The sequence below is a fragment of the Aquimarina sp. MAR_2010_214 genome (assembly GCF_002846555.1).
Lineage (GTDB): Bacteria > Bacteroidota > Bacteroidia > Flavobacteriales > Flavobacteriaceae > Aquimarina.
Genome location: NZ_PJMS01000001.1, coordinates 2,768,230 through 2,825,900 on the forward strand (window position 1 = coordinate 2,768,230; position 57,671 = coordinate 2,825,900).

A 57,671-nucleotide genomic window follows, 5' to 3' on the forward strand; every position below is an offset into this window, starting at 1 on the left:
TTGTGCTCAGCTACTGCTAAAACATATTTTAGTTGTGTTATGGTCATGGTTTGTATTTTGGGAACAAAAATATAAAAGCTATTGATATTATTTATTAAATAATTATTAAAAATTTATTTTGTCTATTGCTTTTAAGATGAAAAAAGGAATTGCATAGATGAAATGCAATTCCTTTTTTGGTTTACCTGTTAATCAGGTTTTAATAGATTGATGAATATAGATTTATAATTAGATTCTAATTTCTAGTTCTAGATTTTCTGAACTTACCTCAAATTTAGCTTCGTTCCATAGGGGAGGACCATAACTCATATTATTATTAGATACTCCATAATCTTCTTTTGGCATTCCGTTAGGTTCAAAATCCATTCGATTATTTCCATTTGTATCATGAAAACAACTAATAGCAAATACTCCTTTAGGAACATTAGAAAAAGTAATTTTTGCTACACCATCTACAATTGTGCTTTTTTTGCCTTTGATTGGAGCGGATTTCATAAAAGTATGTTCATCATAAAGCCCAAAAAGAACTTCTCCTTCAGAACTTGTTATATTAGGAACAGTTACCGTGATAGTTACTCCTTCTGTATTATCTTGAGCTTGAAGAAGAAAGTTAGACACCAAAAGTGCGGCTAATAATGCTAGAGTTTTCATAAGATAAAGTTTTATAGTTATTTGTTTTTTGATGAATCAAAAGTCTATAAATCTTTATTTGAGAACAATAAGAAACTCCCCAGTTGTCATTTTTGTAGGTTGAAATGTATTCTTGAAATGTATTCTTGAAGTGTTTATTGAATAGGAAGTCAGAAATTTGAAGTTTTTGTATAAGTTCTCTATCTCCTAAATAGTTTGTATTGTCCTTTTAGTCTTATTGTTATAGTGACATCTTCTTTATTGTTATTTCTGAAATACCAACCATGCTTACCTTCAAAAGGAGCCGTAAGTGTTCCTGCCATATTGTTAGAATATGCCAATGTATAACTTTCGTAAAACACATTTTCTGGAGGGTTCTCTTGTAGTACTTCTCCATGAAAATCAATATAAACAATAGCATCACTAGCAGTACTCCACTCATACTTTATACTTCCATATTTTAATGCTTTGAACTTGTATTCTATGCCTTTTCCTGCGGGTACAGTCACATTAATTGTATCATTCTGTTCTGCGAATTGCTCTAATGGGGGTGGATTGTTTGCTTCTATGGGTTTAGGTACGCTGGCCGGAGAACCTAATTTTTCTAATTTCAGTTTCTTGAAATTTAATTGAGAAACTGGCTGCGTATCGATAGGTTTTGTTTTTTCGGTATCATTTACATATAATCTGCTAAAACCAAAAAGCTTTCCTGTACCTAGTGGATCTATATTGTATTCTGCAGGTAAAACTGCAGTTATAAGTACAACAAGGCCAATAAACAGTGCTATAAAAATTGATTTTATAAGTTGTTTTTTATTCATTACCTGTGTATTACTTGTTGTCATAATTTAGTGTGATGTCATAAAATATCCTGTCATTTGAAATCCAAACAACAAAAAGCCTGCAGCCATAAGAATTATATTGGTAAGGTTAGAGAATTTAACGTAACTGTTATACCTTCTCCAAACCCCTAAAAGTATAAGAACTAACCCTAAAGCTAAAAACTGTCCTATTTCTACACCTACATTAAAACCGATTAGATTTACAAAAAGCCCTTCTTTATCAAAATTAAATTCTTGTAATTTGGTCGCTAATCCAAAACCATGAAACAATCCAAAAATTAATACGGCTATTTTGGTATTGGGTTGTTTTATAAAAAAATGTTTAAACCCTCCTAGGTTGTCAAATCCCTTATATACAATTGATAACGCGATAATGGCGTCTATTAAAAAAGCGTTTACATTAATATCTGCCATTACACCAAGTAATAAGGTAAAACTATGACCGATTGTAAAAAAACTTATATATAATAATATCTCTTTTGTTCGATATAAAAAGAAAATGACTCCTACCAGAAAAAGTAGGTGGTCATATCCTGTTATCATATGTTTTGCACCGATGTATAGAAACGGACCAAAAGCAATCCCTTTATTTCCTAATAAAAAAGACTGTGTCTCATCATCAACTCCGTGCGCGTTTGCTGTTATTGAAATCAACACGAGAGTTAGAAATATAGAGAATGTTTTAGTGTTTTTAAACATTTTTGCAATATAGATTAATGTGCGTGTCCATGTTCTTTTACTTGTTGGATGCTGTCTAATCTTGCTTTTTCAGCTTCATCAACCTCTTCGGTTTTTTTAACTTCTGGTGTTGATTCTTGAGTAGCTTCTACTTTAGCAGGATCTGTGTTTTCTTCTTTTTTTTCTTTTTTCTCTGTACAAGCTCCCAAAACCCCTAAAGCTAAAACAGCTATAATTATTGATTTTTTAATTGTCATGTTTGTGTTTTTTAGTAAGTTTAATGCTAATGAATTGTTTAATGCATAGCGGGTAAATATAGTTTTTTTTTCAAGATAACAACAAAGAATGTATAGCGCTTAGTAGTACGAATATGTTTAAAAAATAGAAAATAGTAATTTTAGAGAAGCAGTAGTTGTAAACAAGCTTTACTTATAATAACCCTCGGGCTTTAATCTCCAAATATTTATTAATCGTATTAACAGTAAGATTTTCTGGAGTAGTTAGTACAGTTTGTATTCCATGTTTTTGTAGCTCTTTTACCATTACTTTTTTATCATATGCAAATTGCTGTGCAATAGTTTGATCATAAATGGTTTGTAGGTCTTCTGCATGTTGTTGGATAAGATGATCAAGCTCTGTATTCTGAAAAAAGATGACTACCAGCAAATGTTTTTTTGCTAATGCCTGTAAATATGGAAGTTGTCTTTTTAAAGATGATATGTGTTCAAAATTAGTATATAACAAGAGTAAACTTCTATGATTTATTTGTCGTTTAACATGAGTATATAACAACCCATAATCAGAATCAAGAAACTGGGTTTTGACATTATAAAGTGTTTCAGAAATAGTATTAATATATGTTTTCTTTCCGCTAGACGGCAAAAAATCATTTACTGTATTAGAAAAAGATAACATCCCTACTTTATCATGTTTTTTTAAGGCAATATTAGAAAAAGCGAGTGTACTGTTAACAGCATAATCCAGAAGACTCAATCCTTTAAAAGGCATTTTCATAACACGACTCGCATCGATTATAGAATATATAGGTTGAGATTTTTCATCCTGAAATTGATTGATCATCAAATTGCCATGTTTTGCAGAAGCTTTCCAGTTAATGGTACGAACATCATCACCGGTTACATATTCTTTGATTTGCTCAAACTCCATAGTATGCCCAATACGTCGTATTTTTTTAAGTCCTATTTGGGTTAACTTATTATCAATAGCTAAAAAATCATATTTTTTCATTTGGATAAAAGAAGGGTATACTTTTACCATGGCAGCTTTATCAAAACTATAACGACGTTTCGCAAAACCAATTCTGGTCATGGCATATACATACAAATTTCCGAAAACATATTCTCCTCGTTTTACAGGACGTAATGAGTATTCAAAATCTAAAATAGATTTAGGAGAAATAGTTCCTTTTTTGAGAAAATCACGTTTTTGAAACTGCACAGGAATCTCATCGATAATCTCTACATGAGTAGTGAATTTATAATTACTTTTTATTCTTACGGGAACAGCATTAAAATCACTATTTGAAAATTTATCGGGTAAAATTCTATTGGCTTGAACTCCATTTCGGGCATTATATAAAGCTACAACATCAAACAGAAAAACAATAATTAATCCCCATACCAATAACCATACTATAGGATATATTGGAGTAAACCAGTATGAAAATAAAAACAATACTGATATTAGAGTGAGTATATAAAACACTCTGGAACTTAGATATAGTGATTTTAAAAATTGGATCAAAACTAGCGTGGTATTTCTACAGATTGCAGGATCATTTCTATAACATTTTCTGTTGTCATTCCTTCCATTTCACGTTCTGGTGATAATATTAAACGGTGACGTAGCACAGGGAAAAGTGACTTTTTTATATCCTCTGGGGTTACAAAATCTCTCCCGTTAATTGCAGCAAAAGCTTTTGAGGCATTCATAACAGCAATTGATGCACGTGGAGAACCTCCTAAATACAAATGAGGATGCGTTCTGGTTTTGGTTACAATCTCGGCAATATACCCCAGAATTTTCTCTTCAATGATTACATTTTGTGTTTTTGCTTTAAATTCTAGTAATTGTTTTGGAGTAATTACAGGATCAACCATTTCTAAAGGCTTTGCCGTTTTTCTCTCATGATGAGTTTTTAGAATATTTACCTCGTCTTCAAAAGTAGGGTAATCTACCTTGATTTTGAATAAAAACCGATCCAGTTGCGCTTCTGGTAAAGCATAAGTCCCTTCTTGCTCTACAGGGTTTTGAGTTGCCAATACCATAAAAGGTGGATCCATAGGATATCGAATACCATCTATAGTTACTTGCCTTTCTTCCATCACCTCGAACAAGGCTGCTTGAGTTTTGGCAGGAGCACGGTTAATCTCATCGATAAGCACCATATTAGAAAAAATAGGGCCTTTTTTAAATTCAAAATCACTGGTTTTCATATTAAGCACAGAAGTTCCTAATACATCACTTGGCATAAGATCAGGGGTAAATTGAATTCGATTAAAATCAGTCTTTAGTGTTTTTGCAAATAATTTGGCAGTCACCGTTTTTGCGACTCCTGGTACTCCTTCGATTAAAACATGACCATTAGATAACAGTGAAACAATTAATAGCTCTATAAAATCCTGTTGCCCCACGATTACTTTTGCCAATTCTGACTTTAGTTTTTCTACAGATTGTTGTAATTCACTAAGATCTATCCTGTTCTGAAAACTTAAATTTTGCTCTTGAGGCTCTGTCTCAGGGATTTGCTCTGGATTTGTGTTATTTTTAATTTCGTCGTTTTCCATTTATAATTCGTTTAAATGATATATCGTTTTAAGATTGGCTTTTGAATACATTTATGAGTTCATAAAGTTGTATCAATTCTTCTTTTTCGATTTTTACTTTTTTATTGAGTTCTTCAAAATATTTAAATAGTATTTTGGTATCCTCTATACTATTATTGCTTCTGGCTGCAATATCGATTATTGTTTTTTCATTTAGTTCATTTGTTGGGATTCTAAGCACGTTACGCACATAATCCAAAAACAACAGGTTTTGCTTAGTTGCAATTTCTTTATGTTTTCCTTTTTCAAAATACATTCCGCTAATGGTCTTTGTAAAAGATAAAGTCTGATTTTTTAAAGGCTCTATAATCGGAATACTACGTTGTTTTCGTTTTCCTTCAAAAATTACAAAAAGTACTACTCCAATAAGTACAAAGTAGTACGCCCATTTGAGATAGCGATTATTTAAAAGTAAGAAAAGGGGAGAGGTATAAAATGTCTTTCCCGATTTATAATAATTATCCCATAGTATTTTTTGATTGGGGTTTATATATGCCAAAAGGTTTTGAGTATATTGATAATTCTTGTCTTTTAGCATAAAATAATTCCCAAAAGCTTCAGGAAAGGTATGTAATAGGATTTTTCCTTTACCAAATGATTGTTGTATATAGTTTACTTTTGGGTCTTTGATCTTTAATGTATCATTATATAACTGTGAAATCCCTAGAATAGTAGTATTTACAGTATCTAATTCATTAAAATGGGGATTGTATATATCTCGATCATATAAAAAGGGAGATTTTGCTTTGAGTTCTGTATTAACCAATTCAACAAGTGGTTTAGTAGATATTTCATTAATAGATATAAGATTACCTGTTTCAATATTAAGAGTATCTAATAACCGATTTTCTATAGTTTTTGCTGAAACAAATAAGGTATTCCCGTTTTCGACCCATTTTAAAATTGTATTTAGCTCATTTTTATCAAAGTTTATCGATCCGTTAATAAAAAAGTATGTTCCCAATACACTGTCATTATCTTTAAGAAATTCGTAAGGTGGTTGGTTTATATCTTGTACCTGTTTAGTGCCAAAAGATTCTTTTATCAAATTGTAGGATACAAAAGAACCCAGAGGGATTTTATCTGTCTTGGCGTAGCTGGGATACCAGTTTACAGGTTCAGGTTCACTTGCTTCTAAATAGGTAAGCAAACCAATAGCTGCTATAATGATGATGATTGCTATTTTAGAACTTTTAGTCATCATATTAACGTTGGATAAGATGGGTTATAGCAGTAAATTCTTTTTCAGCCTTTTGGTATAGTTTTTCATTAACTTCAAAGCTTCCGTACCAGATGAAATCGTATAATTTGGTAATGGATTTAAATTGATGTTGTACTGAATCGTTTGCTAACTCTTTGATATAATCTGTATTTGTTTTTTGAGCTTCCCATTGAATTAATTCTACATCAGATAATTTTTTTAATACAAACAGGTAATAATACCGAATTGCCAATCTATAATTTTTATGTTGTAAGGCTTGATCAATTAGTTGTTGAATATCTTGATTTTGAATGATATCTTCATCTTCTGTAAGTTCTATCTGTGGGGCAATTTGTTTTTCAAGAAGTATATCCGAAGGATTTACTTTCATAAACAACCAACCTAATAAAAATAATACGCCTATAACCAAAAGATAAGGAAGTATCTTAAAAAGTACAGCCCAGAACCCGGTTACTTCTTCTGTATCGAATAACCATGAGATAAATTGATGCCAGAGTTGAGATGCCCAGTTTTTAAATTGTATCCACCAGTTATCCGGTTCTTGATATTCAGTATAATCAAAATCGTCTTGCGCTCGAAATTCTTCTATCTTTTCTTTATCGAATAGTGGTGCTTTTTGCCGAGAATCCAGATCATAAATTAATTCTTTTAGATCAGATGTAGTAGTACTGTCCTGAACTCTTGCTGATAAAAAGAGTGGTACAAAAAATAAGACGTAGTAAAGAATTTTCAATTTATTCTGATTTACCTAAGGAGTCAATTTGTTCTAAAGCACCTGTAGAATGTTTTCTTTCATTTAGATTATAATATATAAATGCTGTAGAAATTGCGGTGATGATATATAATATATATTGAGCTGCAGATGATAGTGTGTTTAAGGCAATAAAAACCCAATCGACCATTGCAGATGGATCCGATAAAGACCCTTCTGAAGCTGCAGTAAACGTTTTTATAAATGTATAGATTACTGCTGGGATAGAAAATACCATACTTATAATCCCTATAATTATTGCGATAACAAAAAATGTTGCAAAAGTAATCCACCATTCGTTTTTTACGAGTAAGAAGCTATCATTTATGGCATCAGAAATACTGGTATTACGAAATATTAGAATTGAAAAGACCAAACTCATGGGTACGTATAAATAGATACCTGGAATAACACAAAGCATAAAACCAAAAAAAGTAATCAACCCCGAAAGGGTTCCTAATCCGATAATATTTCCGAAATCTTTTTTTACTCCCTGTACCACAGCTTCCTGGTTAACATTACCTTTGTTATCTATATAGTTTTTAATATAATGTAAAACGGTTCCGAAAAGAAGTGTATAAAATATTAATAACGTTACCAGCATTGCAAAAACAGCAATAATAATCATTCCCGAATTAAACATCTCACCTCTTCCGATACTCACCGGATCAAAAAGATTAGCAGAAGAATAAGTATAATAGGCAGAAGCAGATAAAAGCAATACAAAAGCAATACCAGAAGTTTTTAATAAAACAGATAATAATGATTTACCATTCTGTCTTACAAAGGCAAAAGTATCTGTTAGGATATCTCCTAGCTCTCTTTTTTTCTTAAATTCTATGTAATTGTTATTCATTTTTTAGTTTGTTATAGAGTTGCCTGGGGTAAATTACGTAATAAAATAGGATTAGGGCAAGCGACCCAGATATGATTACAATAGCTAGCCAATCCGGCATTTCGGTATGTCTGGTGACAAAACCTTCTAAAAACCCTGCTAATATAAAAAAGGGAATTGTGCTAATCACAATTTTTAACCCTGCTTTAATTCCTCTAACAAAAGAAGTAAGTCGAGTATATGTTTTTGGAAACAAAATAGAATTACCGACAACCAGACCTGCACATCCTGCAATAATGATCACAGAGATTTCAATAGTACCATGAATCCATATCGTGCGAGCACTTTCCCAAAGTAACCCTTTCTCATAGAAAAAATACTGAAAAGAACCTAGCATTATGAAATTACTCATAAGCATATATATGGTTCCTATACCAAATAGTACTCCTAGAATAAAGCAATTAAGAGCTACTTTTATATTGTTTAAAGTAATCCCCAAAAACATATTGGTTTCTCCCATTTTTTTGTAAACAGCCATGGGATCTTCGTTAGCAATATTTTCTAAGGTCATATTTACATAAGCATCACCTAATATTGATCTTACAAAAGCTCCGTCTGTTGCAGAAGAGTATGCTCCGATAGCTGTAAATAAAACAGAAATCAGGAATGCTATTAGTAAGTGTTTTTGATATTGATAGAATTCTAAAGGGAATTCTTTAACCCAAAAAGAATACAATCGGTTTTTTTTCTCTTTTTTTGTTTTATAGATTTTTTGATGAGCACTAGATGCTAAACCATTTAAGTAATTAAGAGTTTGGCTATTAGGGTAAAATGTCTGAGCATAACTAAGGTGATCAGTTATTTCTATATACAAATTAGAAAGCTCATCTGGTGTTATTTGAGTATTATTAACCAGAACACTTTCAAATTTTAACCATTTATCTTTATTTTGCTTCACAAAAGCCGCCTCACGCATGTATCGAAGATTAAGAGGCTCAAAGAAACATAATTAATGGATAATTTTCAAATAGAAACTGCTCAAAATGTTAGTATACAGCAAAATGCTGCTGGAATAGGAGAGCGTATTCTTGCGTATCTTATTGATCTTTTGATTATCATAGCTTATTTTATCATAGCTGTGTTTATAATTAGTGTATTGCATCTCGATTATGGAGATGAGTGGGCTTTTTGGTTGATTTTAAGCTTACCTCCGTTCTTATATTTTATATTATGGGAAACATTTTGGGATGGTAAAACTCCTGGTAAAGCGGCCATGAAAATAAAAGTGGCTCAATTGGATGGATCAAGACCTGTCTTTTCGAATTACTTGGTGCGGTGGTTACTTCGTTTATTAGATATTACTTTGGCATTTGGTGGGGTTGCAGTAGTTGCTATTTTGTTAAATGGCAGAGGACAACGCCTCGGAGATATGGCAGCAGGTACTACTGTGATTAGTGAACGGCAACGTGTACGATTTAACCAGACCATATTAGTTGATATCCCAGAAGATTATATAGCCGTGTATCCTCAGGTTACTGTTTTTAGCGATGCAGAGATGCGTAAGATAAAAACTATTTTTACTGAAGCCAGGCGAGATGCAGATCATAATATCATTCTCGAACTTTCGAAAAAAGTGAGTGCTTTAATGGATATTACTCCACAAGAAAAACCATTACAATTTGTAGACCGAGTAATCGCGGATTATAATTATTATACGCAGAAGCTGTAGAAGTTGAGAGTCAGGAGCAAATGTCGTTTAGTTAAGGATAAGATTTAAAATTTCTTGTCACACTGAGCTTGTCGAAGTGCTTTCAAATCTGCATTTTTAAATGTCTTCGACAGGCTCAGACCGACAATTGGGGCTTAGGTCTATCTTTTCAGTTTATTTTACTGTTAAAGTACTTTAATTATCATGTTTACTACTTCAACAATTGATTACATACATCTGAAAAAGAAATATTTTTTTTAAACGTATAGAGTTTGTTTTCAATTGATTATGTTAATTTGTGAATGTTTTACGGTATAACCGTATGTGTTGTATCAAGAAAAAATAGTAGTATTGTATAGCAGTTCGATTTACTCCACTATCCTACCTAGAAATCGGATTTTCATATTTGTTTTATTGATCAATTTCATGATTGATGGTATGTAGCTGTATCTGATCATATTTTCTTGTAGTAAGAAGAGTGTATTAGATGTGGAACAGAGATATACGGTTGATTTTTGAATTGAGTACAAAAAGAAAACCGTTTCTGTAATCAGAATTAAATATTAAATACAAATCATTAATTTTTTAAAATCAAATTAGATATGAAAAAAATCGTTTTAACTTTAGGAATATTTTTAAGTGCATATGCAACGTATGCGATGAATTCTAGTGATCAAAAAAATACCGAAGACTCATGGCCTTGTACAAAAGATATATACATATATGATGATGAAGGACGACTTATGACAATAGAACATGACCGTCCTTGTTAATCACAATTAGAACCGAATAAAATTTCTACAGAAACGGTTTTAATATACTAAATGAATAATTAAAAAAAGCAAATAAAAAACTAGATGAAAAAGTTACTGTTTTTAGTCTTTGTACTTGCAATAAGTATTTATGTTAATGCACAAAATCAAGTAAATGGCATTGTACAATATGATTTTATAATCAACAACCCAAATGGCACATCATTTGCCAACCCGTACAAACTTTATTTTAGTAATAATATATCTTTTTATATTAAAAATGGAAAAGGGAAACGTATAAGCGAAGCAGATGAAAATACGATGTTAATAAATGGTAAAATTGTTGAAGAAAAGATTATGAAAAGTTCTTTGTCAAAGAATTATGTATATACTAATTTGAGTGAGAATATGTTGATTTTTAGAGAAGGAATTAATCAAAAACTTTTCGTAGTAAACGATAGTGTTGCCAATATTAAATGGAAACTCTCTACCGAAAATAAGAAAATTGGGAAGTATACCTGCCAAAAAGCAGATGGGATGTACAGAGGGAGAACGTATACGGTTTGGTTTACATCAGAAATACCAGTATCCCATGGACCATGGAAATTAAGAGGATTGCCAGGTTTAATTTTAGAAGCAAGAGATGAAAAAAATCTATATGGTTTTAAAGCAACTCTTGTAGATCTAAGTCCAAACAAAAAAATAATTGATGAAAGGCTTAAAGAACCTGAGGTTGAAAAGTTTTCTAATATAGAAAAATATATTGAAGCCATTAAAAACAAACAAAAAGACTTTGAGGCAATGTTAATTGCTTCTTCTTCAAGGAGAGGAGTTAAGTTTAAAAGAAATTGTAATGAGTGCCCCAAAGCAGAAGATCTTAGTTTAGAGATTTTTAAATAAATGGTATAGTGAATAGATTAAAATTTTTAGCTGCATTGATCATTTTGTTGGGTAACTCTCTTATTGCTCAAGAAAAGATACAAACAGGTATTGTTACCTATTACAATATAGTAAACAATCCAAACGGTATGTCATTTACAAGTACATGGAAATTATACTTTGATAACAATAAGTCAATGTACATCAAATCAAAAGAAACTAAAGCTATGAATATACCTAAGGAAGAAGTGAGAGGGGGAACTACGATACGAACTGAGATTAAAATTTTAAAAAGTAAAAAACCTTTCTTTTATTTTAGTGATATAGATAAGAAAGAATTAGTGTTTAGAGAAACGGTATCACAAGAATTATATACAATAAAAGATAGTATAGAAACAATACTATGGGAATTACATGATGAATTTAAAAAAGTTGGTATTTATCAATGTCAGAAAGCTACAGCTTTATTTCGAGGGAGAGAATATACCGTTTGGTTCACTACAGAAGTACCTGTTTCTCATGGACCATGGAAATTGAGAGGATTACCAGGTTTAATTGTGGAAGCTACTGATCAGACGAATAAATTTAAGTATGAAATTGCTAAAATAGAGTTAGGTGTAAACCCTTTAATGGTAGAAAAAAAAATAGTTATTCCTGATGATGTTAAGAAAATTCAGCCAATGTCGGTATATGTTGATGCCATAAAAAATGAATACGAAAATACCATGGCACGAGCTCGCGCATCTTTACCAAAAGGAGCACGAATAGCTGAAGATCATGAATGTGATGAATGCCCAAAAAGAAATAATAGAACTAAAGAACTTTATAATTGATATATCATAAATTTATAAAGTATAAGTGCTGCCTAATATTAATGCTATTAGGCAATTTTTTATCTGCCCAGTCTACGGTTTCGGGTACAGTAACAGATTCTATATCAAATCCAATAGCATCGGCCAATGTATTTTTAAAACAAAAAGGCACACAGGCTATTATTGCCTTTGCTTATACCGATCAAAAGGGTAAGTATGTACTGCAATCAGATGCCATAGGAGAATTCACCTTAAGTTTTTCTGGCTTGGGATATGCTACAAAAGATATTGATGTTGTACTGGAGGATGGTACAACGGTTCAAAAAGATATGATGCTATATACAACTTCATATGAATTAGATGAAGTCGTAATACAGTCAGAAAGAGCTATTACCGAGAAAAAAGATACCATTGTTTTTAATGCTTCCTCGTTTAAACAAGGAGAAGAAACTGTTGTAGAGGATTTACTTAAAAAACTACCGGGAGTAGATGTCTCAGAAACCGGTACGATAAAAGTAGATGGTAGAGAGGTAGAAAAAGTAATGATTGAGGGGGATGACTTCTTTAAAAAAGGATATAAATTATTGACCAAAAATCTAGATGTGAATGCCGTAGATAGGGTTGAAGTATTAAGACGGTATTCGAATAATAAATTGCTTAAAGGTATTGAAGAAAGTGAAAAGGTTGCCTTAAACCTTAAATTGGATGAAGATTTTAGAAGGGCGTGGTTTAGTACAATTTCTCCAGGCTACGGCGTAGTCTCAGAAAATAGATACGATTTTGATGCTATTATTTCTAGTTTTGGTAAGAAAAACAAATATTTTCTATTAGGGAGTCTTAATAATATTGGAGAAGATGTAACTGATGATGTACGAGGACTTATCGATGCACAAAACTATACTGATGAACCCGGTAGTATAGGAGAAGATCAAAGAGCATATGGATTAATATCCTTGAACACCAATGTACCGGGATTAAAAAAGTCCAGAACCAACTTTAATAATGCAGAACTAGTTTCTTTAAACTCTATTTTTAAACTTTCTTCTAAGATTGACTTAAAAGTATTGGGATTATTTAACGCTGATGATAATCGTTTTTTTAAAGACGGATTTGATACTTTCTTTAGTAATACTACTGAATTTACAAACACAGAAAAATATACATTAAGTAAAGCAACACTTGTTGGATTTGGAAGAGTTGAATTGAATTATGATATCTCTACTACCAAGATGTTAGAATATGAAGGAAAATATCATAGGTCACGAATTGAAACAGATTCACAGCTGTTGTTTAACGAAATAGAAAATAGCGAGAATTTAGACGATGAGAATATATTACATGATCATATGGCCAAATACAGCAATAGGTTTAAAAACAATAAGGTATTATTACTAACAGGAAGATATATTAATGAGAAAAAACCTCAAAAATATAGGACTGATCAATTTTTATTTGAAGAGTTGTTTTCATCGATTCAAGAAGTAAATAATATAGAGCAATTCAGTAAGAATGAGTTTAATTATACTGGGATCAAAGCTCATTTATTAGATAGAAAAAAAAATAAAGACTTGCTGGATTTTGGAGTAGGATATGAATTTAGAGAAGATCAATTATTTTCTGAATTCTTTCTAAAAGAAAATGAAAGCATACTACTTAATCCACAAGAATATGAGAATACCTCCAAATATCGAACTCATGATTTATATATGAGTGCAGGGTATAGAAAGAAGTTAAATGATGTAAGTGTAGCATTACATTTAGATGGGCATCAATTATTTAATGCTTTAGATGAAACCAATAAAAAACTAAAAGAGTCTCCTTTTTTGATAAATTCAAAATTAGAATTCAACTGGGAGGTTAATAAATCAAATAAAATTTTTGCGTTTGCAGAAAACAGAAATTCTAATGCTCGTATATCAGATGTGTATACCAATCATGTATTAACAGGCTACAGGAGTTTTTCAAGAGGAACAGGGGAATTTAATCAACTTAATTCTACAAGAGTATTTGCGGGATATAATCTGGGCAATTTCGGGGATAGATTCATTGCTAATATTGCATTATCATATATCAAAGACAACGACTTTCTAAGTACTAATGCTGTAATAACTCAAAACTTCATACAAACAACAAAATTAATTATTTCTGATAGAGAATTCTATAGTGCAAATGCTGGCTTAGATCGCTATATAAGATTTATAAGAAATAATATAAAAATTAAGTTTGAGTATTCAAAAGCAGAGTTTAAAAACATAGTAAATAGCACAAGTCTAAGATCGATAATAAATCAAAATTATAAATATGGTTTTGAAATAAGATCTGGTTTTAGAGGGGTTTTTAATTATCATTTTGGCACAACTTGGGATACAACAGAAATTGAGACAACAATCACAACAAATACAGCAACACAAAATACATCTTTCCTTGATCTTTCATTTGTGTTAAATTCTAGATTAAATCTGCAATTACAATCTGAACGTTATTATTTTAATAATTTGAAGAGTGATGATGGTACTTACTATTTTTTGGATTTTGAAATAAATTATACTCCTAAAAATAAAAGTTTAAACTTCTCTTTGATTGGTAATAACTTATTAGACACAAAAGTTTTTAGGAATTATTCGATAAGTGACACCAATATTTCAAGTACAGAATATAAATTATTGCCAAGATATGTATTGATTAAGGCTAGTTATAGGTTTTAGAGTATTGTAATCAATTAATATAGCAATACCATTTTATTACTAAAGCTTATTCTATTCCCTCAGTTTTTATAAAAATAGTTTCTTTTTTTGGGTAACATTTTTTTTCCTTGTTGATATGAAGGTATAAATCATAAAACTTTTATAACATGAAAAAAATGAATTTTAAAAAATTAGAATTAAACAAGAAAACCATTGCACAGGTAAAAGGAGGGTTAGCACACCCTATGGGACCATATAAAGAACGCGTAAAGTGGGCTGTGGGAACACATAACACATGTCAATGTGAAACTATTGCTGCACCATGCTAAATTTTATAAGCGGACTTAGGTCCGCTTTTTTCTTTGTTTCATACTCTAGTATTACTCAATCACTTCTGCTTTTATAAAAATATTTTCTTTTGGCCATTCGCTACCATCTGTGGGAACATTAGAAATTTTATCAGCCACATCCATTCCTTTTACAACTTTTCCAAAAATCGTATGTTCTCCATCCAGATGAAAAGCTCCATTTTTGGCAATTACAATAAAGAATTCGAATGGTGTTGAGCGATTAGAAGGATTATCCACCCATTGCTTTGATAAGGCAACAGCACCTCGATTATGCTTTAGACCTTTTACTGGTTCTTGTGGGATGGTGTAATCTCCAATTTCATGACGTTTGTTTGCCATTTGCTGACGATCACTGTTACCTCCTTGAATTACAAAACCTTTAGCGACACGATAGAAAAAAGTTTCATCAAAATATTTTTGTTTTACCAGATAAATGAAATTTGCTCTATGTATAGGTGTGTTTTTATATAGTTTGATATGAATATCACCATGTATAGTTTTTATATTAACCAATGTCTCTGGGTTTTCTTTGCCGTAATTAGTCATAAAATCCCTTAGATTCTCATTAGTAAGCTTAAATGGCTCTTCTTCAGATTCTTTATTTGTTGTACTATCTGACTTCTTTTCCTCTTGTATTACTGTAGTGTCTTCTTTCTCCTTTTTGTTATTTACAGAAATTGAGTCTGTATTTGTTTTTACATTCTGTTTATTTTTCTTAGAATGTGTATCTTCACAACTAGAGAATATGATAATAGATACGCAAAAGCATAAAATTGATTTGGTAAATGACATTTGAAACATTTAAGAATTTAATCCCAAAAATAGAAAAAATGTCAGTACCGGGAGAATCTTCCCATTTTATTATGGCTCCAGAAGCTCGTATGAAGGCACTAAATTATCTTAAAATTGAAGAGAGAAACCCTCGAAATGCTGCAGTGATGATGCTTTTTTACCCAAAGGATACCGTAACTCATCTTGTACTGATTTTACGACCCGAATATGAGGGAGTGCATTCGGGACAGATAGCATTACCGGGAGGAAAAGTGGAGACCTATGATTTAAATTATACAGAGGCTGCATTACGTGAAACCTATGAAGAAGTGGGAGTAAAGACTAGTATGGTTACTATTCTTAAATCGCTTACCAAAGTATATATTCCTCCTTCTAATTTTTGGGTACATCCGTTTTTAGGATTTACTGAAAGGAGACCTGATTTTGTTCGCCAGAAAGAAGAAGTTGCAAAAGTTATTGAGGTTCCGCTAACAGAACTTCTTAATGAAGATAATGTGGTTTTTAAAAAATTAACTACTTCTTACGCAAAAAATATAGAGGTACCTTCCTTTGAACTAAACGGTTACGTTGTCTGGGGAGCGACTGCAATGATGTTAAGTGAGCTTAAAATGCTTTTAAAGACGTCAATAGCGTTATGATTTTGTATATTTGGCATTCCTAATACAACCGGTTTTCTACATATGGGATTATTTAAAAGAAATCCATTTGGACATATATTATTTTTAAAAAAATGGCTTATCCGTATTATGGGTGGGTTAACGCATAGTCGTTATAGAGGTTTTAATGAATTACAAATTGAAGGAAGTGAAATTTTTAAGAATCTTCCTGATAATAACGTGTTATTTGTTTCTAATCATCAAACTTATTTTGCTGATGTAGTAGCAATGTTTCATGTCTTTAATGCAAGTTTAAGTGGTCGTACAGACTCTATTAAAAATGTAGGGTATCTGTGGCAACCAAAAATGAATTTATATTACGTTGCTGCAAAAGAGACCATGAGAGCTGGATTGCTAGCAAGAATTCTTTCATATGCAGGAGCTATAACTGTTGAACGTACCTGGAGAGAGAAAGGAAAAGATGTGAATCGCCAGGTAAAAATGAGTGATATCACTAATATTTCAAGAGCATTAGATGACGGGTGGGTGATTACATTTCCGCAGGGAACAACAAAACCTTTTAAGCCTATTCGTAAAGGAACCGCTCATATTATCCGAAGATATAAACCAATAGTAATTCCTATCGTAATAGATGGTTTTAGAAGATCCTTTGATAAAAAAGGTATTCGAATTAAAAAACGAGGAATACTGCAATCTATGGTTATAAAAGAACCGCTGGATATTGATTATGACAATGATTCTATTGATGATATTGTAAGTAAATTAGAGTTTGCAATAGAACAACATCCATCTTTTCTTAAAGTAATTCCGAAGGAAGAATTAGAAGCCGAAGAGGAGTTAAATAAGAAAAGACAGTGGGAATATTAGACTATACTCTTGACTTTTTTTATTGATCGTATAGGGGTAAGAAGATCATTCTAGCCACATCTTAAAATCCTTTACACGCTCTCTTGCTACAATAATTTCTTGTTCGTTAAAATGATTAAGTTTTACTTGTAATCTTGAATTGGTATAGGATATAATATCTTGTATCGCATTTATGTTGATGTAGAACTTTCTGCTTGCTCTAAAAAATTGCTGTGGATTTAATTCGTCTTCAAGAGATTCTAGAGTTGTATCGATCAGATAGTTTCTGTTATCTGTTGTATGCAGATAGGTTCCTTTATTTTCAGAATAAAAACATTCGATATCTTCTACCGAAAATATTTTTAGATGTTGCCCGACCTTTGTTGTAAATCGCTTTTTGTAGGTGCGATCCATGGGGTTTATTAATAGCTTTTTTATATCTTCAAAATCTACCTGAAGCTGTTGTTTTTGTGGTAATTGTTCCTTGTATTTTTGTACCGCAACTTCTAACTCTTCATCGTCTATTGGTTTTAATAGATAATCGATACTATTTAGCTTAAAAGCTTTAAGAGCATATTCGTCATAAGCAGTGGTAAATATAATTGAGCTTTTTATAGTGATTGCATCAAATATTTCAAAAGATAAACCATCACTTAATTGAATATCCAGGAAAATTAGATCCGGATGTTCATTAGTACTAAACCATTCTATAGATTCTTGCACAGAATGTAACATGGTATGTACTTTTATATTTAGTTCACCAAGCATTCTGTTTAGACGTCTGGCAGCAGGTTTTTCATCTTCAATAATTATAATGTTCATTCTTTTAAAGTTAGATAGTTTTAAAGTTTTAAAGAGGTAAAGAATTTATACTTAGTGTGTGTCATTCCTGATTTCACACTTTTATAGTTATTATTTTTATTCCCAACGTTGTTGTTCCTGGCCTTGTTCCTCGTCCATATATTCTCTAATCTTACGATCTTCCCAGTCTTTATCAAACATTGGGTTTATCCTATAAGCTTTGACTGCATGAAAAGCTAAACCGATTCCCCAACCAAATGCAGCCCATAAAAACCAAGCATAATGCCATTCATTTTGATAATAATTTAATCCGGCTAGAAATCCAATAATGATAACATAAGAGAATAAATTATTATAGAATTTTTTTAATTCTTCTACACGTTCTTTTGCCCGTTCATATCTTTTTTCTTTATTAAAATCTTTCATGATAATTAGTTTTTAAGTTTATTGATATTGTTTTAAAAAGAAATTAAAACTTATCCTTGTCCATAAATTCTTTGATTTTTCGTTCTTCCCAGTCTTTGCTGAACATAGATTTTTTAAAGAAATTTTTTAAAAATGATCTTTCTCTAAATACCCATAACCCATGCCCTAGCAGTGCAATACCCCATATTAATGGAGTTAAAATGGTATTCCATGTTTTCCAATTATTAAAACCAGAATCTTGATGGTCTGCACCAGCATATGCCATTACTTTGGACATAAAAAATAGTAAAGCAATATTGATTGCAATATATATAGCAAGATGAGAATAGAATCCTTTTTCATTTTCAAGTCGCTTTTTTGCTTTTTCATAAGCTTTTTCTTCGTTATAATTACTCATGATTTCTTTCATTTGATTCGTTCATGTATTTTCTGATTTTTTCCTCTTCCCAATCCTTACCTAGTATAGGATGGTATCCATAAGTGTCAGAATAATGAAAGATGACTCCAATTCCCCAACCTACAATTGGAAATATAACCCAGGGAATACCAAAGCCTGTTGTTTTATAGTTTAAAATTGCCAGGAAAGGAATAACAATTATATACGAAATCAGATTACCATAAAATTCTTTGATCTTTTGAACACGTTCTTTCGCTCTTTTATATTTTATATTTTTAAGATGTTCTATATTTTCTGAAATTGTCATATCTGCTGATTTTATTTGTTTTGTTAATATTGGAAGCTCTGCAATAAATGCATCTTCCGTTTTATACACCGAAAATCTTCTTTTCGTTAATAGCGCGTATCGTTGTTGTACATTTCCTAAGCCTACGCCACTGCTTTGTTTTATGACTTCTTTAGGTTGAAGATTATTTTCAACGATTAAAAAATTATCTTTTTCATAGATTTTGATATGCAGAGGGTTTTCTGGCATCACTACATTGTGCTTTACCGTATTTTCAAGTAAAATTTGTAATGATAATGGAACTACTCTTGCTTCAGGGTTTGATGCTTGCTCAGGAATCTCAAAAATAATACTGTCTTCAAAGCGTAATTGTATTAAGGTCATATACGTTCGAGCAAATTTTAATTCTTCATCCACAGTAACCAATTCTTTATCTTTTTGCTCTAAAACATATCGATATACTTTTGATAGCGATGTTGTAAATTTTTGTGCCATTTTTGGATTTTCTTCTATTAGAGAGGTCAATACATTAAGGCTGTTAAACAAAAAATGTGGATCTAACTGGTTCTTTAATGCTGCAAATTTTGCTGAAACAGTTCCCGCTATAATCTTTTGCTCGGTAACTTTTGTCTCCTGTAGTGCTTTATAGAAATATACCGTGTGAAAAAATAGCGAAATGATAACTGTTAGTAATAAAGGAAACAGGTAATCTTTAAAAGACTGATCAGCAATAAACTCTGAGATTGTTTGGGTTTTAAGTATAACTACAGCAACAACAAATTGGCATATTGCATACCCTATCATAGTTATGATGATAGAACCTCCGGCTCCAATAAGAACCCTTTGTAACCCCTTGTTTTTCCATTCGAATTTGTTATTTAAAATATTGAAATAAAGAGAATTAAGATATGTTAAAATGAAGCAATACATATAGGCAATAGTCCACCATTTTACAGTAAGGATTCGGTCAAAATTAAATCCATTTACCAGTAAAGTTACCAATGCAACTATTGCAGAGACTACTAGGGAAATAATGGCTATTCTTTTTAAATCATTCATGTATACCTCTTTTATTTTAATGTGATCAAGGGCGAATTTTTAACTTTAAAAATTATCCTTTACAGTTTTCCTGAACACGTTTTACCTGATCTTTACCCCATTTTGGGTAGAACGGAATGTCATGTGATTCGTTTTCAAAATACAAGATAGCTTTTTCTATCTCAGGACAAAAGGCTTTAGGATCTTTACCGAAGAATTTTGCACCTCCCATTTTCCATTCGGCGTGGTATAAAGTCGCTCTGGGGTTTTTAGGCTCTAATACTTTTGCTTTTTGGTATAATTGTTCAACTTTGGCAGACAATGTCATTCCATACACCGCGGGATTGTATGCAACATATGCTGTGTTAAGTAATGCTTCCATAATTAGTATTTCTGCATTGTTACTTGTGTATATTTTTGCTTCATTAAGGTAATCCTGAGCTTTTTTTAATCTGGATTCTATGACTTCTGCATCTTTTATACTAAAAGTAGTGATAATATGAACTTGAGCAGCATAATAATAAGGTAGCCAATTTTCTTTTTCAGCTTTAGCAATACGTTCAAAAAGATTGATGGCTTCATCTGGGTTTTTATTTCCCCATAATTCAAAAGCTTTAATCATTCCTTTTTCATATGATGATTGGGCATTGGTTGCAGTAATGGTAAAAAAAGCAAGTATAATAACTATTGTTTTCATGATGGTTTAATTTTAAATTTATAGGGTAAAGATCATCAGGAAGGTGATCTTTTTAAAGTATTTATGACCGAAGTGTATTATTTAATGGATGAAATGTAACTACACTTATAAATTGATCTTTTACACAATTGCTTTGTCAGAAATAGAGAACTTAGCATCTTCCTATTCTGGTGGCCCAAAACTTTCCTTTTATATTATTACTGACCCCATAAGGCTCTGTAGGAATGCTAAGAAAAGGGCATAGTTTTAATTATTTTTGAGATTAATAAAAGAAGGTGAAGATAAATTTTCTGTCTTACATTCAGTAAAGATAAAATCCTTTAGCTAGATGCTTTGCTGTTATAAAAAGATAACACTTTTATATAAAATATTGAATACTAAAAAGCCCAAACGAAAAACGATTGGGCTTTTGAAAACTGTGAAGGAATTCTTTGGATATTAATATAGAATTCAGCCACTTTGTATGGGGGCTAACTCATTCTATGACTTTTATATCCACAGAGGTTCTGGATTGCCATCCTGTTTTATCTGTAACGGAGTATTGACAATGGTAATCCCCAGTGTCTATATCATTGGGAATAGTTAAAGAAATATTAATTTCATGAATGGTTAATCCATCTTCAATAGGATAGTTTTCCAAAAAAATCAACGGATTGATGGCCTGCTTTATAGGGTTTAAATCGCATTGTGGTTTTTGGTCATCGTGAGTATGATGGTCAAAATTATTATGGATATCCAAACTATAAGAAGCCAGTGCTATATTGTCTGTGACCTTGGCTTTAAAAATATAGGTCTGTCCTTTTACAAGTTGTGTGCAAGCTTTAGGGAATCCTTCACCATAGTTGATGTTTATGGTTGGTTTTTCCTCATCTTTACCAGTACTATCATCGCTCGAACAAGAAACTATAAATAGCCCACAGAGCAAAATAGAAATAGATTTTGTTATTAATCTCATAGTGTTTGTTTCTAACTATTACTTTTTATTTTACAATACTGAAAGGAACCGATAGTTTTACGGCTTCGCTTTCACCTGATTCTTTTACATAAATGTTTAACCAATAATCTCCAAGGGGAGAATCAGGCTCTATAGGCATGTTATGTTTAACATGAGGTTTATTTTGGTTTTTGTAGAGGTTTTCAGGAAGTACTATTACTACATTGTCCCAATCACCAATAGGTACATTTTGTCCTTCCCTCCATTCCTCGAACCACATCTGATATTTTATTTCGCTAACTGTATTACTTTCTGCATCATACTGAAATTCAATATCTAGTTCATCACTTCCAATTTTAATATGATTGTCATTACCGATTTTGACTCCTGTGAATTTTTTAACAATTTCAAATTCCTTCGTTATCAAACTTTCCGAATTATCTTCTTCTACTATCCTTATTTTTAAACTATAAATTCCTTTTGCTGGTCTTATCTTTGGAAAATTTTCATTAACAGGATCAAAGAACACATGGTAATGTATATGAGGATTTAATTGACCTGCATAATGTTTTTCAGGAATCAAATGGTCAGAAACCTGCCATTTGGCTTCCCCGACACCAGGTTCGCTTACATTTACTGGATTAATGTCATAGTAGATTTTTTTTACCTTGCTTTTTCCAGTATATTCAAATTCAGTATGTAGGTCTGGATTGAATTGTGGGACTTTGAAATTGGTATTTCCAATTTCAATATTCTCAAACCTTTCAGGATTGATATCTGCATTGTAAGCTATACTATTATCATCATCACTACTACACGAGTGCATAAAGAGTCCTAGAAAAGCGATAATCGCCAAAAATTTAAGATTTGATTTCATAATGTTTATTTTTGATTATTAATGTTATGCTTGATTTTGGTTGTTTTCTTTTAAAATGGTACTGTTAATGAAACCGATATGTTCCTTCCTGCTTCAGGGACATCTATTAATCGATAGAAACTGGTATGATCGTAATATTTAGTATTGAACACATTATTAAGCTTTAATCGTATTTTCCAGGGTGGTCCATGTTTGAAAATGTCCAGTTCCGTTAGTAAAAACATATGTAGTACCTGATACCCATCCGTCCGTTCTTCCGGAGGGACAATTTCATCTTGGGCAGCGGTTATTCTATAATTTGCCATGAGCTGCGGTCTTTTCAAAAAGAAAAGGTTCTTAAACTGATAGCTCGCAGTAAATAAGCTGGACAAAGGAGGTGAAAAGGGTAGCGTAAAGTCTTTTTTGGGACCACTTGTTTGTCTAGAATATACATACTCTAGAGAGGCATCTAATTGTAGGTTTTTAAATAAAGTAATGTTGGTGCTTATTTCTCCCCCGACCCTAAAGACCTTGCTTTGGGTGTATTCGTAAATTTGTAAGGTTTCATAGTAATTCGGAGTTGGATTCAAATAAATATAGTTGTCAAAAAAGTTTATAAAAGGGCTTATCCTCACGCCAAACTTTTTTGTAGTATGGTCAATATCTATATCCAATTGATACGATTCTTCCACATCCAAATCAGAATTCCCTTTTTCATATCGATACATGTGGTAATTGACCCCGTCTGAAGTTAATTCATTGGTCAAAGGCATTCTAAAACTCTTTCCAAGGTTTATTTTATAGGTAGTGTTTTTTCTGATATAACTTAGACCAACTGAAGTACTGATATTTCCAAAGTCTAGCGTTTTGTTTTGCGCTCTTTGTAAATTTACAAAGGAGGTGGTACCATCACTATTATTAATTGTAGAAGGATACCAATCGTAATATGATTTAGTATCCAAAAAACCATAATCATAGCGTAATCCAGCCTGAAAATGTAAATCAGGACGAATCTCAAATTGGTCATAAATGAATGCTCCAGCGGTAAATCGACTATACTCTGGAATTAAAAACCCCCAGCCATTAATGGTATTTTCCTGAAATTCTATGTTTATGCCCGCTATAGTGGTATGCTTGTCATTTAGTTTGAAAACATCTCTCCCATTTAGAGAGTAGGTATGCTTATTAAATCCTCGCTCTTTACTATCTGATGGCTTGGGCATATAACCATGGGGAACGGGTTCTGAATGTTCTTCTCTTAGGTTGTTTTGATAGCCAAGATCAAAATGAAAGGTATGTATCCCGCTGACTATCGAGGTATTATTGGTTATTTTAAAATGATTTACTTTATGAAAAGGAAGGTCTATGTCCCTATTAGAACGATCATAATCAATACTTGAAGTCCTGACTTCCAATCCATGAGCATTGGCAAAAAAACCATTCTTTGCATTGACATTGCTGAAAAAAGTTTCTGATTTTATCTTATCTGAAGCATATCCAATACTAAAACCTACGTTAGCTTCTTTTCCAGCTGTATTCCTTAAATAATTGTTATGTAATTCGAAAATATAATTTTCATATCTTATTTCATCTGTCGGCACCTTGTAATCTCCATAATCACGAAATGTTAATCTTCCTCGATAAAACCACTTTTCCTTTCTTGCCTGAATTCCTGCCGAAACTCCCAATAGGTCATTATTACTTTCTGCTAATAGATCTACCTCTCCATTGAAAGAATTCCGTGATGGAATTTTAGAAGGCTGTATGTCCACCACTCCTGCGATGGCATCAGATCCGTATAGCAAGGATGCAGGACCTTTTATAACCTGTATGTTTTTAATACCGTATTGATCTATCTCTAAGCCATGGTCACTGCCCCATTGTTGAGCTTCATGTTTTATTCCGTTTTGGATCACAGAGATTCTATTGAATCCGAGTCCTCTAATGACAGGCTTGGATTGTCCCGAACCAATATTGATGGTACTAACTCCAGGAATTTTCTTTAGAGTCTGCATTAAACTATTTTCCCTGTTTTTGTCTAAAAACTCTTTAGAAACGATATGGGAGACTATAGGGGACTCCTTGGTTTTTCTTTTTTTGGTTTTATGATGTACCTCTACTTCTTCAAGTGCTGTAGTGGTTGCATTCAAGGATACTATTACTTCCTTCATTCCTGGCCCAACTAGAATAGTCAACGTTTCAGGGGAATAGCCAATACGAGATATTTTAAAGATGTAAGAACCTTTAATAATATTTTTTATGGTAAACTTGCCAGTTAAAGATGAAGTTGCAAATAAATTTTCACAAATAATATTAGCACCTTCAATAGGTTTTAGGGTATTAGCATTTATTACAGATCCTTTTATTTGAAAAGAATCTTGAGCAAATGCTATTGAGCATAGGCAAAAACTTAGCCAGATGCTCAGTATTTTATGAATCATGATTTTGGATACTATTAGATTTGAACAATTGCTCCTAAAGTGGAACCATTACAAAACCTATACATGTATTTATTAAGAGTCCTAGAATTGTTATCAACGCTATCTACTTGATTTGATAACTAAAATACGATTATGCCCAACCTATTATTGAGCAGATACTTTATCTCTAATAAAAATAAATAATCGAACTGATATTGATTCTTAAATAATTAAAATGTACCGGGAAATTTTATAGTAAAGAAGGAGGGGGGCGGGAAAAAAGCTGGTCAGGACGAATAGTGCCACAACTAAAGAAATCATAGTGTTTGACCATCTCTCGTTGAACAACAAATTCTGTGTTTTCAAATGTGAAACCCTGCGTATCTGGTGTAATGAAGGGAGTTAAATCATGAATAATGGCATGTTCGCAAATGGTACAATGTACTATTTTATCCTTGTCACATGTGTGGAAAAGCATATGAAAATCTCCTATCTTCATCGAAAGAAAAAGGATAAGAAAAATATAGACCACATTGTATTTAATGCAACTGTGTTTCATTAACAAGCAAATCTATTATAAAAAATAAAAAACAATGCTAAAAAAATACTAAAATACTAGGGCAAAAGCATTGAAAAAAATAGAAACAGGTATAACTAATTGAGATAAAGCTTTTAAATAAAAAACAATAGGTTTAAAGTTTTGCTCAATAGAGAATACAGAGGTAAAGTATTAAGGGTTTATTAATGATTTGTTTTTTAATCTTATAGATTATCTAATTGATTATCGGTTTTATTATCACTGATGGTCCAGAAAAAACCAACAATAAAAAAGCGATCTGCATTAGGTCTTATAGCTCGTCTGGAGAAATTTCCATCGACATTGGGAGTATTTGCATATTGATAGTTAAAAACATTATCAAACCCTAGTACATTAGAAACCGAGAAGTATAGGATTTTTTGTTGGCTGATAAGATATGCCCAACTAAAGTTGATTGAATTATAAGTTTTTGTCTTTTCATTTTGAAACACAGATTGATTGGGATCATTATAAGGTCTGCCAGAAGCAAAATTATAGGTGGCACTCATTAATGATTTCCAATCTTCGATCCAATATTTAGTAACCAGAGACAGGTTGTGTTTTGCTGCAAAATTTGGAGTCGCTTTATTTGGATAATTTTTGTAATCTCTTTTAGTATCGAGATAAGAATAACTGGCCCAATACTCGAGATTCTTGATAGATTTGTTATCTCGCCAGAAGATATCTAGTCCAGCAGCATAACCACTTCCATTATTAGTATACAAACTAGTAAACTCCGGGCGATCTGTATCAAATTTAACGAGTTCTTCATACGATTTGTAATAAGCTTCGGCTCTAAAAGTCCTTCGATTATTTTGATATAGGTAATTAAAAATATAATGCGATGATTTTTCGGGTTCCAGAGTTTCATTATATTTTAAAACATCTTGTTGTGGTGCTTGGTAAAAATCCCCATAGGCTAATGATACCTGAGACTTTGATGATGTTTTATATGCTAAAGAAGCTCTGGGTGAGACCTTGGTATATTCTAACACCGTATTATGAACTCCGCGAACTCCTATTTGCATTGCGAGTTTTTTACTGAAAAACACATTAGCTTCGGTAAAAACTGCAGTACTATTATTATCAAATGAACTTTTAAAAACATTAGAATTAGGAACAGAAACATTTTCTGAAAACATAGCTAGATATTGTTCTGCGCCAAAATTTAATTTAAAACGATTGCTAAACCTCTTTCTCAATTTTAGTTTAAAATGAAAACTGTTCTCATTGTTATCGACGTTGGTATTTACAATTTTAATATCGTTATGATCATTTGCAAAACTAGTACCAGTTGCAATAGTCCAATCATTACTCAAACTTCCTTTATATGAAGTATTGAGATATAAATTTCTGTTTTTAAGTCCAAAATTAACTCCTTCGGGTGTATTGATATCTTCTTGAACAAGATCAAATTCGGAGTAGTTTAAACCTCCGTATACTTTTAAAAGTCCTTTTTTGAATGTATGGCGGTATACCGTTTCTCCTGATAACGATTCGTACGGTTTTTTCCAATCTACCCGTTGTGATATGATTTCCTGATATGGTTTTAGGTTTAGGTAAAAAGCATTAATACTAAGTGAGTTGTTTTTCCACTTTTGTGTATTTCCTATACCAAGTCCAACACTAATAAAAGATAAGTCTGTTTTTTCCTGATCGGGTTCATCGATAGTATTTAACAATAAAACACTTGATAGTGCATCACCATATTCTGCAGAATAACCTCCTGTAGAAAAGTTAGTGCCCTTAAAAAGAAAAGGCGAAAACCTCCCACGGGTTGGGATATTATTTGTAGTTGCAGCAAAGGGCTGAAAAACCCTTAGACCATCGATATAGATATTAGTTTCATTGGCATCTCCACCGCGTACAAAAAGCCTACCGTCTTCGGCAACAGTAGAAGTTCCTGGTAGGGTCTGGAAAGCACCAATGTAATCTCCAGCAGCACCTGCTGTAGTAACAATGTCTAAAGGAGAGAGTACAGAAGCCTTGCTGTTATCTCCAGCAGAAAATGTTCCGGCATTAAGAACGACACTGCCTAAAGAATTTACATCTTCTCTTAGTACAATTTTTAAATTGCTCATTGTAGAGACATCGGTTAATATCGTATATGTCTCAAAAGAAAGAAAAGAAACTAGTAAGGTTTGAGGCCCTGTTTCTGAAGAAGAGAAAGAAAAAGACCCGTTTTTGTCGGTGGATCCTCCATCATAAGTTCCGTCGAGATAGACATTTGCTCCTTCGATTGGGATTCCTGATGCATCGGTCACGTTTCCTGTAATAGTGGTTTGAGCGTTTGTGGAGAATAAAATTGTGATAAAGACAAAGGTTAGTGCTAGTTTCATGTATATAATAGTTTTTTGATTGCGAGTTCAAAAATGGCCTATCTATACAAAAACTGAAATTGAATTTTACCGAACTGTAGAATTTTAAGGACTAACTGTTTTATGAGAAAACACTTTTCTTTATGAATCTTTAGTGTGAGTAGTTTTTCTATTTCCAATAATGATTGAACTACTCTCTTATAATTGCTATTATAAGTATTCATGGTAGACTAATTCCTTATGATATAAATTTGATAGTGACACAATTTTGTAATAAAAGGACAAAGAAATTAGTTGAATGTATAGAAAGAATAAGGGCTGTTTACTACTAACAGCCCTTATGTTTTTGATGTTTTTTTAATACAAGTACTACAATGATACTGTCTTTAGAATACCATTACTTGTTTTATAATACTTTTATTTTTACTATCAGTAATGATCAAGTGATATAAGCCTTGCGGTAAATTGCTAGTATCGAATTCTTTTAGAAGTATACCTTTATCAGTATTTATTTGATTTTTGGTTATTACGTTACCCATATTATTGATTAGCTTAATGGTATAACTTCCTTTTTCTGGAATATTAATTTCTGCTTTGAACATATTATGAGCAGGGTTTGGAAAATTAACAACACTAAGAAGATCATCACCATTATCTGTAGGAATTTGTGTATTTTCATTATCTACAAGTAAAACACCATTACCTTTAATATGTACCTTATAATCTTCTACTTCTCCAAAGAAAGGAGGGGCACAAGAATCTGGGTATTTAAAACCACCATATATATGAGATACTCTTAATCCAGCAATTCCGTTTTTTACATTTGTAGGTACGCTAAAAGTTTGCGATAAAGGACTGCTACCGTTAGTTATTCCTTCAAGAATGATTTCGTCATCTGCAAATACACCATCCTGATTAAAATCTATCCATGCTCTGAATCTATTCTTGCTAAAACCAAATGTACCGCCTGTAGCTACGTTAATAGTATAGGTATTTCCTTTTTGAAGATCGGTAGAAAGATGAGTATAATCTCCATAGCCCCCATCACTACCAGAAGTATTATTTATACTTTCTAGTTGTACTAATTTGGTGTGACTAAAAGCTGTATTACCACCTGAAGGGTCACAATATGGAATATCAGGTGTCATAACAGAAATAATAGCACTATATGCTGTGTCACTTATAGGGTTTTTGGCTTTTACTCTAAACTCATAATTAGTTAATTGAGAAGCTTCTGTTTCAAATTCATTATCTTCAATACCAGTAGTTGTGTTCCAGTCTTTTCCATTTTCTCTGAACTGCACATCATATTCTTTAGATCCATATACATGATCCCAAGTAAATTTGATGAAGTTAAAACGTAAGACAGGTGCTGTGATATTTTTTGGTGTACTTGACAAAGCTGGCCAATCTGGAGTAGTAGCCTTGATAGGGGTAGTATATTCACTCTCTCCAGCAAAATTTTCGGCTTTTATACGTATCTCATATTGAGTAGTCGCATCTGTTTTTACAGTTATCGTATTACTTAATAGCTTTTCATAAGTTATCCAGTTCCCATTTATTTTTCTTATTTGTAGATTGTAATATACAGCTGTATTTACTTTGTCCCAAACCAATGTGATTCTTGCTGGTTCTACCACTGAGGTCTTTAAATTTTGTGGTGCTGGGGGCGGTTCATTTGAGGCTGTTGAAACCGCTTTTAGAGCGTTTATAGCTCCTGTACCTAAACCAGATTCATCTAATGGATCAGTTGCCAGTGTTAATAATTCTCTTAGTTCTTCATTGGTAAGTATACCATAAGCTCGAGATAGTACTAGGGCAGCTACTCCCGAAACATGAGGACAAGCCATTGAAGTACCTGACATGGTTCCATATTTATTATTAAGCATAGTACTTAATACATCTGAACCAGGAGCAGAAAGATCTACCCAGCTACCAAAATTAGAATAAGAAGCTTTCTTGTTGTCTTTATCAAGTGCAGAAACTGCCATACAACGCTCGTACTTACCAGGGTAATAATCCCCATCTTTATTATCATTACCCGAAGCAAAGATAACCAGTCCACCTTGCATAGCCGTACCATTACCTCCAGCTTTATCAGTAAAATAATCAATTGCATCTTTAAATTCTGCAGGAAAATTAGAAGAATTAAAACCCCAACTATTCTGGGAAATAACAGCTCCATTATCTGCAGCATATATAAATGCATCTGCATCAACTTCTCCTGAATTTGATACTAATATCTGGCATGACATTAGTCTTACACCATCTCCTTTTCCAGTGCCTCCAGCTATACCAGACACACCTATGCCATTATTGGTTTCTGCTGCAACAGTACCAGCTACATGAGTACCGTGTTCACCAGGAGAGATCTCACCCTTGTCCTGATTGAAATTATACCCATAATAATCATCTACATAGCCATTATTATCATCATCAATATTGTTACCAGGAATTTCATCATCATTGGTCCACATATTATTTTTTAGATCTTCATGATTGTAATCAATTCCTAGGTCAGTGATTGCAACAACTACATTTGAGTTACCTGTTACTAAGTCCCATGCATCTGGTAGGTTTATATCTGCTCCTGGAGTACCCCCATTTTGCCCCGTATTATTATAATGCCACTGATCACTATATTTGGGATCATTTGGAGTAAACGTTTTATTGTTAATCTCTTTTTTGTTTACATTAGGTTTATCTAATAGAGAAGCTCTACGGATATACGAAGTAGTACTAATCTCAGATAGCGCAGAGAATTTCTGCATTAAGACCTTTAAATCAATATTAGTATTAAATTCTACTTCATACCATAGATGTAAGCCATATTCTTGATGTTTGGCTTCATGTTTCCCCCCATGACGGAAGACCCGCTTCATCTTAATAGCTCCAGATTTTTTACATATGGCATCAAAGCGAGTGATACCTGTAGGAATGACACCATCAAACTTGGGATTATCTGCACGTATTTGCATTATTGATTTGGCGTGCTTTTCAAGGGTGTTTTGTTGGTTTTTGTCGAATTTTACTCGAATACTTCCTTTTTTTATGCCAGTCTTCGAAAATGGATTTTGGCCATAAGATAAATGCATTGTGAGTAATCCAAATAGGATTGCTAAAATTTTAGTTTTCATAATTGTTAGGTTTTAAGAATTTGTGTTATGGTAATATCGTAAAAAATAAAAGTTAATATTATCATTTATAAGATACTACGTAAGGTTTATTTAATATAACTCTTTTTTTAAAAAGTATTTATGTTATGGTTTCCTTGTATATAAAGAAGAATAATTTTTCCTGTTCAGGTAAAAGTAAGAAATGTACTACTAGTTGATTTGCTATCTGTTGATTGTGTGAAGTTGTACAAGAGTATAGAAAAACCAGAAGATATAAATCTATCTCATTTACCAAAACGTTATACTAGTTGTAGTAGGATTCAAAATGTATTCTTAAGTACTATTTAATAATACCACATAGGCCTTAATATTGGCACGGGATATAAAGTGATGATTACTTATGAGTTCGAAACCAAAAGAGAGAGGGAGTTATCTGTAGAAAATACTATTTATCAATGAAAAGAATATAAAAACTTAGAATTTGAATCAAAATGCATAAAAAAAGAGTTTTTATCTCAGGTTACACTCGTTCTATAGTATCTTCTTTATTCTTAAACGGCCTTACTATTAATCTTGCTGCTTTATCATAATTTATGTAATTGTATACCCAGTTGAAGAAAGTTACAAATCGATTTCTAAAACCTACCAGGAACCATAGATGAATAAACATCCATATAAACCAGGCAAAGAAGCCTCCGAATTTAAATTTTCCGATATCAACTACGGCTTTATTGCGACCAATCGTAGCCATAGACCCTTTGTCAAAATATTTAAAAGGGATCATATCTTTACCTCTAAGGTAGCGTTTTAAGTTTTTGGCAAGATGACTTCCTTGTTGTATTGCCGGTTGTGCTACCATTGGATGTCCCTTGGGATATTTTTTAGTTTCCATTACAGAAATATCGCCTATAGCAAAAATATTTTCGTACCCATCGACCTGATTAAATTCGTTTACTTTATAACGATTAGCTCTTGGGATTAGAGATTCTGATTGTATTCCTGATACGGGCGCCCCTGTTACACCAGCAGACCATATAAAGGTGGCGGTTCTAAGGGATAAATCCGTATTAGTACTTACAATATTATTTTCATAATGTTGTACCTGGGTATTGGTATGAATATGTACTCCTAATTTTTTCAAGAATTTTGCAGCTTTTTCTGATGCATGTTCACTCATGGGAGGGAGCACACGAGGTGCACCTTCTATCAGATGAATTTCCATATCATCAAAATTCATATCTGGATAATCTCTGGGGAGTACATTTAATTTTAATTCTGCAATTCCTCCTGCTAGTTCAACTCCTGTTGGTCCAGCACCTGCAAGGACAAAACGCAGAAGTTCTTTCCTTTCTTCTGGATCTGTAGTAATCACTGCTTGCTCCAGGTTTTCGAGCATTAAACTACGTAGATTTAGTGCTTGCGGTAAATTTTTCATTCGCATCGCATTATTTTCTATAGTAGTATTACCAAAGAAATTGGTTCGTGCACCTGTAGCAATAACAAGGTAGTCATATGAGATGCTACCGATATTGGTATGTATGTTCTGAATATCTGGATCTATGGCAGTTACTTCTGCCATCCTAAAAAAAGTATTTTTACCTCTCTTAACAATCTTACGAAGTGGATATGCTATAGAATCCGGCTCTAATGATGATGTAGATACTTGATAAAGAAGTGGTTGAAAAGTGTGGTAATTATGTCGGTCTAATAGGATCAGTTGAACATCTTCTTTAACCATTTTTCTCGCTAATGCAACTCCGGCAAAACCCCCGCCAATTACGACTAATCTGGGTAAATTGGTATGTGGAATATTCATAAGATATATGTTGTTCTACAAAGATAAAGTGATAAAATTATATACCCTACAGAATACTTGGATTTATGACTAAAATTATCATACTTTTATTTTTATTTGTAACATAAACGTTTTCTTGACTACATATAAGAAGTAACCGATCAAAGTGAATAAAGAATTAGAACATAGTTTTGTAACCAATCTTGAGCAAAATCAAAATATTGTGCACAAGGTCTGTAGGATATACACCAGTGACTCTGATTCACATAATGATTTGTTTCAGGAAATAACGATTCAGCTTTGGAAAGCGTATCCCAAGTTTAGAGGAGATGCAAAGTTTAGCACCTGGATGTATAGAGTAGCATTAAATACTGCAATTACGTTATACAGAAGATCCAAAAGAAGTATTAAGACTGCTGATCTTGATACCATGAATTTTAAAATAAAAGCTGAAGAATATGACGATGAGGTGGAGCAACAACTTAAATTAATGTATGCAGCAGTAAAACAATTAAATGATATTGAAAAAGCTCTGGTTTTCTTATATCTTGAAGATAAATCATATAAAGAAATAGCTAATACGATGGGGATTAGTGAAGTAAATGCCCGAGTGAAGATGAATAGAGTAAAAACGAAGTTGAAAAAAATATTAAATCCTTAGCCCATGGATGAATTAGAACTATTAAAGAAAGACTGGAAGAAGCAAGAAGATGTGCTTCCCAAGTTATCATATAAAGAAATATATCAGATGATTTTAAAAAAATCGTCTTCTATTGTAAGATGGATTTTTATCATTAGCGTTTTAGAATTTCTATTATGGGCTTCTCTAGATGTTATATTTAGACTAAATGGAATGTATGCGAAGGCTGAAAAGGTAGATATGGGATCATTCTCTTTAATAGCGTCAATTATTTCTTATGCTATCTTATTATACTTTATTACACGTTTTTATTTGAATTATAAAAAAATAGAAGCTACCGATTCAGCTAAGGTATTGATGGAAAATATTCTTAAAACTCGAAGAACCGTAAAACAATATATTGGAGTAAATATTAGTTTTTTTGCATTTGCGATGGTTGCTTCAATGAGTTATATTCTTTTGTTTACCGAAGAATTTCAGAACCAGCCTATAGAAAACCAACCACCTATATGGTTAATTGTCGGAGTTACCTTGTTTGTTACCTTATTTTTTATAGGGATGATTTTATTATTCTACAGAATCATATATGGGATTTTTACTCGTAGATTGAAGAGGAATTATAAAGAACTTGAAAAACTTGAGATATAATTATTTATTCTCATTAAATGCAGAGGGTAATAATTGCGGAATAAACTTAACCAGTAATGGTAATAGTAGACTTCCGCCAGGAAGAATAAAAATAGCCAGCGAAGGTATCGTTTTACAAATATCTAGCAATTGTTTTTTTACTTGTTGTTTTTCTTCCTTAGATAAATCCCGCATAGTGGATTGCCCTAATAAAATCATTAAGTCTTTACTTTCAGAGATTTCTTTAATTAACCTTTTTTTATTTCTTAATATTAATACACTAACTGTTCGAGAGGTTTGTTGGTAAAAATGTAATGCAGGATTCGAATAGTTAAAAAACGAAATATCTTCTTTATGTTGATTAATAAAGGATTGAACTAAATCAATTGATTCTACTATTAATTCATTAGATAGTTCAAGCTCTGTACCCAGGGCTAACATAAAACTCTGTTCTTCTTTATCTACTTCTTTATCATTCCAAACAGCCAGACTGGTAAGATCCAGAATGTATTTTTTTTCAATTTCGTCTGTATAAGGATCTAATTCTATATAATCAAAACTAGCCTCTTCTTCTGTAGAAATATTAGTGTATCGCACAGATGATGAGAATAACTTAACTAAAAGCATGTCATATTCATCCTGCTCCTTTTTAGAGTTTAAAGCAAGAAAAACAGTATTTATTAGAGTTTCCTCCAATTTGGCGGCATATTCAAAAGGATTCTTATCATGTATAAGAAAATACTCAAAAGCCAACACATCGATAAATAATAATGCATTGGTTAATAGATGACTGAAGTTTTTCTTAAAAACAGATTCATTTGTTTGTATGCGAGCATGTATAATTTTTTCTAACTTTTCATTTTTATTTCCAGGAAGTATGTTACCTAATGAAAAAATAGATTTTTTGGTGTCTAAAAAATTATAGAACTGTATAAGTGCATCAACGCAATCATTTTTATCAGCATTTTCTATAGTATCATAATAGGTAATGACTAGTGCAGCGAACAAATTGATCTTTGTCTTTTCTTCTTCAGAATAAACAATATCCGAATCATTAACTATAATAGTATCTATAGAAGTACCATAGATAAAACCTACTCGTCTTAAATCAAGATATAGTTCATCAAATGACCATTGAGGCAAATTGGGATCGCCATCTAGATCTCGCAAAAATTTTTCTATCCAACCCGAAGTTGAAGGATTCATTGATTAATGATTTGTTGCAAAGTTAATTTTATTTTGATGAAATGCTATTTTGAAAAGTTATTAAAATATTTTAATAAAAATGAAACTTCTAATATGCTATAGCAGCCATAAAATAAGTCATATAAGTGATATCAAAAGATATTAAAACAAAGGTCTATAGGATTACCATAAAACATGTATATTGACATCAATAGGAGCGCAAGAAATGGGTTTTGAGAATCCGATAATTATCAGAGTTTTATAAATTCAAAAGAAAATATGAATAACTCTTAGCTAGGAAATGATACGACATAAGGAAATAGGGGGTAGGAGCTTAAGAAAAAAAATCAGGAAAAAAGAAATTTGTTTTGGAGGTAACCGAAAACTCAAAATTTATGGAATTTTGAAATGCCGCTCTGGAAAGAGAATGAAGAGAGAAAATCGAATATTTTTTTTGTCAGAAAATGAAGCAAAAGACCAAGGATACAGGCCTTGTGGACATTGTATGAAAAGTGAATATAAAAAATGGAAAAATGGATTTGTTTAGCCATATCGTAGATCATAAGGAAAATATATTGCCCCATGATGGTATCGTAAATTATTATGGAAAATTGATGTCATCACAGCAAGCCAATCATTATTTTAATCGTTTACTAGAAAATATAGAATGGAAAAATGATGAGGCTATCATTTTTGGTAAGCGAATTGTAACCAAACGTAAAGTAGCCTGGTATGCAGAAAAATCATTTGAATATACATATTCAAATACTACAAAATTGGCATTGCCCTGGATATCAGAATTGTTAGAATTAAAAGAACTTATTGAACAAAAAACAGGCGAAACATTCAATTCTTGTTTACTTAATTTATACCATGATGGTAACGAAGGAATCGCTTGGCATAGTGATGCAGAAAAAGATCTTAAAAAAAATGGAGCAATCGCATCATTGAGCTTTGGAGCAGAACGAAAATTTGCGTTTAAACATAAAATAACAAAAGATAAGAGAGCATTGATTTTAGAAAATGGTAGTTTGTTGATAATGAAAGATACAACACAAACTAATTGGCTACATCGTTTACCTCCTACAAAAATGATAAACACTCCGAGAATTAACCTAACATTTAGAACGATAGTTGAGAAATAAGAATATTAACAGGAAAAGATTATGAATCATCATTCTGTAAAAAACAAAAAGAGGCTGTTATGAAAACAGCCTCTTTTTGTTGTATATAGATTTATTGAATGATACCACCACAACTCACTCTACTACCCGCAGCACCAGAAGGTTGAGAAGTGAAATCATCTACACCTTGATGTACAATAATTGCTTTACCTACAATATTCTTTTTATTATCATCACAACCAATGCACCATTCGTTAGTGGCAAAAGTGATATTACCATTACCACTTGCATCAGCTTTAAAGTTCCCTATGTCACCTTTGTGATACCCTTCTTTAGCTCCCCATTTTCCATGTGGCTCCATTGTTGGGTTCCAATGCCCTCCTGTAGATTTACCATCTGCTGATGTACAATCTGCCTTTTCGTGAATATGGATGGCATGCTTTCCCTCATCAAGCCCTGTTAACTCTGCTATCATGTTTACCATACCTTCAGATTCGATAAAAATAACTTTACCAGAAACCTTACTATCACTTTTAGGCTCTAGAGCGAATTCAATAGTCTTTGTGTTCTCCTCTTCTTCTTTTTCTTGACTTGTAGTAGTTTCGACATTTTCTTTTTTCTTTTCTCCTTTACAACCAAATATGGCGATAGATAAGAAAGTTAACACTACTAATTTTAACGTTTTCATAGTTCTATGATTTGTATCTCCTTTGCTAACGTAATATAATGCAGTTTTAGTTTATGGCAAAAAAATGAATAGGAAATCTTATGGTTTTATAAAAATTGATACCACATTCTTTAAGAATATTTTGTTTAGGTTTTGTAAAGTATTGTTAATCAAAATCTTTGTTTTTTATAAAATAACTAACGTTAGTTAAAAAAAATCGATATTAAATTCGACACTTTTTCCGTAATGTTAAAAAGGGATTCATATTCTTCTCTTTTTCGAAGTAAAATATTAGGCAAAAATTATTTTAATCATATGACTAGTGTTCATAATAGTTGAGCAAAATATTATGACTAGAAAAATAGCACTATAGTAAAATTAAGTATATTTCAATATAATTGTTAAATTTTGATAATTTAATGAATTATTTTTATTCTTTTTAAAGAATACTTAATTTTCTTTAATTTTGCAGAACACAAACTCAAAATTTTATTTTATGAAACGAGGTTACTCGTTTGTCATTCTATTATTTTTAATAGGGCAAACAATTCTTGCACAAAATTCGAACACACTTGTTCGAAATCACTTTGGTAATATTGCCAAAAGTACTACTTCAAAAGCTTCCATTAACGATTTTTCAGAATGGAAAATAACAGATGAGGTTCCTTCATTAAAAGCTGGTATAACACACGTATATGTCAATCAGCTTTATAATGGGATACCTATTGTAGATGGAACTTATAAACTAACGGTTAATAATAGTAAGATCACTTATGAAATTGATCAGTTCATCAAAGGAGTTAAATCAAAAGCAATTTCTGCTAAGGCATCTACTACAGAAGTTTCGGCAATAAATGCGGTGATACGAGCTCATAACTTGCCTTCTGCCAAAAGATTATCTAAGACAACGAGTAAATCTAGCGGAAATGATGTTTCTATATTTATGGATTCTGGAATTACACAGGATAATGAACCGATTAAAGTTCGACAAGTTTATAAATTACATAACGATCAACTAATACTTTGTTGGAATGTAAATTTATATGAGAAAAATGGACACAACTGGTGGAATAGTTATGTTGATGCAGCTACAAGTAAAATTATTTATGAAGATAATTGGGTAGTAAAATGTACTTTTAAAAATACTGATCATGAGTCACATAATCATGAATCTGTACTTTTTGATGCCAAGCCATTAGTAACAGTATCAGAGGCACCAACAACAGCTTTGGCCCCAGATTCTTATAATGTACTTGCTATGCCAATAGAGAGCCCAACACATGGTAGTCGTTCTGTAGTAACCAATCCTGCAAACACTACAGCATCTCCTTATGGTTGGCATGATACCAACGGAAGTAATGGAGCAGAATACACTATCACAAGAGGTAATAATGTATGGGCACAGGATGACAGTAATGGGGATAATGGTACAGGTGCTTCTCCTGATGGTGGATCAAGCCTTGATTTTAATTTCCCTTTAAATCTTAATCAAGCTCCTAGTAGTTACAAAGATGCGGCTATAACTAATTTATTTTACTGGAACAATATCATACATGATGTGTTCTATCAATATGGTTTTAATGAAGCTAGTGGGAATTTTCAGGAAAACAATTATGGTAAAGGAGGATCAGGAAGCGATTCTGTAAATGCAGATGCTCAAGATGGTGGCGGAATTAATAATGCCAACTTTGCTACTCCTGGGGATGGGAGAAACCCAAGAATGCAGATGTATCTTTTTGATAAAACCAACCCTGGAAGAGATGGAGATTTTGATAATGGAATAATTATTCATGAATATGGTCATGGTATTTCTACTCGATTAGTTGGAGGACCGTCTTCTAATGTTTTAGGAGGATCAGAACAGATGGGAGAAGGTTGGTCTGACTGGTTTGCGCTTATGTTAACAATGAAAGCAGGAGATGTAGGAACAGCCGGAAGAGGTATGGGAACTTATGTGTATGGACAGCCTGTTGATGGTGCAGGAATTAGACCTACAAGATATTCTACAGACAAGTCTATTAATAATTCTGATTATGCAACTATTACAAATAGTAATATTTCAGTACCACACGGAGTAGGATATGTTTTTGCAACTATTCTTTGGGATATGACTTGGGCATTAATAGATCAAGAAGGTTTTGATGCTGATATTTATAATGGTACTGGCGGAAATAATATTGCAATTAAACTTGTTGTAGAAGGACTGAAGAATACAGCAAATAATCCAGGATTTGTGTCTGGTAGAGACGGAATTCTTCAGGCAGATAAAGATTTATATAATGAAAAGTATAAGTGTTTAATCTGGAAAGCTTTTGCAGGGCGCGGAGTAGGAAAAGATGCTAATGAAAATAATAACGGAGGTAGCAATGGTAAAAATGATCAAACCGTTTCTTTTGTAAATCCATGTGATGGAACTGATCCGGGAACAGGTAATTGTTCTGGTGATGTAGCTTCATTCCCATTCTCAGAAAGTTTTGAAACTAATTTAGGACAATGGGCACAGGCAACATCAGGAGATGATTTAGACTGGACTAGAAAATCAGGAACTACTCCTTCTAATGGTACAGGACCTAGTAGTGCGGCAGATGGTACATATTATTTATATGTAGAAGCTTCTGGAAACGGAACTGGATTTCCTAACAAAAAAGCGATATTAAACTCTCCTTGTTTAAACTTTAGCAGTTTAAATACACCTTCACTAACTTTCCAGTATCATATGGAAGGTAGTGCTATAAACTCTTTAACTGTAGAAGCTAGAATAGATAATACAGGAAACTGGACAAGTGTATTTAGTAAAAATGGAGCACAAGGGAGCAATTGGAACGTAGCAAACGTAGATTTAGCTGCTTATGCAGGAAAAGCAAGCGTGCAATTACGATTTAGTGCGGTAACAGGTAGTGGTTCTAGTGGATGGCAAAGTGATATTGCTATCGATAATGTGAGCATAAAAGCATCTGGTACAGATCCTAATCCTCCAGCTACATATTGTGCTTCTAATGGTAACTCTTCTACTTATGAGTATATTAAAAATGTAAAGTTAGGAACCATAGATAATGCTACAAATGCATCTGCTAATGGGTATGGAGATCATACAAGTCTTTCTACTAATCTAGGAGCTAATAATACCATAACTATTACTCCCGGTTGGCCAAACACTACCTATGATGAAGGATATTCTGTATGGATTGATTATAATCAGGATGGAGACTTTACAGATGCAGGAGAGCAAGTATTTACGCAATCTGCTACAAAAACTTCTCCAGTTTCAGGAAGCTTTACTGTTCCTGCAGGAGCTTCTAGTGGAGCCACTAGAATGCGAGTGTCTATGAGATATAATACTGTCCCTAGCTCATGCGGAAGTTTTGATTATGGAGAAGTAGAAGATTATACAGTAGTTGTAGGAACAAGTCTTGATACGCAATCTTTTGATGGAGGAAGTAGCTTAATGACTGAAACTACAAATGGAACCGAATTTAAAATTTCACCAAATCCATTACCTAAAGGAAAATTACTTCAGGTATCGATTCCAGGTAACAAAATATCAAATACATCGTATTCGATCATAAATGTTATAGGACAAGTGGTTGGACAAGGAAAGCTTAATAATAATGGTTTAATTAATCTTGATCGTTTGGAGGCAGGTATGTATATGCTTAGAATCCAAAATTCTGAAAGGAAAGAAAAAGATACAATCAAACGTTTTATTATTGAATAACTGATTTGTAGAGTACTACTAAAGACCGTTCGAAAGAACGGTCTTTTTTGTTTTATAGATGTATTTGATGATATTAGTCTTTAAACTAAAGTAGTAATTACCTGTGTTTCGCTATGCAATGTCTTATGAACCGGACATTTATCTGCAATCTGTAAGATTCTGGTAATTTGTTTTTCATCAAGATTTCCTTCGATTTTGATTTCTCTTTCGAACGTATCGATTTTTGCTGTGGGATCTTCACAGTTTTCGCAATCTACCATATGAGATTTGCTATAGCTGGTATGTACTTCTACATGCTGTAAATCCCACCCTTTTCTGGCGACATACATTTTTATAGTCATAGCTGTACAGGCAGATAACCCAGCTGATACATACTCATAGGGTGATGGCCCAAAATCATGACCTCCTACGCTTTCTGGTTCATCAGCAATCAAATAATGATTTCCAACTTTCATTTGTGTTGTATACCCTTCAGCATTTCCTAAACTGGCAACTACATGGTGTTGACTTTTAAGTTTTGGTTCTTCAGGAATCTCAATATATCGAGAAGACCATTCTGCAATAACATTTCCTGCATACATAGAATCTTCTTTCCGCATCAGTAAGTGATCTGCACCATCTAACGTTATAAAGCTTTTAGGATGCTTAGCTGCAAGATAAATCTCTTCAGCATTTTTTATAGGCACAGTAGTGTCCTGAGGAGAATGCATTACCAAAAGTGCTTTATTTAAGTTTTTTGCAACTTCAGGAAGTGATTTGGTTTCTAAATCATCCAAAAACTGTTTTTTTATCGTAAAATCCCTCCCACTTAGATTGATTGTGGCTTTTCCATTTATTTGAATTTCTTCTAAACCGCTTTTTAGTAAATGTGCAACATGCTTTGGGTTAGAAGGAGCTCCAATAGTAGCAATTGCTTTAATAGTATCAATTTTTGCTGCTGCAAATATTGAAGCAGCACCACCAAGAGAATGCCCAATAAGTAGGGAAGGAGCTTTATACTCTTTTGCTAAAAAACCTGCTGCGGCTACAAGATCTTCGACATTACCAGAAAAGTTGGTGTCTTCAAAATCACCTTCGCTTTCACCAAGCCCGGTAAAATCAAATCTCAATACTCCAAATCCTTGAGAAGTAAGTCCTCTACTTATATTTCGTACTGCTCCCAGATTCTTATTACAAGTAAAGCAATGTGCAAATAATGCAAAATTATGTGGATGCTGATCGGCAGGAAGCTCTAAACGCCCAGATAGTGATTGACCTTCAGCATTGATAAAAGTTACTTTAGAAAGACTCATATAAATGATAGTTTGTATTAAAGGTCGAACTTTTTACTTTAAAATAACATTTTAAGTACTAATAATTTGAACCTACCTTAACAGGTTCTTTACAATGGCCCAATTCCCTGTATCTTTAGACTCTTCAGAAGCCATACCTATAGCTTGTAATTCTGCAACCAGATGGGCATTTGCAAAACTTGAATTTCCACTTTCTACAGCATTTAAAAAATGAGTTATTGATTCTCGCATTCCAGGCCAGTCTGCATAGGGCTGCAATGCAGGGAAATGTTCTGTTAAAGATTTTTCTTTAGTTCTTAGTTTCAATTCGCCTGTTAAAATATCTATTTGGATCTCTCCCTTACTACCAATAATCTCTACTGTAATTACCAGTTTATCTACACTATCTATATTAACTTTTAGTTCCCCCCAAATACCATTATAATCAAATAAACCGATACTTCTACTTTGTCTTCTCCCACTGGTTCCGTAGCCGTCTAGAATAAGAACACGGTTTGGTGTAGCATTAAGTAAAATGTTTAAAACATGAACGTACCAGGTTGATAGGCGATTGATATTTGTCGTATCCTGATCCGGTTCTGGTCCCCAATTGGATCTTAAATCAATGCCTACATTTTGTGGTTTTCCGATAGCTCCATTTTTTATGAGCTTAGCTGCTTCTGATATGACAGGAATAAGCCCTAATTCTAAATCAGCATGTGTAATTTGTGGAGCATTTACTAACTTGTCTAATACTTTAGGAATCAAAGCTCTGGTATGCCCAATAGGGGGTTCGTAAAAAACAGCTTTGTCAGAATCTAATGCTGCCAATACAATTTTGCCATGTAATGCATCAGGAACAGCAATCATTACAGCATCTATCGAGGGAGAATTTAATAGGTCTTCGTAATTGCTGTATACATCAACTGTATTTCCAAATTGCGATTTGATCGCCGTAATTGTAGCATCACTTTTTGCAGAAATGGCAACAATATCTGCTCTTCCATCATATGTTAGGGCAGGGATATACGCATCTTTAACCCAATTGCCGTACCCTATGATTCCGATTTTTATTTTAGACATGTTGATTTTTTTTATTCTTTTTAAACACTATTATACACAAACCGATTTGTAAGAATAATGCGAGACTATTGGTTGTCCATAAAGCGATTGCTTCAAATCGAAGTCCATAGAGGGCCCAAAATGAATACACAAATAGCCAACCCATAACATAACCGGGTGAAAGACTACTAGATTGTTTTGATTTATATTCTTTAATGATTTGAATAGCAGTTATGATGCAAACAAAAAAGCCAATAGAAAAACCGATAATTTCAAATATTGATTCTGGTATAGATTGTAAAAAGTTCATTTTATATAGTTTTTATTATTGCACATGGATTTCCGAAGGCTAATGTATCATCAGGAATATCCTTGGTTACTACAGAACCTGCTCCTATAGTAACATTGTTACCGATGGTAACTCCTGGTAATATAACACTGTTTCCACCTATCCATACGTTATCTCCAATTTTTACAGGACTCGTTAATGTAGTAAAAGGGGCGTTACCAGAATTTTGTATTCTATCAGAAGCTTTTACAGGATGTTTTGCCGTATATATTTGAACAAAAGGCGCAATTAGCCCGTTTTTTCCAATGGTTATTGTATTATCATCGATAAACATGCAATTGGTATTTATAACTGTGTTTTCTCCAATAGAAATATGCGCCCCATAATCGCAAAAAAAAGGTGGTTCGATCCATGCACCATCTCCAATATGTTCTAATAAATCCGATAATGTTTGTTTTTTACCTTGAGTATCTGTAGAATCCAGAGCATTGTATACCTGCATTAATTTTCTGGCATTATGATACATTTTGATTAATTCTGGATCTCTCGTATCATAGGATTCACCAGCCAGCATTTTTTCTTTTTCGGTCATATGCATGTTTTCTTAAATTAAATAACGACCGTACAAAATTAGTTTTGTTTGAGAAGAATATTTTTTACCTATGTTAAAAAATGTTGTTTTGCTCTTAATCTACTTAAAGTAACTTGAGTAACTCCCAAAAAAGAAGCGATATACCCTAATTTTACACGTTTAAACAAATCAGATTTCTCTTGAGTAAAAGTATCGTAACGTTCTTTGGCAGATTGTGTAGCTAGTGCAATATGACGTAATTCGAGATCAAGAAAAGCTTTTTGATGTGCTATTCTGGACCAATTTGCAATTTCAATATTAGTTTCATATAATAAGTTTAATTTATGTACAGGAATAGCATATATAATAGAATCTTCTAATAAGTCTACATATTCGAATCCAGGTTTATTTTCATAACAACTTAGCATAGAAAATGCTAATTCCCCTTCTTTACTAAACCAGGTAGTAGCTTCTTCTCCATCAATAATACAATAAGAACGAGTCAATCCTTTTTCTATGAAATAATAATTCTTGTCTACAACTCCACTTTTAATGAGTATATGTTTTTTAGGAAGATGTAGTTCTGTCATCTTACTTGTTAAGGATGCTATAGAGGCATCACTTACAGCATACATACTTTTTATACTAGATATAATTTTTTCCACGCTTTACGATATAGTTCTTATTTTCAAAAGTAAGAATTTAGTATTATCCCTTATCTTATTTTGTATAATAAACGAATTCGATATCTCTTTTACTGTTTTGAGCAAAAGTAGCTTTGCTCAAAGATCTTTAATTATTAATAATTTACGACAACAAAAAAAACAGTCACTTATAAGTGACTGTTTTGATATTACTTATATTTCACGGATTACAAATCCATGTTATTGGGATTTCAAATTCAATAATAATTTTTTACAACTTTAAAGATTTATATAGCTGATAATAGCTTTTTTAATCTTAATTGCAGTTTCAGCATAATAACGCTCGTGAGCATCATCACTGGTGTCATAATTGGTTAGAATAAAAAAACCAGAATTATGGCTTCCATTAAAAGAAAGTTCTGTTGTCAATCCGTAGTCGCCACCATCATGACCCAAATCACCATTGTTTTCTAAATCCCAAAATATAGTATGAGAAGAAGAGGGTATAACTTCTGAAAATAGTAATTCATATGATGCTTTACTAAATAGAGTGGTGGATTCTCCTCGTCTTCCTTTGATCATATTCATTATGTATTTCATCATATCTTGATTGGATATTTTTACACTTCCGTCAGGGTATGACTCCAAATCATAAAATGGTAATGGAGTATTGACATCTCTATACAGGGTGGCAAAATGATTTAATGGTTCTTGATAAGAAAAGGTAGTATTGAACATTTTTAATGGTTTGAAAATATTCTCTTGAACAAATTCCCTATAGGATATGGATGAGGCCTTTTCAATCAAGTATGCCATTAGCGAACTTGCAATGTTTGAATACTGCTCATTTGTCCCTGGAGCATTATTGGAAAAATTATCTGCACTATAATAATCCCCACTTTCATAATAATAAGCTTCAATAAATTCTTTCAAGCTTTTTGATTGACGTTGAATTATACCTTCATTTACTAACAGCTGTCCTCCTGTAGTGTTCACGTTTTCATTTGGCAATATGTAGTAAGATGTCACATAGGCTTCTTCAGTATCTACCAGACCTGATGTATGGGAAACCAAATGCTTTACCTTAATATCCACAGTATTATTTTTGGGATTAACAATTGGTTGGTCTAAAATATCATTAATGGGAGTTTCTAAGGTGAAAAGACCAAGTTCAATAGCTTTGACCGTAGCCACTCCGATAAATGTTTTACTTATAGAACCAATGGGTTGTAAGGTTTGATTGTCATAAAGGGAGTTACTTGAAATATCTTTGTACCCATAACTTTGTTGAAAACTCGGATTTCCATTTTTGGCAATACCTACTGTAAATCCGGGGAAATCAGATTCATCAAGAATTTGTTCTAGTCTTTTTGATAATGTTTCGGTATCAGTAACCTGAACAACTTTATCCACCGATTCATCATCACTTGAACAACTTAAAAAAAAAGAAGTCATTAATGGAAGCAACAGAATTAAAACACTTTTAGAAATACTATGTCTCATATTTATGAATTTTTAAAATGAAGCATCAAATTTAGAATTGGAAAGACAGAAAAGAGAAAAGATTAGATTTATAGAAGTCCTTAAACGGAGAGTTTAGACAAATTAGGACATTCCTATTGTTTACGATATTCTCCCGGAGAGGTTCCTACCAAGGTTTTAAATACATTATAAAATGCACTTTTTGATTTGAAACCAGACTCTATACCAATTGCTTCAACAGAATATTTATACAACGCAGGCTCTCTTAATTGATTCTTTGCAGATTCAATCCTATATTCATTTACAAGTTGAATAATACTTTTTTTGGTTTCTTGATTTATAATTTGAGATAAGTAACTCTCACTTATTCCTAATTGATTGGCTAAATCTAATCGGCTTAATAATGGATTTTTGTATAATTCCTCATCTTCCATAAGGCTATAGAATTGATTCATCACTTTTGTAGAGGTAGAGGTTATTGTTTTCTTTTCTTTTAATTCTGTTTTTTTTAAGTTATTTAACTTTAAATGTTCATGGATTTCATCTCTTTGAATTACAATTTGAAGTTTAAATATACCATAATACAAAATCCACCATGATAAAATAGAAATCAGAAACCATAAGAGATTAAGAGAATATTCTGAATCTAAATAAATATCTTCGAGCACTTGCATAAACCAAATGACATGAGCAAAAATTAAAAATAGGTTGAACCTTAATAACCATTTTTTTTTCTCCTTTGAGATAGAGCTAGAGTTTTCAATAAGGTTTCTACTCCAGATTATCAATATGATACTATAAAAAAAAGATGATATCTCCTCTGTAATATAGAAAAACTGAATGGTAGAGTTGTTTTCTGAAAATGGAAGACTATACATTTTGAAAACAAAATCTAAATCAAAAAATATATCTATAATTGAAGTTGCGAAAAATGGCAAATAAAGCCAGTTACGCCATTTCTTTTTAAGATATGAGTGGTTTAGTTGTATTAAAAAATAGATAAATAAAGTTACAGGAAACAAAAATTCCCACATTAAATCTTTTAAAAATTCAAGAATACCTCCATTAGGATCATACCTCCCCAATAACATAATGCTGTTTATCAAGAATAATGATGTTGAAAGGTATTTATTAGCTTTATTCCTATATAAGTGAGATGTTAAAAGATTAATACTAATAAAATACCCTAATGCAGAACTTGAGATAACTACAAAATCTAAAATTGTAATAGTCATTTATAAAGTATTAGAAGCTTTAAGTTTTTACAGTATAAAAAAAGCCTATTTATAAAACAAAAAGTAAAGAATAATGTTAAAATAATTGTTCCATGTTTCCTGGTGTTGAATGACAATAATTATGCACAATAAGAGATATAGGAACTTTTGAGCAATAGCTTAACTGCGATGATTTTATATATAATATTTATTACCAATAATTTTTGATCTTATTAATATTGTAAAAGGTTTGTTATTCTCAAAGTAAAATTGAAAATACCGTAACCGAAAATAATACCCTGGAATAATTTATTTTTACTATTATTTTAAATATTTTCAGGACTCACGATTTAACTCAAAGCATTAAGAAGTGTTTCTGTAGCTACAATTGTAGCAAATTCATCTTTTAGGCTTGCTATCGCCGTATCATGGATTAATTGAGCACTATACTCTTGACCATTAGTACCGATCTTATTAAAAGTGGCAACAGCATCTTCTATCAAATAGGTCTCAAACCCAAAATTACCAGCCATTCTGGTAGTGGTAGATACACAATGATCTGTGGTTAATCCTATAATAACCAGAGTATCTATATTTTTTTGTTCTAATTGCTCTTTAAGATTGGTTCCTATAAAAGCACTGTTCACATCTTTTTCGATAATGGGTTCATGTGCTAGCGGAGTATTAAAATCCATAAAATCATTACCTACATTACCTTTGGCCAAGGGAGAAGCAGGAGTAGTAGAACAATGTTTGATATGAAACACTGGGAGATGATGTGCTCTCCAAAATGCCAGAAGTTTTTCCATATTGGTTTCGGCATCAGGATTGTTACGTTCTCCACCCCAATATGCTATGTTTTCAAATCCTTTTTGAATATCTATTAGTAATAATGCCGGATTGTTATCTTTTAAAATACTCATTAGTTCTTTTCCTTTTTTCTAAAGTCGGTATTATAAATCACTCCTAACTGTAGTCGATCAAAGTTAGTTCCTGTAAAATGATTTTTGAGATATCCCAGCTGTATGCTAAAATTAGATTTCACATGATACCCTATAGCACCGTATAATCTGTTTTGACCAAAAATGGGTTCTTGTAGATTGATAAATACTTCATCATAGGCATTTAGAAACCATTTTTGATTAATAGGATACGTGAGTTGTAAACGATATCGTGCTCTATGCTCGGTGAAATCATCATTTTGGGAACTGATAAATCGTTGTTCGAGACGGTATCGATGCTCGAATTTAAATTTTCCTACAGTATTTTTCAAAATAAACTGCTCAAAGATTCGATGCTCATTTGTGTTTTCTTCACCAGGAGTATCTTCAAATGTACCATCGGTATTAATAAAACCATACCCCATAGTGGCTATCGCTTTATCACTAATATGGTAATTTAACCCTGTTCTTAGTAGTAATTGATTAAAACTCGAAGCAACTTCATAAAACCGAAACTGCGCTTCAGAATGAATACTAAGTTTATCACTTACACGATTTGTCCCGAAATACATATACCAGGCTCCGAATTCGTTTTCACCATTATCCTGAGCATTAGAAAATTTAATTGTAGAAAGTAATACTAAAAAGAGAAAGAAGTTTTTTGTGTTCATGATTTAGAATATGTTTTGAATTTTGTTCAAAATTAATAAGTAATTCTGTAGAAATTTAGTGCAATAGAAAATAAACATACAATATTTTCTGTATTAAATTTGACCTTATAGGTCTCGAAGATTTGCGAGGTTTAATCTATACATTATAAAAAAATATACTATACAAAGGGTTTACCATATGTAGAGAAGGGATAAAATATAATATTTTAATACAATATGTAAATAATGCTTCGTAACCTTTTTAGGTATGTGTAGAATTTGTAACTTGTTGATACACAAACTTTTTGGATTTTACTGAGGAAGGTTTATGGGGCCAGAATCATAACTAAGTAAAGATTCAAATCTTAAAACTTAAAAAATGAAACGTATATTAACAATTGCCATTGCCTTTTTTACGGTAATGAGCTTTGCACAAACTCAATTACAAAAACCCAGTGAACTTGTAGCCCAGCAAAAGTCTTCAGGTTCAAATTTTGAAACTACTCAACTTTTTACTACAGTTGATCAAAAAAGTAATCTACAAATTCCGAAAGAACTTAAGGATTATGTGTTACTTTCATTAGATCAGAGTAAAATGAAATCTTTACAAGGTAATTTCCCAAATACGATGAACTTAAGTATTCCGGGTCAGAAATCAGCAATGTCACTAGACCTTGTTAAAGTAAGCATTAGAACCGATGATTTTTCGGCTATAGATATGCCTTCGGGTAAGGTACTTTCTCGTGATAACGTAGCACACTATCGAGGTGTGGTAAAAGGTCAGACTAACTCTCTGGTAGCTCTAAGTTTTTATGAAGATAACGTATCTGGTTTTATTAGTATCGATGGTCAGGATGGTAATATGGTAGTTGGACCTGTGAGTAATAGTAAGAGCCATATTCTATATAAAGACAAGGAAATTAGTCATTTGTATGATTTTTCTTGTCAGGTAGAAGATGATATAGAAAAAGGAGGATACACTATTGAAGAATTGGCTGATAACCCACAAAGTAAAGCAGCAGCAAAGTGCGTAAAAGTATTCTTCGATATATGTACTGATATTGTTAACGATAAGGGAGGAGCCCAGCAGGCTTCTAATTATATCGAAGCGGTGTTTAATCAGGTAGCTGCTCTATATGCAAATGATCAAATATCTATCAAATTATCGGGTACCAAAGCCTGGACTTCTAATCAGCCGTTTAGTAATAATGATCTGAACAGCTATATCAGCTATAAAAACAGTAATGGTCTTAATGGAGATTTAGCTCATATGGTGAATTATAGTTATGGAGGAGGATTAGCCGGAGGAATCGGAACGCTGTGTAACTCATCAAGAAAAGCTGCAGTTTCTGGTATCAAAGGTAGTTATCAAAATATACCTACCTATTCTTTTGATGTATTCTTAATATCTCATGAGATGGGGCATAATGTAGGATCACGACATACACATGCATGTGTGTGGAATGGTAACAACACAGCAATAGATGGTTGTGCTGGTTTTACAGAAGGAGGTTGCTCGCTACCAGGAAATCCTTCAGGAGGAGGAACCATTATGAGTTATTGCCCAAAAACTACTGTTGGAGTAAACTTTAATAAAGGATTCGGTTCACAACCCGCTAATGTGATTCGTAATTATATTGCAGGATCAAGTTGTTTACAGGCATGCGATGGTAATCCAGATCCAACAAATTATTGTGCTTCTAATGGAAAAAACACATCTGATGAATATATCAGTAAAGTTGTTTTAGGAACAATTAATAAAACATCTGTAGCAGGAAGTGGGGGATATAGTGATTTTACTGCAGAAAGTACTAATCTTTCTAAAGGAACATCAAATACTATTACTATCACACCAACATGGACAGGAACTGTATATAATGAAGCATATGCAGTATGGATTGATTATAATCAAGATGGGGATTTTAAAGACTCTGGAGAGTTGGTTTGGAGTAAATCGGCTTCAAAAACAACACCTGTGAGTGGTAGTTTTTCAGTGGTGTCAGGAGCAAAAGATGGAAGTACAAGAATGAGAGTTTCTATGAAATACAATGGAATTCCTACGTCTTGTGAATCTTTTCAGTATGGAGAAGTAGAGGATTATACTGTAGTTATTGGAGCAAAAACAGAAGCTAACTCTAATCTTTGCGACAATGGTATTTCTTATGATGTTTCTGCAAACTATGAATCTGGTGATCGAGTAACCTATAATGGATCTTTGTATGAAAGAACTGCTACAGGGTGGACTAACTTAGGATCTTGTGGAGATAAATTTGCAGGTTATAAAGAAAATGGATCAGTAGGAGAATTACAATTTAAAGCATTCCCTAACCCAGTAAAAAATCTTTTAAACCTGGAAATTAATAATGTGAAATCCGCTTCTTCTCAGATCAGTATCAAGGATATAAACGGAAGAACATTGGAGATCATTGACCTTAAAACACCTCCGGGAGGAAATGTAGTAAGAAAAACAGTAGACATAAGTAAGTTATCTACTGGTATCTATTTTGTGCAAGTTACTACTAGTAGTAGAACGCTTACTCAAAAGATTTTTGTAAAATAATTTTAGAATAATAATAAAAAATTGGCCCTATTATAAAGGCTGCCCTTACAGGCAGCCTTTTCTTTTATTATATAAAGTTTTGGACTCTTTTTTAGGACTCTGAATCAATCTTGGTAGATTCAGTTTTACCATCATTAATCATTTCGGTACCTGTACTTTTTAAATACTTGTCTAAGAACTTCAAAATTCTACCATATGCTTCGATTTGGTTTTCCTTTTTTACAAACCCATGACCTTCATCCTCAAATAATACATATTCTACAGGAACACCACTTTTCTTAACACCTTCTACAATTTCATCAGATTCTACTTTTAAAACTCTGGGATCCTTAGCTCCCTGAAGTACAATCAATGGTTTTGTAACTTTTTCAGTATGAAAAAGAGGAGAAATTTGTCGTAAACGAACGGAATCAGCAGTATTTGGATCTCCCATTTCTGTATATAATGCTTCTTTAAAAGACTCCCACCATGGCGGAATACTTTTTAATGTTCTTAGCCAATTCGTAACTCCAAAAATATTTACTCCAACCTTAAACTCTTCTGGAGTATAGGTAAGTGCTGCCATGGTCATATACCCTCCATAAGAACCACCGATGATTCCTATTTTATCAGCGTCTACGATATCTTGTTTTGCCAACCAGTCTTTTCCTGCAACACAATCTTTTAGATCTTTATCTCCGTGATTTCGATCATCCATTTTGAAAAAAGTCTTACCATAACCACTACTACCTCTATTATTAACAGCTAGTACAGCATATCCATGATTTACCAGATATTGAATTACAGAACTAAATCCTTGTCTGGATTGTCCTCCGGGACCACCATGAACCCAAACCAATGCAGGTACTTTATGATCAACAGTAGCTTGTTTTGGTTTGTAATATATTGCAGGAATGTCTAATCCATCAAAAGATTTAAAACGAACTACTTCTGAAGTAACCAAATGATCTGCATTAATATCCTTGTTTAAAACATCTGTAAGCTTATGATATTTTTTGGTAGCAAGATCATAAGAGTATGAATTTGTAGGTGTATTTGACCCACCGACACGAAGTAAAGCCATAGATTCATCTCTTGAAAATTGTGCACTATTAATTTGTTGATCTTCAATAGCAGGAAAATCAATAGTATTCCCCGTTGCAACTTCTTTTACCTCCATAACCGTCTTAGCATCTTCATTGGTAAACATTACCTGGTATTTTCCGTCTCGGGTGAAGTAAAAACCAGAAATATCCCATTTTTTTTCTAAAACCTTTTCTTTACTACCATCTTCAAGGTTATATTTCATTAGGTAACTAAATTCTGCATTATCATCTGTAGTATAATAGAATGATTTACCATCTGGAGAAAAATCTTCAGGAGAATTACCGCTTATATTTTCATTGATTTTGACTTTCTCTTTTGTTTTAGTATTCATTAAAAAGAGATCATTATCATTCATTGTTGAAGGCTGTGTTAATAAGATGTATTTCCTATCTTCAGACATTCCGCCAAAATCCATTCCATCGATATTTTGATAAATCAACTTAGATGTAAAATCAGCAATATCCATCTCATAATGATCCATATATTTTGGATCTCGTTCGTTCGTACCATAAAAGAAACTTTTACCATCTTTGGCCCATCCTATAAATGTGGCTCTAACATTTTTTTCTGGAGTTAGGCGTTTGATACCAGAGCTGTCTTTGACAAATATTTTATGAATTTCATCACCATTACCATCCATTCTGAATAAAATTCTATCATCTTCAGGAAAATAAGATATCCCAAAAACTGAAGCACTATCAGATTTGGTTACAGGCATAAGTTCGCCACCATCGGTAGCAACAGTATACATATTATAAATCCCTGAGCGGTTACTGGTTATAAGCACTTTGGATTTATCTGCAGAAAATCCATTCGAAAACGCGTTTTCGTTATCCATAAATTGTTCTATGGAATACTGGTCGATTTTGATAGGCTGAGCTATTTCTTCTTTTTTTTCTTGCTTACAAGAATAGAAGAGGAGCAAACCCATACTAAGTGTGAGTAGTTTTTTCATGAGTATTTGATTTGTCTGTTATTATTCTAAAATAAAATTCTTAATCTCTTTAAAAGGAGAGGCATCTAACTTCTCAATAGCTTCGCGATAAGGTTTCCAATCGTTTATAAAAAAATCGTTGGTCTTTACCAGTGCATCTTGTAATGCATCTTTAGCTTGTTTTATTAAGGTGTTTTCTGTAGAAGTTAATCCATTTTGGCGGCTACCTACATACCATCCTGCCGTACCCATGCGTTGCATCACAGTTACTTCTGGATTACGCGTAATTCCTTGACGTTTATCTTCCTTACCAAGATAGATAGCAATTACACTATCGATTTTTTTAGAAATATCTTTAGATAATTTAATCTGATCTTTATATTTCTTTTTATCTAATTTTTTAAGCTCTTTCTGGTATTTTGATGCTATATCTTTACTCTCTACCAGCTGTTTTACAGCATCTGCAGCAGATTGCCTCATTTTTTCCATGTTTTTTGAAGCGGCATAAATTTCATTGATATTTTTCTGAGATATTTGCAACCTAGGATCAGGCTTAACGGTTATCATGGTTTCAGATTTTTGATCTCCGTATTCTAGTATTAGTTTATATTTACCTGGCTTTACACTAACACCACCAGGTTCACTATTTTGTTTTTGGATTTTTCGTGAAGGTCGATCAACACCTTTTTCATTCATAAGCCATTTTGTTTTATGAAACCCTGTAGAATCTGGAGTTTTTTCTTTTAAGGTCCTGATCAAACGATCTCCATCATAAATTTTGAGATGAATAGAATCCCATTTCACCTTGGCTTCTTCTTTCTCACTATCAACTTCATCTTCATCACCTTCTATTTTATCTTTTTCTTTACTTGGTTCTTCTTTTTTCTTTTCTTCTACTTTAATGTAATATGAAATAAGAGCTCCATAGTCGCGATTCTCACCATTGTATAAGGCATCTCCTCCAAAACGACTACCTGCAGGTTGTTGAGATGCAGTTTGATATGCTATTGGAGGTTCGAAAACCTGTAGTTTTTGATTTAGAATAGCACTGTTTTTTGCTAATGCTCTCAATGGTCGTATATCATCTAATACCCAGGCAGCTCTACCAAAAGTGCCAATAACCAGATCATGCTCTCTAGGTTGAATAACCAGATCTTTTACCGATACCGTAGGAAAACCTTTGGTCCATTTTGTCCAACTATTCCCTGCATTAAGAGAGATGTACAACCCATCATCGGTACCTAGAAATAATAGATTTTTTTCTATAGGATCTTCAACGATACTAAGGGCGTAGCTTTTTACGTCACCTCCATTAACAATGCGTTTCCATGTTTTACCGTAATCCGTAGTTCTATATGCATACGGAGTATAGTTAAACCTTCTATAATCATTAGCTACCAAAAGTGCTTCTCCCTTCTTTTTGTTTGAGGCTTTGATTTGCACAATCCAGCTTCCCTTAGGTAATTCTTTTATATTATTAGACACATCGGTCCAATTTGTTCCTCCGTTTTGAGTGATATGTACACGACCGTCATCGGTACTTGCCCAAAGCATATTTTGCTCTAGTGGCGAAGGTTCAACAACCAAAACGGTACAATGATTTTCTGCACCTGTAGCGTCCATCGTTAATCCACCGCTCTCTGCTTGTTTTAACTTTTCGGGATTGTTTGTTGACAGATCAGGAGATATCACTTTCCAGGTAAGTCCTTTATCTGTACTTTTATGTACAAACTGACTTCCGAAATAGATTGTATTATTATCAAATGGATCAATATTGATGGCAGCATTCCAGTTAAAACGCAATTTTACTTTTGGATCTGGGTGAGTAGGGCGCACAGTATAGTTGTTACCCGTCATCCAATCATATCGGCTTACATATCCTTGTTGACTCATCGACCATCCATATCGTGAATCATCTTTATCAGGTACAACATCAAACCCATCACCAAACGATATTTCCTGCCAGTATGAGTTTCTGATTCCTTGTGCTTTCCATACATAAGCAGGGCCTCTCCAACTACCATTATCTTGCATACCACCATATACATTATAAGGAAATTCATTATCAACATTAATATGATAAAATTGTGCAACAGGAAGATTTCCTATAAAACGCCAGGATTTACCTCCATCTCGGGTAATATTTAATCCACCATCATTACCATCAATCATATAACTCCCATCATTAGGATGGATCCACCATGCATGATGATCGGGGTGTACACCATTATCAACACCATAAGCAGGCATTAACTGTGTAAAGTTTTTACCACCATCTTCAGAAACATTTACATAGGTAAATATAGAATATACTCGATTCTCATTTTGTGGATCTACAAATATATCAGAGTAATAAAAAGGACGACCACCGATATCGTTTTTATCATTAATTTTTTTCCACTTAAATCCTCCGTCTGTTGATTTGTATAGTGCATTCTTTTTGGCTTCAACCAGTGCATAGACAATATTAGGTTTATTAGCTGCTATTGCTAATCCTATTCTACCTAAATTACCTTTTGGAAGCCCATCTTTATCTGTACGTTCTTCCCAGTTTTTTCCTCCATCATGAGTAATGTAAAGGCCAGAACCTTCTCCTCCTGAATTAAAAAACCATGGGTCACGTTTATGTTCCCACATGGCAACTATCAATTTGTTAGGATTTGTAGGATCCATGACTAGATCTGCAGCTCCGGTTTTATTATTGTTGAATAAGATTTTGGTCCAGGTAGTACCGCCGTCGGTAGTTTTAAAAACTCCTCTTTCTGGATGTTCTCCCCAGGGAGATCCGATTGCTGCAACATATACAATATCGGGATTAGTAGGGTCAATGATCACTTTATGTATGTGACGGGTTTTCTCTAACCCCATAAGTTTCCAGTTTTTACCACCGTCCAGAGATCTATAGATACCATATCCACCATTAAGACTATTTCTAGGGTTTCCTTCTCCTGTACCTACCCAGATTACTGATGGATTTGATTGCTGGATCGCAACGGCCCCGATAGAAGCAGTAGCTTCATTATTAAAAATGGGAACCCATTTGATTCCTCCAGAAGTAGATTTCCAGAGTCCTCCAGAAGCAGTTCCCGCATATATAATATCAGGATTAGTAGTTACCACATCTATAGAAGTGACACGACCACTCATTCCTCCAGGACCTATATTACGCGGAGTATTATCTTTAATAAGATCCATGGTAAATTTCTGAGCAGATAACGTAGTAATCACACTTAGTAGTAACAGTAAAAATATTTGTTTTTTCATTTTTTGGCTGTGAATTAATTATAATTGTATTTGTTGTTCTAATGTTGTGAGAAAGTGTATCTCGGGATATCTGCTTTTTAAATCTAAAAGCTCTTTCTCTTTTATTTTTGGCGAAATATGGGTAGCAATTACCGTTTTCGGATTGATGTATTTTTTGATTAATATCAGAGCATCGTCCTGTAAAAGCATCCAATAAGGAAGAATCGCAATGTCAATATTTTCTTTAAGCAATTTTAACTGGTCAAATAAACCAATTTCTTCGAGCCAGTTGGTATCTCCAACATGAAGGAACTTCTTATTGTTTATTTCAATAATATATCCTACATTTTCTACTTCGATGTGCCTCTTGCCAGCATGATTTATTTTAAGCCCTGTAACTTTTATCTTACCAATATCTATAGTTTTTTTAGTATAATCTTTTGTAGTAATTGTATATACTCGATCTTTAAACTCAGAGAAATTCTTAGTGATTTGATTTGCTCCAAAAAGAACAGCTTTTTTGTTTAAGACTAAATATTCTCGTGATAATGGAACACTAAAATGATCTCCATGATAGTGGGTAAATAAAATAATATTAGGTTGTAATTGGGTATTGATTTTATGTACTACTTTTTCCGAAGGAAATAGATAATCGTCTCCATATTTTGTGTGTAAACCATCAATTAATACAGAAGATTGATGATCAGATATAAGAACACCCATATTACCTGTATAGGTAAGCGTTATATTTTCTTGCGAAATACCAGAAATACAATAAAGAAAGCTTGTGAAAAAGAAGAATATTTTTAACACGTTCTAAAGGGTTGATTTTGAAAACCCTAAAGTAAATAAAATGAATAT

The 57,671-nt window shown here is 32.7% G+C and carries 52 protein-coding genes (1 of these 52 running past the window's edge); 14 read left to right on the forward strand and 38 right to left on the reverse strand.

Going from position 1 to position 57,671, the window contains the following annotated elements; translation table 11 throughout:
• The 11 genes from ATE84_RS11705 to ATE84_RS11755 form a co-directional block, all read right to left on the reverse strand.
• A protein-coding gene (locus tag ATE84_RS11705) for a LysR family transcriptional regulator (RefSeq protein ID WP_101448129.1) crosses the window boundary here: on the reverse strand, positions 1-47 show its 5' end (the start). 904 nt of this gene lie to the left of the window's left edge; the window shows 47 of its 951 coding nt (coding positions 1-47); it begins with the start codon at positions 45-47; its stop codon lies off the left edge, out of view.
• Positions 48-228: 181 nt separating this feature from the next.
• Entirely contained in the window at positions 229-651 is a 423-nt protein-coding gene (locus tag ATE84_RS11710; RefSeq protein WP_101448130.1) for a DUF2141 domain-containing protein, read from the reverse strand.
• Between the two features lie 179 nt (positions 652-830).
• Positions 831-1,475 carry a hypothetical protein gene (locus ATE84_RS11715; protein WP_101448131.1) on the reverse strand — a complete coding sequence of 215 codons (645 nt, stop codon included), beginning with the start codon at positions 1,473-1,475 and terminating at the stop codon, positions 831-833.
• 3 nt (positions 1,476-1,478) lie between these two features.
• A complete protein-coding gene (locus ATE84_RS11720; protein WP_101448132.1) occupies positions 1,479-2,171 on the reverse strand; it encodes a HupE/UreJ family protein in 693 nt (230 codons plus the stop codon).
• Positions 2,172-2,185: 14 nt separating this feature from the next.
• Complete coding sequence (locus ATE84_RS11725) at positions 2,186-2,407, reverse strand: hypothetical protein (RefSeq protein WP_101448133.1); 222 nt, start codon at positions 2,405-2,407, stop codon at positions 2,186-2,188.
• Between the two features lie 172 nt (positions 2,408-2,579).
• Positions 2,580-3,911 (reverse strand): DUF58 domain-containing protein, encoded by a 1,332-nt coding sequence (locus ATE84_RS11730; protein ID WP_101450982.1) that lies wholly within the window; start codon positions 3,909-3,911, stop codon positions 2,580-2,582.
• A gap of 5 nt (positions 3,912-3,916) precedes the next feature.
• A complete protein-coding gene (locus ATE84_RS11735; RefSeq protein WP_101448134.1) occupies positions 3,917-4,957 on the reverse strand; it encodes a MoxR family ATPase in 1,041 nt (346 codons plus the stop codon).
• Between the two features lie 28 nt (positions 4,958-4,985).
• Entirely contained in the window at positions 4,986-6,200 is a 1,215-nt protein-coding gene (locus tag ATE84_RS11740; RefSeq protein ID WP_233195789.1) for a DUF4350 domain-containing protein, read from the reverse strand.
• Position 6,201: 1 nt separating this feature from the next.
• A complete protein-coding gene (locus ATE84_RS11745; protein WP_101448136.1) occupies positions 6,202-6,951 on the reverse strand; it encodes a DUF4129 domain-containing protein in 750 nt (249 codons plus the stop codon).
• 1 nt (position 6,952) lies between these two features.
• Positions 6,953-7,825, reverse strand: coding sequence for a hypothetical protein (locus ATE84_RS11750; RefSeq protein WP_101448137.1), 873 nt, complete (start codon positions 7,823-7,825; stop codon positions 6,953-6,955).
• A complete protein-coding gene (locus tag ATE84_RS11755) occupies positions 7,818-8,780 on the reverse strand; it encodes a stage II sporulation protein M (RefSeq protein ID WP_101448138.1) in 963 nt (320 codons plus the stop codon). The genes ATE84_RS11750 and ATE84_RS11755 overlap by 8 nt, the downstream gene beginning before the upstream one ends.
• Positions 8,781-8,816: 36 nt before the next feature.
• Here ATE84_RS11755 and ATE84_RS11760 point away from each other — a divergent pair, with 36 nt between their 5' ends.
• The 6 genes from ATE84_RS11760 (at position 8,817) to ATE84_RS26165 (ending at position 14,968) form a co-directional block, all read left to right on the forward strand.
• Positions 8,817-9,533 (forward strand): RDD family protein, encoded by a 717-nt coding sequence (locus ATE84_RS11760; RefSeq protein WP_101448139.1) that lies wholly within the window; start codon positions 8,817-8,819, stop codon positions 9,531-9,533.
• A gap of 581 nt (positions 9,534-10,114) precedes the next feature.
• Positions 10,115-10,285 (forward strand): hypothetical protein, encoded by a 171-nt coding sequence (locus ATE84_RS26160; protein ID WP_158237236.1) that lies wholly within the window; start codon positions 10,115-10,117, stop codon positions 10,283-10,285.
• 84 nt (positions 10,286-10,369) lie between these two features.
• The gene (locus ATE84_RS11765) at positions 10,370-11,164 is read left to right on the forward strand and encodes a GLPGLI family protein (protein ID WP_101448140.1); all 795 of its coding nucleotides are present in this window, start codon (positions 10,370-10,372) and stop codon (positions 11,162-11,164) included.
• Positions 11,165-11,172: 8 nt separating this feature from the next.
• Complete coding sequence (locus ATE84_RS11770) at positions 11,173-11,976, forward strand: GLPGLI family protein (protein WP_158237237.1); 804 nt, start codon at positions 11,173-11,175, stop codon at positions 11,974-11,976.
• 41 nt (positions 11,977-12,017) lie between these two features.
• Positions 12,018-14,660 (forward strand): carboxypeptidase-like regulatory domain-containing protein, encoded by a 2,643-nt coding sequence (locus ATE84_RS11775; RefSeq protein WP_101448142.1) that lies wholly within the window; start codon positions 12,018-12,020, stop codon positions 14,658-14,660.
• A 146-nt stretch (positions 14,661-14,806) separates the two neighbouring features.
• Entirely contained in the window at positions 14,807-14,968 is a 162-nt protein-coding gene (locus ATE84_RS26165; RefSeq protein ID WP_158237238.1) for a hypothetical protein, read from the forward strand.
• A gap of 51 nt (positions 14,969-15,019) precedes the next feature.
• Here ATE84_RS26165 and ATE84_RS11780 read toward each other — a convergent pair whose 3' ends face one another.
• Positions 15,020-15,781: a peptidylprolyl isomerase gene (locus ATE84_RS11780; RefSeq protein WP_101448143.1), complete on the reverse strand. Its 762-nt coding sequence runs from the start codon at positions 15,779-15,781 to the stop codon at positions 15,020-15,022.
• A 38-nt stretch (positions 15,782-15,819) separates the two neighbouring features.
• Between ATE84_RS11780 and ATE84_RS11785 the strand changes: the two genes are divergently transcribed.
• Positions 15,820-16,419: a CoA pyrophosphatase gene (locus tag ATE84_RS11785; protein WP_233195790.1), complete on the forward strand. Its 600-nt coding sequence runs from the start codon at positions 15,820-15,822 to the stop codon at positions 16,417-16,419.
• Between the two features lie 42 nt (positions 16,420-16,461).
• Positions 16,462-17,265, forward strand: coding sequence for a 1-acyl-sn-glycerol-3-phosphate acyltransferase (locus tag ATE84_RS11790; RefSeq protein ID WP_101448145.1), 804 nt, complete (start codon positions 16,462-16,464; stop codon positions 17,263-17,265).
• A 45-nt stretch (positions 17,266-17,310) separates the two neighbouring features.
• Here the strand turns inward: ATE84_RS11790 and ATE84_RS11795 are convergent, their stop codons facing one another.
• The 12 genes from ATE84_RS11795 to ATE84_RS11845 form a co-directional block, all read right to left on the reverse strand.
• Entirely contained in the window at positions 17,311-18,066 is a 756-nt protein-coding gene (locus ATE84_RS11795; protein ID WP_101448146.1) for a LytTR family DNA-binding domain-containing protein, read from the reverse strand.
• Between the two features lie 96 nt (positions 18,067-18,162).
• A complete protein-coding gene (locus ATE84_RS11800; RefSeq protein WP_101448147.1) occupies positions 18,163-18,471 on the reverse strand; it encodes a 2TM domain-containing protein in 309 nt (102 codons plus the stop codon).
• 43 nt (positions 18,472-18,514) lie between these two features.
• A complete protein-coding gene (locus ATE84_RS11805; RefSeq protein ID WP_233195791.1) occupies positions 18,515-18,868 on the reverse strand; it encodes a 2TM domain-containing protein in 354 nt (117 codons plus the stop codon).
• Complete coding sequence (locus ATE84_RS11810; protein ID WP_101448149.1) at positions 18,861-20,213, reverse strand: 2TM domain-containing protein; 1,353 nt, start codon at positions 20,211-20,213, stop codon at positions 18,861-18,863. Before ATE84_RS11810 ends, ATE84_RS11805 begins: the two co-directional genes overlap by 8 nt.
• 52 nt (positions 20,214-20,265) lie before the next feature.
• Positions 20,266-20,889 (reverse strand): hypothetical protein, encoded by a 624-nt coding sequence (locus ATE84_RS11815; protein ID WP_101448150.1) that lies wholly within the window; start codon positions 20,887-20,889, stop codon positions 20,266-20,268.
• A 475-nt stretch (positions 20,890-21,364) separates the two neighbouring features.
• A complete protein-coding gene (locus ATE84_RS11820) occupies positions 21,365-21,844 on the reverse strand; it encodes a DUF4625 domain-containing protein (protein WP_101448151.1) in 480 nt (159 codons plus the stop codon).
• A gap of 25 nt (positions 21,845-21,869) precedes the next feature.
• A complete protein-coding gene (locus tag ATE84_RS11825) occupies positions 21,870-22,700 on the reverse strand; it encodes a hypothetical protein (RefSeq protein WP_101448152.1) in 831 nt (276 codons plus the stop codon).
• Positions 22,701-22,750: 50 nt separating this feature from the next.
• On the reverse strand, positions 22,751-25,120 hold the full coding sequence (locus tag ATE84_RS11830; protein WP_101448153.1) for a TonB-dependent receptor: 2,370 nt from the start codon (positions 25,118-25,120) through the stop codon (positions 22,751-22,753).
• Between the two features lie 229 nt (positions 25,121-25,349).
• Positions 25,350-25,658 carry a hypothetical protein gene (locus tag ATE84_RS25855; RefSeq protein ID WP_143273615.1) on the reverse strand — a complete coding sequence of 103 codons (309 nt, stop codon included), beginning with the start codon at positions 25,656-25,658 and terminating at the stop codon, positions 25,350-25,352.
• Positions 25,659-25,861: 203 nt separating this feature from the next.
• Positions 25,862-28,015: a TonB-dependent receptor gene (locus ATE84_RS11835; RefSeq protein ID WP_101448154.1), complete on the reverse strand. Its 2,154-nt coding sequence runs from the start codon at positions 28,013-28,015 to the stop codon at positions 25,862-25,864.
• A 365-nt stretch (positions 28,016-28,380) separates the two neighbouring features.
• The gene (locus ATE84_RS11840) at positions 28,381-31,131 is read right to left on the reverse strand and encodes a S8 family serine peptidase (RefSeq protein ID WP_101448155.1); all 2,751 of its coding nucleotides are present in this window, start codon (positions 31,129-31,131) and stop codon (positions 28,381-28,383) included.
• 499 nt (positions 31,132-31,630) lie between these two features.
• On the reverse strand, positions 31,631-32,926 hold the full coding sequence (locus ATE84_RS11845; RefSeq protein ID WP_101448156.1) for an NAD(P)/FAD-dependent oxidoreductase: 1,296 nt from the start codon (positions 32,924-32,926) through the stop codon (positions 31,631-31,633).
• Between the two features lie 145 nt (positions 32,927-33,071).
• Here ATE84_RS11845 and ATE84_RS11850 point away from each other — a divergent pair, with 145 nt between their 5' ends.
• Complete coding sequence (locus ATE84_RS11850; protein WP_101448157.1) at positions 33,072-33,566, forward strand: RNA polymerase sigma factor; 495 nt, start codon at positions 33,072-33,074, stop codon at positions 33,564-33,566.
• 3 nt (positions 33,567-33,569) lie between these two features.
• Positions 33,570-34,193, forward strand: coding sequence for a hypothetical protein (locus ATE84_RS11855; RefSeq protein WP_101448158.1), 624 nt, complete (start codon positions 33,570-33,572; stop codon positions 34,191-34,193).
• Here the strand turns inward: ATE84_RS11855 and ATE84_RS11860 are convergent, their stop codons facing one another.
• The gene (locus ATE84_RS11860; RefSeq protein ID WP_101448159.1) at positions 34,194-35,378 is read right to left on the reverse strand and encodes an LETM1-related biofilm-associated protein; all 1,185 of its coding nucleotides are present in this window, start codon (positions 35,376-35,378) and stop codon (positions 34,194-34,196) included. It abuts the gene before it with no gap.
• A gap of 280 nt (positions 35,379-35,658) precedes the next feature.
• Here ATE84_RS11860 and ATE84_RS11865 point away from each other — a divergent pair, with 280 nt between their 5' ends.
• Both ATE84_RS11865 and ATE84_RS11870 read left to right on the forward strand, forming a co-directional pair.
• The gene (locus ATE84_RS11865; RefSeq protein ID WP_101448160.1) at positions 35,659-35,904 is read left to right on the forward strand and encodes an Ada metal-binding domain-containing protein; all 246 of its coding nucleotides are present in this window, start codon (positions 35,659-35,661) and stop codon (positions 35,902-35,904) included.
• Positions 35,891-36,502: an alpha-ketoglutarate-dependent dioxygenase AlkB gene (locus ATE84_RS11870; protein WP_101448161.1), complete on the forward strand. Its 612-nt coding sequence runs from the start codon at positions 35,891-35,893 to the stop codon at positions 36,500-36,502. The genes ATE84_RS11865 and ATE84_RS11870 overlap by 14 nt, the downstream gene beginning before the upstream one ends.
• A gap of 91 nt (positions 36,503-36,593) precedes the next feature.
• Here the strand turns inward: ATE84_RS11870 and ATE84_RS11875 are convergent, their stop codons facing one another.
• A complete protein-coding gene (locus ATE84_RS11875) occupies positions 36,594-37,169 on the reverse strand; it encodes a superoxide dismutase family protein (RefSeq protein WP_101448162.1) in 576 nt (191 codons plus the stop codon).
• Positions 37,170-37,644: 475 nt separating this feature from the next.
• Between ATE84_RS11875 and ATE84_RS11880 the strand changes: the two genes are divergently transcribed.
• Positions 37,645-40,863 carry a M36 family metallopeptidase gene (locus ATE84_RS11880; protein ID WP_101448163.1) on the forward strand — a complete coding sequence of 1,073 codons (3,219 nt, stop codon included), beginning with the start codon at positions 37,645-37,647 and terminating at the stop codon, positions 40,861-40,863.
• A gap of 80 nt (positions 40,864-40,943) precedes the next feature.
• Here the strand turns inward: ATE84_RS11880 and ATE84_RS11885 are convergent, their stop codons facing one another.
• From ATE84_RS11885 to ATE84_RS11925, 9 genes are all read right to left on the reverse strand, one after another.
• Positions 40,944-42,155 carry a bifunctional alpha/beta hydrolase/OsmC family protein gene (locus tag ATE84_RS11885; protein WP_101448164.1) on the reverse strand — a complete coding sequence of 404 codons (1,212 nt, stop codon included), beginning with the start codon at positions 42,153-42,155 and terminating at the stop codon, positions 40,944-40,946.
• A 72-nt stretch (positions 42,156-42,227) separates the two neighbouring features.
• The gene (locus ATE84_RS11890; protein ID WP_101448165.1) at positions 42,228-43,217 is read right to left on the reverse strand and encodes a Gfo/Idh/MocA family protein; all 990 of its coding nucleotides are present in this window, start codon (positions 43,215-43,217) and stop codon (positions 42,228-42,230) included.
• The gene (locus tag ATE84_RS11895) at positions 43,210-43,506 is read right to left on the reverse strand and encodes a SemiSWEET family transporter (RefSeq protein ID WP_034241741.1); all 297 of its coding nucleotides are present in this window, start codon (positions 43,504-43,506) and stop codon (positions 43,210-43,212) included. The genes ATE84_RS11890 and ATE84_RS11895 overlap by 8 nt, the downstream gene beginning before the upstream one ends.
• Before the next feature lies 1 nt (position 43,507).
• Positions 43,508-44,077 (reverse strand): sugar O-acetyltransferase, encoded by a 570-nt coding sequence (locus tag ATE84_RS11900; protein ID WP_101448166.1) that lies wholly within the window; start codon positions 44,075-44,077, stop codon positions 43,508-43,510.
• Between the two features lie 68 nt (positions 44,078-44,145).
• On the reverse strand, positions 44,146-44,721 hold the full coding sequence (locus ATE84_RS11905; protein ID WP_101448167.1) for a Crp/Fnr family transcriptional regulator: 576 nt from the start codon (positions 44,719-44,721) through the stop codon (positions 44,146-44,148).
• A gap of 258 nt (positions 44,722-44,979) precedes the next feature.
• On the reverse strand, positions 44,980-46,203 hold the full coding sequence (locus tag ATE84_RS11910) for a serine hydrolase (protein WP_101448168.1): 1,224 nt from the start codon (positions 46,201-46,203) through the stop codon (positions 44,980-44,982).
• Between the two features lie 113 nt (positions 46,204-46,316).
• Positions 46,317-47,417 (reverse strand): AraC family transcriptional regulator, encoded by a 1,101-nt coding sequence (locus ATE84_RS11915; RefSeq protein ID WP_101448169.1) that lies wholly within the window; start codon positions 47,415-47,417, stop codon positions 46,317-46,319.
• Between the two features lie 329 nt (positions 47,418-47,746).
• Positions 47,747-48,319, reverse strand: coding sequence for a cysteine hydrolase family protein (locus ATE84_RS11920; RefSeq protein WP_101448170.1), 573 nt, complete (start codon positions 48,317-48,319; stop codon positions 47,747-47,749).
• Complete coding sequence (locus tag ATE84_RS11925) at positions 48,319-49,008, reverse strand: DUF2490 domain-containing protein (RefSeq protein ID WP_101448171.1); 690 nt, start codon at positions 49,006-49,008, stop codon at positions 48,319-48,321. Before ATE84_RS11925 ends, ATE84_RS11920 begins: the two co-directional genes overlap by 1 nt.
• A gap of 358 nt (positions 49,009-49,366) precedes the next feature.
• Here ATE84_RS11925 and ATE84_RS11930 point away from each other — a divergent pair, with 358 nt between their 5' ends.
• Positions 49,367-51,547: a GEVED domain-containing protein gene (locus ATE84_RS11930; protein ID WP_101448172.1), complete on the forward strand. Its 2,181-nt coding sequence runs from the start codon at positions 49,367-49,369 to the stop codon at positions 51,545-51,547.
• A gap of 91 nt (positions 51,548-51,638) precedes the next feature.
• Here ATE84_RS11930 and ATE84_RS11935 read toward each other — a convergent pair whose 3' ends face one another.
• The 3 genes from ATE84_RS11935 to ATE84_RS11945 are packed head-to-tail and all read right to left on the reverse strand — an operon-like array spanning position 51,639 to position 57,623.
• A complete protein-coding gene (locus tag ATE84_RS11935; protein ID WP_101448173.1) occupies positions 51,639-53,588 on the reverse strand; it encodes a S9 family peptidase in 1,950 nt (649 codons plus the stop codon).
• Between the two features lie 21 nt (positions 53,589-53,609).
• Complete coding sequence (locus ATE84_RS11940; RefSeq protein ID WP_101448174.1) at positions 53,610-56,831, reverse strand: hypothetical protein; 3,222 nt, start codon at positions 56,829-56,831, stop codon at positions 53,610-53,612.
• Positions 56,832-56,849: 18 nt separating this feature from the next.
• Positions 56,850-57,623 carry an MBL fold metallo-hydrolase gene (locus tag ATE84_RS11945; protein WP_101448175.1) on the reverse strand — a complete coding sequence of 258 codons (774 nt, stop codon included), beginning with the start codon at positions 57,621-57,623 and terminating at the stop codon, positions 56,850-56,852.
• Positions 57,624-57,671 lie beyond the last annotated feature (48 nt).

Excerpts from the sequence above, each read along its gene's own strand:
- ATE84_RS11915 (WP_101448169.1), bottom strand. The coding sequence starts at position 47,417 with ATGACTATTACAATTTTAGATTTTGTAGTTATCTCAAGTTCTGCATTA.
- ATE84_RS11890 (WP_101448165.1), bottom strand. The coding sequence starts at position 43,217 with ATGTCTAAAATAAAAATCGGAATCATAGGGTACGGCAATTGGGTTAAA.
- ATE84_RS11805 (WP_233195791.1), bottom strand. The coding sequence starts at position 18,868 with ATGAGTAATTATAACGAAGAAAAAGCTTATGAAAAAGCAAAAAAGCGA.
- ATE84_RS11760 (WP_101448139.1), top strand. The coding sequence starts at position 8,817 with ATGGATAATTTTCAAATAGAAACTGCTCAAAATGTTAGTATACAGCAA.
- ATE84_RS11845 (WP_101448156.1), bottom strand. The coding sequence starts at position 32,926 with ATGAATATTCCACATACCAATTTACCCAGATTAGTCGTAATTGGCGGG.
- ATE84_RS11920 (WP_101448170.1), bottom strand. The coding sequence starts at position 48,319 with ATGAGTATTTTAAAAGATAACAATCCGGCATTATTACTAATAGATATT.
- ATE84_RS11715 (WP_101448131.1), bottom strand. The coding sequence starts at position 1,475 with ATGACAACAAGTAATACACAGGTAATGAATAAAAAACAACTTATAAAA.
- ATE84_RS11870 (WP_101448161.1), top strand. The coding sequence starts at position 35,891 with ATGGATTTGTTTAGCCATATCGTAGATCATAAGGAAAATATATTGCCC.
- ATE84_RS11780 (WP_101448143.1), bottom strand. The coding sequence starts at position 15,781 with ATGTCATTTACCAAATCAATTTTATGCTTTTGCGTATCTATTATCATA.
- ATE84_RS11755 (WP_101448138.1), bottom strand. The coding sequence starts at position 8,780 with ATGCGTGAGGCGGCTTTTGTGAAGCAAAATAAAGATAAATGGTTAAAA.
- ATE84_RS11860 (WP_101448159.1), bottom strand. The coding sequence starts at position 35,378 with ATGAATCCTTCAACTTCGGGTTGGATAGAAAAATTTTTGCGAGATCTA.
- ATE84_RS26160 (WP_158237236.1), top strand. The coding sequence starts at position 10,115 with ATGAAAAAAATCGTTTTAACTTTAGGAATATTTTTAAGTGCATATGCA.
- ATE84_RS11710 (WP_101448130.1), bottom strand. The coding sequence starts at position 651 with ATGAAAACTCTAGCATTATTAGCCGCACTTTTGGTGTCTAACTTTCTT.
- ATE84_RS11865 (WP_101448160.1), top strand. The coding sequence starts at position 35,659 with ATGATACGACATAAGGAAATAGGGGGTAGGAGCTTAAGAAAAAAAATC.
- ATE84_RS11790 (WP_101448145.1), top strand. The coding sequence starts at position 16,462 with ATGGGATTATTTAAAAGAAATCCATTTGGACATATATTATTTTTAAAA.
- ATE84_RS11785 (WP_233195790.1), top strand. The coding sequence starts at position 15,820 with ATGTCAGTACCGGGAGAATCTTCCCATTTTATTATGGCTCCAGAAGCT.
- ATE84_RS11895 (WP_034241741.1), bottom strand. The coding sequence starts at position 43,506 with ATGAACTTTTTACAATCTATACCAGAATCAATATTTGAAATTATCGGT.
- ATE84_RS11820 (WP_101448151.1), bottom strand. The coding sequence starts at position 21,844 with ATGAGATTAATAACAAAATCTATTTCTATTTTGCTCTGTGGGCTATTT.
- ATE84_RS11835 (WP_101448154.1), bottom strand. The coding sequence starts at position 28,015 with ATGAAACTAGCACTAACCTTTGTCTTTATCACAATTTTATTCTCCACA.
- ATE84_RS11740 (WP_233195789.1), bottom strand. The coding sequence starts at position 6,200 with ATGATGACTAAAAGTTCTAAAATAGCAATCATCATCATTATAGCAGCT.
- ATE84_RS11750 (WP_101448137.1), bottom strand. The coding sequence starts at position 7,825 with ATGAATAACAATTACATAGAATTTAAGAAAAAAAGAGAGCTAGGAGAT.
- ATE84_RS11900 (WP_101448166.1), bottom strand. The coding sequence starts at position 44,077 with ATGACCGAAAAAGAAAAAATGCTGGCTGGTGAATCCTATGATACGAGA.
- ATE84_RS11940 (WP_101448174.1), bottom strand. The coding sequence starts at position 56,831 with ATGAAAAAACAAATATTTTTACTGTTACTACTAAGTGTGATTACTACG.
- ATE84_RS11765 (WP_101448140.1), top strand. The coding sequence starts at position 10,370 with ATGAAAAAGTTACTGTTTTTAGTCTTTGTACTTGCAATAAGTATTTAT.
- ATE84_RS11840 (WP_101448155.1), bottom strand. The coding sequence starts at position 31,131 with ATGAAAACTAAAATTTTAGCAATCCTATTTGGATTACTCACAATGCAT.
- ATE84_RS11910 (WP_101448168.1), bottom strand. The coding sequence starts at position 46,203 with ATGAGACATAGTATTTCTAAAAGTGTTTTAATTCTGTTGCTTCCATTA.
- ATE84_RS11725 (WP_101448133.1), bottom strand. The coding sequence starts at position 2,407 with ATGACAATTAAAAAATCAATAATTATAGCTGTTTTAGCTTTAGGGGTT.
- ATE84_RS11720 (WP_101448132.1), bottom strand. The coding sequence starts at position 2,171 with ATGTTTAAAAACACTAAAACATTCTCTATATTTCTAACTCTCGTGTTG.
- ATE84_RS11800 (WP_101448147.1), bottom strand. The coding sequence starts at position 18,471 with ATGAAAGATTTTAATAAAGAAAAAAGATATGAACGGGCAAAAGAACGT.
- ATE84_RS25855 (WP_143273615.1), bottom strand. The coding sequence starts at position 25,658 with ATGAAACACAGTTGCATTAAATACAATGTGGTCTATATTTTTCTTATC.
- ATE84_RS11775 (WP_101448142.1), top strand. The coding sequence starts at position 12,018 with ATGCTATTAGGCAATTTTTTATCTGCCCAGTCTACGGTTTCGGGTACA.
- ATE84_RS11825 (WP_101448152.1), bottom strand. The coding sequence starts at position 22,700 with ATGAAATCAAATCTTAAATTTTTGGCGATTATCGCTTTTCTAGGACTC.
- ATE84_RS11930 (WP_101448172.1), top strand. The coding sequence starts at position 49,367 with ATGAAACGTATATTAACAATTGCCATTGCCTTTTTTACGGTAATGAGC.
- ATE84_RS11830 (WP_101448153.1), bottom strand. The coding sequence starts at position 25,120 with ATGATTCATAAAATACTGAGCATCTGGCTAAGTTTTTGCCTATGCTCA.
- ATE84_RS26165 (WP_158237238.1), top strand. The coding sequence starts at position 14,807 with ATGAAAAAAATGAATTTTAAAAAATTAGAATTAAACAAGAAAACCATT.
- ATE84_RS11935 (WP_101448173.1), bottom strand. The coding sequence starts at position 53,588 with ATGAAAAAACTACTCACACTTAGTATGGGTTTGCTCCTCTTCTATTCT.
- ATE84_RS11925 (WP_101448171.1), bottom strand. The coding sequence starts at position 49,008 with ATGAACACAAAAAACTTCTTTCTCTTTTTAGTATTACTTTCTACAATT.
- ATE84_RS11810 (WP_101448149.1), bottom strand. The coding sequence starts at position 20,213 with ATGAATGATTTAAAAAGAATAGCCATTATTTCCCTAGTAGTCTCTGCA.
- ATE84_RS11880 (WP_101448163.1), top strand. The coding sequence starts at position 37,645 with ATGAAACGAGGTTACTCGTTTGTCATTCTATTATTTTTAATAGGGCAA.
- ATE84_RS11875 (WP_101448162.1), bottom strand. The coding sequence starts at position 37,169 with ATGAAAACGTTAAAATTAGTAGTGTTAACTTTCTTATCTATCGCCATA.
- ATE84_RS11795 (WP_101448146.1), bottom strand. The coding sequence starts at position 18,066 with ATGAACATTATAATTATTGAAGATGAAAAACCTGCTGCCAGACGTCTA.
- ATE84_RS11885 (WP_101448164.1), bottom strand. The coding sequence starts at position 42,155 with ATGAGTCTTTCTAAAGTAACTTTTATCAATGCTGAAGGTCAATCACTA.
- ATE84_RS11855 (WP_101448158.1), top strand. The coding sequence starts at position 33,570 with ATGGATGAATTAGAACTATTAAAGAAAGACTGGAAGAAGCAAGAAGAT.
- ATE84_RS11815 (WP_101448150.1), bottom strand. The coding sequence starts at position 20,889 with ATGAAAACAATAGTTATTATACTTGCTTTTTTTACCATTACTGCAACC.
- ATE84_RS11735 (WP_101448134.1), bottom strand. The coding sequence starts at position 4,957 with ATGGAAAACGACGAAATTAAAAATAACACAAATCCAGAGCAAATCCCT.